The organism is Streptomyces thermospinosisporus, assembly GCF_039526425.1.
Classification (GTDB): domain Bacteria; phylum Actinomycetota; class Actinomycetes; order Streptomycetales; family Streptomycetaceae; genus Streptomyces; species Streptomyces thermocarboxydovorans.
Window position 1 is genome coordinate 15,379 of the sequence record NZ_BAAAIZ010000049.1, and the last position, 43,854, is coordinate 59,232.

The 43,854-nt window shown below is 72.0% G+C and carries 36 protein-coding genes, 1 tRNA gene and 1 riboswitch; of the genes, 11 read left to right on the forward strand and 26 right to left on the reverse strand.

From position 1 onward, the window contains the following. Positions 1–62: 62 nt before the first annotated feature. From ABD207_RS17480 to ABD207_RS17490, 3 genes are all read right to left on the reverse strand, one after another. Positions 63–752, reverse strand: coding sequence for an LPXTG cell wall anchor domain-containing protein (locus tag ABD207_RS17480; RefSeq protein WP_344014016.1), 690 nt, complete (start codon positions 750–752; stop codon positions 63–65). A gap of 248 nt (positions 753–1,000) precedes the next feature. Continuing rightward, entirely contained in the window at positions 1,001–1,558 is a 558-nt protein-coding gene (locus ABD207_RS17485; RefSeq protein WP_344014017.1) for an ATP-binding protein, read from the reverse strand. Between the two features lie 233 nt (positions 1,559–1,791). Further along, positions 1,792–2,169, reverse strand: coding sequence for an STAS domain-containing protein (locus tag ABD207_RS17490; RefSeq protein WP_344014018.1), 378 nt, complete (start codon positions 2,167–2,169; stop codon positions 1,792–1,794). 239 nt (positions 2,170–2,408) lie between these two features. On the opposite strand from ABD207_RS17490, the gene ABD207_RS17495 reads away from it, so the two are divergent. Together ABD207_RS17495 and ABD207_RS17500 are read left to right on the forward strand one after the other, a co-directional pair. Further along, positions 2,409–3,335 (forward strand): RNA polymerase sigma factor SigF, encoded by a 927-nt coding sequence (locus tag ABD207_RS17495; protein ID WP_344014019.1) that lies wholly within the window; start codon positions 2,409–2,411, stop codon positions 3,333–3,335. 276 nt (positions 3,336–3,611) lie between these two features. Further along, positions 3,612–5,162, forward strand: coding sequence for a ricin-type beta-trefoil lectin domain protein (locus ABD207_RS17500; protein ID WP_344014020.1), 1,551 nt, complete (start codon positions 3,612–3,614; stop codon positions 5,160–5,162). Between the two features lie 63 nt (positions 5,163–5,225). On the opposite strand, the gene hutI is transcribed toward ABD207_RS17500, so the two are convergent. The 4 genes from hutI to hutU all read right to left on the reverse strand — a co-directional run bounded on the left by hutI (position 5,226) and on the right by hutU (position 10,709). Beyond that, the gene (gene hutI, locus ABD207_RS17505; protein WP_344014021.1) at positions 5,226–6,401 is read right to left on the reverse strand and encodes an imidazolonepropionase; all 1,176 of its coding nucleotides are present in this window, start codon (positions 6,399–6,401) and stop codon (positions 5,226–5,228) included. Positions 6,402–6,421: 20 nt separating this feature from the next. Next, entirely contained in the window at positions 6,422–7,759 is a 1,338-nt protein-coding gene (locus ABD207_RS17510; protein WP_344014022.1) for a formimidoylglutamate deiminase, read from the reverse strand. After that, positions 7,756–8,958 carry an allantoate amidohydrolase gene (locus ABD207_RS17515; protein ID WP_344014069.1) on the reverse strand — a complete coding sequence of 401 codons (1,203 nt, stop codon included), beginning with the start codon at positions 8,956–8,958 and terminating at the stop codon, positions 7,756–7,758. The genes ABD207_RS17510 and ABD207_RS17515 overlap by 4 nt, the downstream gene beginning before the upstream one ends. A gap of 86 nt (positions 8,959–9,044) precedes the next feature. Then, positions 9,045–10,709, reverse strand: coding sequence for a urocanate hydratase (hutU, locus tag ABD207_RS17520; protein WP_344014023.1), 1,665 nt, complete (start codon positions 10,707–10,709; stop codon positions 9,045–9,047). Between the two features lie 164 nt (positions 10,710–10,873). Between hutU and ABD207_RS17525 the strand changes: the two genes are divergently transcribed. Further along, positions 10,874–12,229, forward strand: coding sequence for a type III PLP-dependent enzyme domain-containing protein (locus tag ABD207_RS17525; protein WP_344014024.1), 1,356 nt, complete (start codon positions 10,874–10,876; stop codon positions 12,227–12,229). A 58-nt stretch (positions 12,230–12,287) separates the two neighbouring features. On the opposite strand, the gene ABD207_RS17530 is transcribed toward ABD207_RS17525, so the two are convergent. The 3 genes from ABD207_RS17530 to ABD207_RS17540 all read right to left on the reverse strand — a co-directional run bounded on the left by ABD207_RS17530 (position 12,288) and on the right by ABD207_RS17540 (position 16,131). Continuing rightward, complete coding sequence (locus ABD207_RS17530; RefSeq protein ID WP_344014025.1) at positions 12,288–12,872, reverse strand: hypothetical protein; 585 nt, start codon at positions 12,870–12,872, stop codon at positions 12,288–12,290. A gap of 184 nt (positions 12,873–13,056) precedes the next feature. After that, a complete protein-coding gene (locus tag ABD207_RS17535; protein ID WP_344014026.1) occupies positions 13,057–13,899 on the reverse strand; it encodes a MurR/RpiR family transcriptional regulator in 843 nt (280 codons plus the stop codon). A gap of 846 nt (positions 13,900–14,745) precedes the next feature. Next, entirely contained in the window at positions 14,746–16,131 is a 1,386-nt protein-coding gene (locus ABD207_RS17540; protein ID WP_344014027.1) for a cystathionine beta-synthase, read from the reverse strand. A gap of 164 nt (positions 16,132–16,295) precedes the next feature. On the opposite strand from ABD207_RS17540, the gene ABD207_RS17545 reads away from it, so the two are divergent. The 3 genes from ABD207_RS17545 to ABD207_RS17555 all read left to right on the forward strand — a co-directional run bounded on the left by ABD207_RS17545 (position 16,296) and on the right by ABD207_RS17555 (position 20,211). Beyond that, on the forward strand, positions 16,296–17,315 hold the full coding sequence (locus tag ABD207_RS17545; RefSeq protein WP_344014028.1) for an SGNH/GDSL hydrolase family protein: 1,020 nt from the start codon (positions 16,296–16,298) through the stop codon (positions 17,313–17,315). Between the two features lie 619 nt (positions 17,316–17,934). Beyond that, positions 17,935–19,155, forward strand: coding sequence for an acetyl-CoA C-acetyltransferase (locus ABD207_RS17550; RefSeq protein ID WP_344014029.1), 1,221 nt, complete (start codon positions 17,935–17,937; stop codon positions 19,153–19,155). Positions 19,156–19,431: 276 nt separating this feature from the next. Then, positions 19,432–20,211 carry a hypothetical protein gene (locus tag ABD207_RS17555; RefSeq protein WP_344014030.1) on the forward strand — a complete coding sequence of 260 codons (780 nt, stop codon included), beginning with the start codon at positions 19,432–19,434 and terminating at the stop codon, positions 20,209–20,211. Positions 20,212–20,229: 18 nt separating this feature from the next. On the opposite strand, the gene ABD207_RS17560 is transcribed toward ABD207_RS17555, so the two are convergent. After that, a complete protein-coding gene (locus tag ABD207_RS17560) occupies positions 20,230–20,541 on the reverse strand; it encodes a hypothetical protein (protein WP_344014031.1) in 312 nt (103 codons plus the stop codon). Between the two features lie 102 nt (positions 20,542–20,643). Between ABD207_RS17560 and ABD207_RS17565 the strand changes: the two genes are divergently transcribed. Continuing rightward, the gene (locus ABD207_RS17565) at positions 20,644–20,874 is read left to right on the forward strand and encodes a DUF4287 domain-containing protein (RefSeq protein ID WP_343998456.1); all 231 of its coding nucleotides are present in this window, start codon (positions 20,644–20,646) and stop codon (positions 20,872–20,874) included. Positions 20,875–21,009: 135 nt separating this feature from the next. Here the strand turns inward: ABD207_RS17565 and ABD207_RS17570 are convergent, their stop codons facing one another. Continuing rightward, a complete protein-coding gene (locus tag ABD207_RS17570) occupies positions 21,010–21,918 on the reverse strand; it encodes a Bax inhibitor-1/YccA family protein (RefSeq protein ID WP_344014032.1) in 909 nt (302 codons plus the stop codon). Between the two features lie 307 nt (positions 21,919–22,225). Here ABD207_RS17570 and ABD207_RS17575 point away from each other — a divergent pair, with 307 nt between their 5' ends. After that, positions 22,226–23,524 (forward strand): class I SAM-dependent methyltransferase, encoded by a 1,299-nt coding sequence (locus ABD207_RS17575; RefSeq protein WP_344014034.1) that lies wholly within the window; start codon positions 22,226–22,228, stop codon positions 23,522–23,524. Positions 23,525–23,707: 183 nt separating this feature from the next. On the opposite strand, the gene ABD207_RS17580 is transcribed toward ABD207_RS17575, so the two are convergent. Together ABD207_RS17580 and ABD207_RS17585 are read right to left on the reverse strand one after the other, a co-directional pair. After that, positions 23,708–26,236 carry an ABC transporter permease gene (locus ABD207_RS17580; protein WP_344014035.1) on the reverse strand — a complete coding sequence of 843 codons (2,529 nt, stop codon included), beginning with the start codon at positions 26,234–26,236 and terminating at the stop codon, positions 23,708–23,710. 59 nt (positions 26,237–26,295) lie between these two features. Further along, positions 26,296–27,066: an ABC transporter ATP-binding protein gene (locus ABD207_RS17585; RefSeq protein WP_344014036.1), complete on the reverse strand. Its 771-nt coding sequence runs from the start codon at positions 27,064–27,066 to the stop codon at positions 26,296–26,298. Positions 27,067–27,498: 432 nt separating this feature from the next. Here ABD207_RS17585 and ABD207_RS17590 point away from each other — a divergent pair. Beyond that, positions 27,499–27,582 (forward strand) — tRNA-Leu (locus tag ABD207_RS17590). A 106-nt stretch (positions 27,583–27,688) separates the two neighbouring features. Here ABD207_RS17590 and ABD207_RS17595 read toward each other — a convergent pair. After that, complete coding sequence (locus tag ABD207_RS17595; protein WP_344014037.1) at positions 27,689–28,273, reverse strand: HD domain-containing protein; 585 nt, start codon at positions 28,271–28,273, stop codon at positions 27,689–27,691. Positions 28,274–28,286: 13 nt separating this feature from the next. Then, positions 28,287–29,033, reverse strand: a complete 747-nt coding sequence (locus ABD207_RS17600) for a transcriptional regulator (protein WP_344014038.1) — start codon at positions 29,031–29,033, stop codon at positions 28,287–28,289. Positions 29,034–29,306: 273 nt separating this feature from the next. Between ABD207_RS17600 and ABD207_RS17605 the strand changes: the two genes are divergently transcribed. Next, complete coding sequence (locus tag ABD207_RS17605; protein WP_344014039.1) at positions 29,307–30,353, forward strand: phosphoenolpyruvate carboxykinase (ATP); 1,047 nt, start codon at positions 29,307–29,309, stop codon at positions 30,351–30,353. A 267-nt stretch (positions 30,354–30,620) separates the two neighbouring features. On the opposite strand, the gene ABD207_RS17610 is transcribed toward ABD207_RS17605, so the two are convergent. The 9 genes from ABD207_RS17610 to ABD207_RS17650 form a co-directional block, all read right to left on the reverse strand. Then, the gene (locus ABD207_RS17610) at positions 30,621–32,012 is read right to left on the reverse strand and encodes an NAD(P)/FAD-dependent oxidoreductase (RefSeq protein ID WP_344014040.1); all 1,392 of its coding nucleotides are present in this window, start codon (positions 32,010–32,012) and stop codon (positions 30,621–30,623) included. A gap of 433 nt (positions 32,013–32,445) precedes the next feature. After that, entirely contained in the window at positions 32,446–33,390 is a 945-nt protein-coding gene (locus ABD207_RS17615) for a Ppx/GppA phosphatase family protein (RefSeq protein WP_344014041.1), read from the reverse strand. Then, positions 33,387–33,920, reverse strand: a complete 534-nt coding sequence (locus tag ABD207_RS17620; protein ID WP_344014042.1) for a DUF501 domain-containing protein — start codon at positions 33,918–33,920, stop codon at positions 33,387–33,389. The genes ABD207_RS17615 and ABD207_RS17620 overlap by 4 nt, the downstream gene beginning before the upstream one ends. 18 nt (positions 33,921–33,938) lie before the next feature. Then, the gene (locus ABD207_RS17625) at positions 33,939–34,415 is read right to left on the reverse strand and encodes an FtsB family cell division protein (RefSeq protein ID WP_344014044.1); all 477 of its coding nucleotides are present in this window, start codon (positions 34,413–34,415) and stop codon (positions 33,939–33,941) included. A 109-nt stretch (positions 34,416–34,524) separates the two neighbouring features. Continuing rightward, positions 34,525–35,805: a phosphopyruvate hydratase gene (gene eno / locus ABD207_RS17630; protein WP_343998444.1), complete on the reverse strand. Its 1,281-nt coding sequence runs from the start codon at positions 35,803–35,805 to the stop codon at positions 34,525–34,527. A 224-nt stretch (positions 35,806–36,029) separates the two neighbouring features. Beyond that, the gene (locus tag ABD207_RS17635) at positions 36,030–36,731 is read right to left on the reverse strand and encodes a transglycosylase family protein (RefSeq protein WP_344014045.1); all 702 of its coding nucleotides are present in this window, start codon (positions 36,729–36,731) and stop codon (positions 36,030–36,032) included. Between the two features lie 4 nt (positions 36,732–36,735). Next, a riboswitch (cyclic di-AMP (ydaO/yuaA leader) is annotated at positions 36,736–36,905 on the reverse strand. 204 nt (positions 36,906–37,109) lie between these two features. Beyond that, positions 37,110–38,105 (reverse strand): transglycosylase family protein, encoded by a 996-nt coding sequence (locus tag ABD207_RS17640; protein ID WP_344014046.1) that lies wholly within the window; start codon positions 38,103–38,105, stop codon positions 37,110–37,112. A 196-nt stretch (positions 38,106–38,301) separates the two neighbouring features. Next, complete coding sequence (locus ABD207_RS17645) at positions 38,302–39,564, reverse strand: cytochrome P450 family protein (RefSeq protein WP_344014070.1); 1,263 nt, start codon at positions 39,562–39,564, stop codon at positions 38,302–38,304. 354 nt (positions 39,565–39,918) lie between these two features. After that, positions 39,919–41,304 (reverse strand): alpha/beta fold hydrolase, encoded by a 1,386-nt coding sequence (locus tag ABD207_RS17650; RefSeq protein ID WP_344014047.1) that lies wholly within the window; start codon positions 41,302–41,304, stop codon positions 39,919–39,921. 275 nt (positions 41,305–41,579) lie between these two features. Here ABD207_RS17650 and ABD207_RS17655 point away from each other — a divergent pair, with 275 nt between their 5' ends. Then, a complete protein-coding gene (locus tag ABD207_RS17655) occupies positions 41,580–42,596 on the forward strand; it encodes an ArsR/SmtB family transcription factor (RefSeq protein ID WP_344014048.1) in 1,017 nt (338 codons plus the stop codon). On the opposite strand, the gene ABD207_RS17660 is transcribed toward ABD207_RS17655, so the two are convergent. Continuing rightward, positions 42,593–43,585, reverse strand: a complete 993-nt coding sequence (locus ABD207_RS17660) for a nucleoside triphosphate pyrophosphohydrolase (protein WP_344014049.1) — start codon at positions 43,583–43,585, stop codon at positions 42,593–42,595. The genes ABD207_RS17655 and ABD207_RS17660 overlap by 4 nt on opposite strands. Between the last annotated feature and the right edge of the window lie 269 nt (positions 43,586–43,854).

Below are 43,854 nucleotides of genomic sequence, written 5' to 3' on the forward strand. Positions count from 1 at the left end.
CAGGAGGGCCACCAGCAGCAGCGCCAGGAGCAGCGGCGGTGCCGTGGTGCGCGCGCCGGTGCTCACTCCCCGCGGGCCCCGCCGGTCCTGCGGGTCAGCCACAGCGTGCCGGCCACACCGGCGAGCAGGACGGTGCCGCCGAGGGTGGCCAGGGCGACGGCCGAGTCCTCGGGGCCGGTGCTCGGCAGGGTCCCGCCGCCGGAGTCGTCCGTGCCGCCCCCGCCGGTCGCGGGGGCCTTGCCCGCGGCCGTCACCTCGAGGGCCAGGGAGGGACCGGGGTCGTTGGCAGGTGTGCAGGTGGTGGTCGTGCCGAGGGCCTTGATGGTCAGGACGTCGGCCGTGAAGGTCACCGTGCCGCTCTTCTCGGGCGTGTAAGTGGCGGACAAGTCGCTGATCTTGATGGGCGTGTTGGGCGGGATCGGGGCGTCGTTGGCGGGGCCGGTGACGGTGAGGGTGCCGGAGTCGGCGCCGCCGAGGGCGATGGTGGCGCTGGGGTTCATCGCGCCCTTGCCCAGTTCCACGGGGCTGGAGGAGACGCCCTTCTGCCAGGACATGGTGATGCGGTAACCGCTGCCGCTGCGCGCCGCCTCGATGTCGATGGGCGAGACCGCGCTCTTGTCCCCGATCGGCGTCTTGCACCGGTAGTCGACGTCGACGGCCTTCGCCTGCGCGGCGGGGGCGGCCGCCAGCACCGTGAACCCGGCCAGGACGACGGCGGACGCGAGGGCGGCGGTTCGGTTCCGGTACGACACGGTCCCCTGCCTTCCTGGTTTCTGACGCCTCATCAGATGGGCGGTCACGGTACGCCGGGGACCTCGAGGAGGGAAGAGACGTGACACGCCGGATCGGGGGCGGCCCGATCGGGGTCCGGGAAGAGGGCGGCGCCACTGCGGGGGCGGCCACGCCGGGAAGGCGGTGAAAAAGGAAGGCGGTGAAAAAGAAGGGCGCCGCTTCCGAGGGCGGCGCGCGAGGTGTGCGGTGCGTCGGTGGGGGCGGTGCGCTATGCGGGGGCGCCGAGCTCCGCCCAGACCGTCTTGCCGGCGACGCCCGGGGTGCGGACGACGCCCCAGTCCAGGCAGAGGCGCTGGACGATGAACATGCCGTGGCCGCCGGGGCGGCCCGCGCGGTGCGGGGTGCGCGGGGCGGGCTGGCCCGTGCCGCGGTCGGTGACCTCCAGGCGGATCACCTTGTTGTCGCAGGTGAGGGTGAGCCGGTCCGGCCCCTCGGCGTGCAGGCAGGCGTTGGTGACCAGCTCGGAGACGACCAGCAGGACGTCCTCGGCGGCGGCCCGCTGGTCGGCGGTGGCCGCGGGCAGCCAGCCCCATGCGTGCAGCGCCTGGCGGGTGAAGTCGCGCGCGAGCGGCACCACACCGCTCTGGCCCTCGAAGCTCAGCCGGCGGACCTGCCGGCCCGCGGCGGCCCCGGACGATCCCGGCACGCCTGCGGGCGCCGCGACGCCCCCGTCGGCGGCGTCCTGCGCCGCGCCGCCCCCGGACACGCCGGAAGCGCCGGGCTCCGGACCGCGGTCGCCCGGCGAGTAGGGCCGGGTGGTGCTCATCAGCGCTTCACCTCACCGATTCACCGGTTCACGATGCAAAAAATCCGTACTCAGTCAGTCACGCAGTGCGCGGCGCGTCCGGTTGACTGCACCCCTGCGACCACGGCGGCCGACACGTTCAGGATGTCTCCTGCCCGAGGGGCCCGAGGGGACACCCCCGTATTCGCACGAAAAGTCGTGCCTGGAATCCGGGGCACGGGGCCCGGGGCGGTGCCCCGCCCCGGCCGCGCGGGTCATCCGGAGTCGTCGGCCAGGGCGGCCTCGAGGGTGTCGTGGACCGCGAAGACGGCTTCCGCCCCCGTGATCTCGAACACCCGCGCGACAACGGGCTGCATCCCGACGAGATGCACCCCGCCCCCGGCGTCCTCGGCCTTCAGCCGGGCCCCGAGCAGGACGTTGAGCCCCGTGGAGTCGCAGAACTCCAGCCGGGAGCAGTCGATGACGAGCCGGTTCAATCCCTTGGCGAGGCAGTTCTCCAGTGGCTCACGCAACAGATCGGCGGTGTGGTGATCCAACTCACCCGCCGGAGTCACGACGGCACTGGGGCCCTCTTGTCGCACCTCGACCAGAAGCCGGCCCGACTGTGCGCTGCCGACCGTCCCGCGGTCCATGCCGTCTCTCTCTCCCGACCTCGTGTCTGCTTGCTGACGCCCTCGAACACTACGCCCTCCGACGGTGCTCCGGCACCTGAACAATCACACAGAAACGGACACAACCGAACAAAACGCACTTGCGGCGGGCTTGTCGAAGCGGGTAGGGCTAGTAAGAACACGTACCCGACACGGCCGGCTTTGGAGGCGCCGCACACCGCAGTGCACGTTCTGGCTTCGGCAGCCATATGCCGAGAACGATGGAGGACACCATGTCACCCCGGCTCGACGCATCGCGTACCCAGAAAGCGACGTCGGCACTCCCTGAGGAACATCTGGATCCCATCGAGCAGGACGACATGAGTGTCGTCCAGGACGATCTACTCGCCGGACTCCCGGAGATCCCCCCGTACGACACGGTCGAGGCGGTCGACGCACGCGCCCTGTCCCGCACTCTCTTCGAACGCCTGGAGTCACTCGAGGAAGGCACCCACGAGTACTCCTACGTCCGCAACACGCTCGTCGAACTCAACCTCGCCCTGGTCAAGTTCGCCGCCTCCCGCTTCCGCTCCCGCAGCGAGCCGATGGAGGACATCATCCAGGTCGGCACCATCGGCCTGATCAAAGCGATCGACCGGTTCGAGCTCTCGCGCGGTGTGGAGTTCCCCACGTTCGCGATGCCGACCATCATCGGCGAGATCAAGCGCTTCTTCCGCGACACCTCCTGGTCCGTGCGCGTGCCGCGCCGCCTCCAGGAGCTGCGCCTCGACCTGGCCAAGGCCGGTGACGAACTGGCGCAGAAGCTCGACCGCGCGCCGACCGTGACCGAGCTGGCCGAACGCCTCGGCATCTCCAACGACGAGGTCGTCGAGGGCATGGCGGCGTCGAACGCCTACACCGCCTCCTCGCTGGACGCCCAGCCCGAGGAGGACGACGCCGAGGGCGCCCTGGCCGACCGGATCGGCTACGAGGACCACGGCCTCGAGGGCATCGAGTACATCGAGTCGCTGAAGCCGCTGATCGCCGAACTGGCACCGAGGGACCGGAAGATCCTCAGCCTGCGTTTCGTGGCCGGGATGACCCAGTCGGAGATCGGCGAGGAGCTGGGCATCTCCCAGATGCACGTCTCCCGGCTGCTGTCCCGCACCCTGGTGCGGCTGCGCAAGGCGCTGACCATCGAGGAATGACCGGCATCCGGGCGGGCGCCCGGAGCAGGCCGGCGAGCAGCCGGCCGCACGGATCGACCGACCGCGCCCCGCGCCCTGTCGGCGCCGGATGTCCCTGGCCGTACCGGCCGGGGCACCGGGTGCCGTCCGGGCGCGGGGCGCGCCTCATTACCCGCGGTTACCCACGGTTACCCCTTTTCTCCGCGGTCCTCATCCAGCACTATGAGCTGGCCCAAACCGGCCGGAAGGTCAGTCGGGACGGCGGAGTCCGACGGCCCGGGGGCGAGGAGGCGATGGATGGCTGGGGACGGCGAGTCCGCCGAGGTCGACGGCACCGGGGGCGGCCCCGGCGGTGCGCACGCCGGAGCGTCCGACATCCGGCTGACCGAGCTGCTGCGCGGCGACACCTCGGCGGCGTACGGGGCGCTCCAGGAACTCAGGGCCCGGCACGGCCCCGCGGTGCTCGCCTACGCCCGCCGCTGCACCACCGGTGACTCCTCGGCACGGCAGCTCGCCGCGCAGGCCTTCACCCTGGCCGCGCGCGAGATGGCCCGCGGCACCGACTCCGGCGGCCCGCTGCGCCATCAGCTTCTGCTGCTGACCGTGCGGGTGGCCGCGCAGTGGGCCGCGGACGGGCGGGCCGGAGGGCTGGACCCGGGCCTGCTGCTCGTGCTCAGCTCGTCCGGTTCCGAGGGCCCGGTCCCGCCCATGCTCGCGGCCTTCCGGACCCTTCCGTACCGCGCGCAGGGCCTCCTCTGGTACGCCGTCGTCGAGCAGGAGCCGGCCGAGCGCACGGCGGCCTTCCTCGGCATCACCCGCGAGGACGTCGTCTACGCCACCGACTCCGCGCTGGGGGCCCTGGGCCAGGCCAGTCTGCGGTCCCGGCTGGCGGCCTCGGACGATCCGCGGTGCTGTGACTTCCGCCGCCTGATCGAGGAGTCCGTACGGCCCGGCAACCGCCGCGGCAGCGCCGATCTGCACACCCACATGGCGCACTGCGCCCACTGCACGGCGGCGTACGAGGAGCTGTGCGCCCTGCGGGACGATCCGCGCACCACCCTCGCCGAAGGGCTGCTGCCCTGGGCGGGCACGGCGTACGCGGCGGACGCCCCGGAGACCGGGCGGACGGAGGCCGCCGCGCCCGCGACGGAGGCTCCCCGGCCCCGCTCGCGGCGGCTGGTGCTGGCCTCGGCGGCGCTCGGCGTGGGCGCCGTACCGCTGCTGCTGTTCGTGCTGTCCCCGGGCGAGGCACCGTCCGGGCGGGCCGGGGGTCCGGGCTCCCCCTCGCCCGTCCCGCCGCCGGTGACGGTGACGGCCACCCCGTCGCCCTCCCCTACCGCCTCACCGACGCGCACCTCGCCCTCCGCGTCGCCGACGCGGACGAAGCGGCCCTCGCGCAGCCCGCACCCCACGCCCTCTTCCCCGCGTGCCACGCCGACGTACGCGCCGCCGGGCGGCTCGTACGCACCGGTGGTGAATCTCGCCACGGGCCGGTGCCTGGACATCGACGGCGACCTGGAGAACCGCACCGACGTCGTCACCGCTCCCTGCGACGGCTCCGACAGCCAGCGGTGGCGCTACGACGCCGGACGCGGGGTGCTGCAGTCCTACGCCGACGACGACTTCTGCCTGGACAGCCGGGGTGCGGTGGACCGCGGGCTGGGGATCTGGTCGTGCTCTTCGGTGGAGGGGCGCAACGGGCAGAACCTGCGCTTCACCGTCGACTCCGCCGGCGTCATCCGCGCGGCCATCGCGCCGTCCCACGCGGTGACGCCGGGCGGCGGCGACTCGGTGGGGCTGGTCAGCGCGACGGAGCGGACCGACCAGCGCTGGCGGGCGGGGACCTGAGGACCTGGCCGCGGAAGCCGACGGGACGCTGAGGCCTCCCGGCCCGCCACGGCACCGGGCTGCTCAGACCACCCGCACGCCGCCCCGCCAGACGCCGCTGACCAGCGGCACGCCGGGCCGGTAGGCCAGGTGGACGTGGCTGGGGGCCTCGAGCAGGGTCAGGTCGGCGCGGGCGCCGGTGGTGAGGCGGCCGATGTCGGTGCGGCGCAGGGCCTGGGCGCCGCCCGCGGTGGCGGACCACACGGCCTCATCGGGTGTCATGCCCATCTCCCGCACGGCGAGGGCGATGCAGAACGGCATCGAGGAGGTGAAGGACGAGCCGGGGTTGCAGTCCGTGGACAGGGCGACGGTGGCGCCCGCGTCCAGCAGCCGGCGGGCGTCGGGCCAGTCGGCGCGGGTGGAGAACTCGGCACCGGGCAGCAGGGTGGCGACGGTGCGGCTGCCGGCCAGGGCGTCCACATCGGCATCGGTGAGGTGGGTGCAGTGGTCGGCGCTGGCCGCGTCCAGCTCGACGGCCAGCTGGACGCCGGGGCCGTGGGAGAGCTGGTTGGCGTGCACGCGGGGGTGCAGGCCCCTGGCCTTCCCGGCGGTGAGGATCGCCCGGGCCTGGTCGCCGTCGAAGGCGCCCTTCTCGCAGAAGACGTCGATCCACCGGGCGTGCGGCGCGCAGGCGTCCAGCATCTCGCCGGTGACCAGGGCGACATAGCCGGCCGGGTCCTCGGCGTACTCGGGGGCGACGATGTGCGCGCCGAGGAAGGTGACCTCGTCGGTGTGGCGGGCGGCCAGCCGCAGGGCGCGGGCCTCGTCGTCGACGGTCAGGCCGTAGCCGGACTTGGTCTCGAAGGTGGTGGTGCCCTGGCGGAGTGCCTCGGCGAGCAGGCGGGTGAGGTTCGCCTCGAGTTCTGCGTCGGTCGCGGCCCGGGTGGCGGCGACGGTGGTGCGGATGCCGCCCGCGCTGTAGGGGCGGCCGGACATGCGGGCGTTGAACTCCTCGGTGCGGTCGCCCGCGAAGACCAGGTGGGAGTGGGAGTCGACGAAGCCCGGCAGGACCGCGCGGCCGGCGGCGTCGACCCGGTTGTCGGTGGCGGGTGCTTTGCTGGATGCACCGGTCCAGGCGATGCGGTCGCCCTCGATGACGACGGCCGCGTCCCGGACCAGGCCCAGGGGTGAATCGCCGTGGCGGGAGGGGTCGTTGGTGACCAGTGTGGCGATGTTGGTGATGACGGTGCTGCTGCTCATGGCGTCCTCGTGGGGGGTCGTCAGGCGCGCAGGGCCTCGACGGCCTGTGCGAGGGCGTGCGGTACGTCGGGCACCCGGGTGTGCGTCCCGTCGCGTACGACGTGCCGGCCGCCCACGACGGTGTGCCGTACGTCGGCCGCGGTCGCGGCGAATACGGCCGTCTCGGCGCCGAGTCGGGGCAGCGGCCCCGCTGTTCTGACCGAGTCCAGGGTGATGGTGGTGAGGTCGGCGAGGGCGCCGGGTTCGATGCTGCCCGCCCGGTCCCAGCCGAGGGCGGCGTGGCCGTCGGCGGTGGCGGCGCGCAGCAGGGCGTTCGCCGTCCAGTGGCCGCGGGTGCGGGTGCGCAGCCGCTCGTTCAGCTCCATGGCCCGGGCCTCCTCGAACATGTCGATCACGGCGTGGCTGTCGGAGCCGAGGGAGAGCGGGGAGCCCTGCCGCTGGAGTGCGGCGGCGGGCCCGATGCCGTCGGCGAGGTCGCGTTCGGTGGTGGGGCACATGCAGGTGCCGGTGCCGCTGCCGCCGATCAGGGCGATGTCCTCGCCGGTGAGGTGGGTGTTGTGCACGCCGGTGGTGCGCGGGCCGAGCACTCCGTGGTCGGCGAGCAGCCGGGCGGGGGTGCATCCGTGGGCCTCGAGGCAGGCGTCGTTCTCCGCGGTCTGCTCGGACAGGTGCACATGCAGCGGGGCCCGCCGGTCCTCGGCCCAGGCCGCCACGGTCGCCAGCTGCTCGGCGGGCACGGCCCGCACGGAGTGGACGGCCGCTCCGATCCGGGCGTGCTCCCGCTCCTTGAGGAGGGAGCAGCGTTCGGCCCAGGCGTCGGCGGTGCCGTCGGAGAAGCGCAGCTGGTGGGTGGTGGGCGGCTCGCCGAAGCCGGAGGAGAGATAGGCGGTGTCGAGGAGGGTGATGCGGATCCCGGCGTCGGCGGCGGCCTCGATCAGCGCCTCCCCCATCGCGTTGGGGTCGTCGTAACGGGCGCCGCCGGGCGCGTGGTGCACATAGTGGAACTCGCCGACGCAGGTGATGCCGGCGAGCGCCATCTCCGCGTACACCGCGCGGGCGAGCCGGTAGTAGCTCTCCGGGGTGAGGCGGTGGGCCATCGCGTACATGACCTCCCGCCAGGTCCAGAAGGTGCCGGAGCCGACCTGGACGAAGCCGCGCAGCGCCCGGTGGAAGGCGTGGCTGTGGGCGTTGGCCAGTCCGGGCAGGGTCAGGCCCCGCAGCACCACAGCCCCGGGCGGCGGCACGGAGCTGTCCGGGGTGAGGGTGTGGATGCGTCCGTCGCGGACGTCGAGTCTCACGCCCGCCTCGATGCGGTCGCCGAGCCAGGCGTGCTCGAGCCAGTAGGTCGTCGCGGTCACCGGCAGGCCAGTCCTTCCAGTACGTCGGCGAGCGCCAGCACCCCGGCCACGCAGTCGTCCTCCTCGGCCCGTTCGGCCGGGGAGTGCGAGACGCCGGTGGGGTTGCGCACGAACAGCATGGCGGTGGGGACGGCGCCGGCGAGGATTCCGGCGTCGTGTCCGGCACCGGTGCCGAGCACGGGCACCTTGAGGTCCGTGTCCTTGCCGAGGATGCGGGCGAGTTCGTCGCGCAGGGCGTGGTCGAACTCGACGACGGGTGTGAAGGACTCACGGGTGATGTCCAGGCCGACGCCGTGGGCGGCGGCGTGTTCGCGGGCCGCCGCCTCGATGCCCTCGATCACCGTGTCCAGGGTGCCCTGCTCGGGGGCGCGGGAGTCGAGCCAGCCGCGCACCAGGGCGGGGATGGCGTTGACGCCGTTGGGCTCCACCGCGGTCTTGCCGAAGGTGGCGACGGCACCGGCCAGCCGGGCCTCGCGGCGGGCGGCGAGGACCGTCTCGGCGTAGGGCAGCATGGGGTCGCGCCGGTCGTCGAGGCGGGTGGTGCCGGCGTGGTTGGCCTCGCCCCGGAAGTCGAACCGCCAGCGGCCGTGCGGCCAGATGGCGCTGGCCACGCCCACCCGGTCGCCGGTCAGGTCCAGGGCGCGCCCCTGCTCGACATGGAGCTCGACGAACGCGCCGATCCGGGCCAGCCGTTCCGGGTCGGGCCCGATGGCGTCGGGGTCGTACCCGGCGGCCTCCATGGCCTTCGGCAGGGTGATGCCGTCGTCGTCGGTGAGCCGGTGCGCCTGCTCGCGGGTGAGCCGTCCTGCGGTGAGCCGGGATCCGACGCAGGCGAGCCCGAAGCGGGCGCCCTCCTCGTCGCCGAAGTTGACGATGCCGAGCGGCCGGGTCAACTGCACGTTCCGCGCGCGCAGTTCGTCGAGGGCGGCGAAGGCGGAGACCACCCCGAGGGGGCCGTCGAAGGCGCCGCCGTCGGGCACGGAGTCCAGGTGCGACCCGGTGACCACGGCGTCCCCGGCGGCGGGATCACCGGCCCAGGCCCACTGGTTGCCGTTGCGGTCCACCTCGTAGGCCAGGCCGCGGGCGCGGGCCTGCTCCCGGAACCAGGCCCGGCACTCGGCGTCGGCGGGGGTCCAGGCGTAGCGCCGGTAGCCGCCGGTGCCGGGGTGCAGGCCGACGGGGAGCAGCTCGCGCCACATGGCGTGGAACGAGCCGGCGGACCCGTTCGCCGCCTCACGCCCGGCCCCGTGACCGCTCCGGGTCTCGTTCTCGGTCCCGGTCCCGCTCACTCCGGGCCGCCCTCGCGCATCGGCACCCGCACGCCCCGCTGCTCGGCCACGGTCTCGGCGATCTCGTACCCGGCGTCGACATGCCGGATGACGCCCATGCCGGGGTCGTTGGTCAGCACCCGGCGGATCTTCTCCCCCGCCAGCGCCGTGCCGTCGGCCACCGTCACCTGCCCGGCGTGCAGGGAGCGGCCCATGCCCACGCCGCCGCCGTGGTGGATGGACACCCAGGAGGCGCCGGAGGCCACGTTGACCATGGCGTTCAGCAGCGGCCAGTCGGCGATGGCGTCGGAGCCGTCCAGCATCGCCTCGGTCTCCCGGTAGGGGGAGGCGACGGACCCGCAGTCCAGGTGGTCGCGGCCGATGACGACGGGCGCCGCCAGCTCGCCGCTGGCGACCATGTCGTTGAAGCGCTCGCCGGCCTTGTCCCGCTCGCCGTAGCCGAGCCAGCAGATGCGGGCCGGCAGCCCCTGGAAGTGCACCCGCTCCCCCGCCATGCGGATCCAGCGGGCGAGGGACTCGTTCTCCGGGAAGAGGTCGAGGATCGCCCGGTCGGTCCTGGCGATGTCGGCGGGGTCGCCGGAGAGCGCGGCCCAGCGGAAGGGGCCCTTGCCCTCGCAGAACAGCGGCCGGATGTAGGCGGGGACGAAGCCGGGGAAGGCGAACGCCCGCTCGTATCCGGCGAGTTTCGCCTCGCCGCGGATGGAGTTGCCGTAGTCGAAGACCTCGGCGCCGGCGTCCTGGAAGCCGACCATGGCCTCGACATGCTTCGCCATGGACTCGCGGGCGCGGGTGGTGAATCCGGCCGGGTCCTTCCTGGCCTCCTCCGCCATGTCCTCGAAGGCGATGCCGAGCGGCAGGTAGGACAGCGGGTCGTGGGCGGAGGTCTGGTCGGTCACGACGTCGATGGGGGCGCCCATCGACAGCAGCTGCGGCACCAGTTCGGCGGCGTTGCCGAGGACGCCGATGGACAGCGGGCGGCGGGCGTCGCGGGCCTCGACGGCGAGCTGCAGCGCGTGGTCCAGGCTGCCGGCCTTCACATCGAGGTAGCGGTGCTCGATCCGGCGGTCGATGGCCCGAGGGTCGCAGTCGATGCAGAGGGCGACGCCGTCGTTCATGGTCACGGCGAGCGGCTGGGCGCCGCCCATGCCGCCGAGGCCGGCGGTGAGGGTGATGGTCCCGGCGAGGCTGCCGCCGAACCGCTTGGCGGCGACGGCGGCGAAGGTCTCGTAGGTGCCCTGGAGGATGCCCTGGGTGCCGATGTAGATCCAGGAGCCGGCCGTCATCTGCCCGTACATGGTCAGGCCGAGGGCCTCCAGGCGGCGGAACTCCTCCCAGGTGGCCCAGTCGCCGACGAGGTTGGAGTTGGCGATGAGGACGCGCGGTGCCCACTCGTGGGTCTGCAGGACGCCGACCGGGCGGCCGGACTGGACGAGCATCGTCTCGTCCTGCTTGAGGGTCTGCAGCGTGCGGACCATGGCGTCGAAGGAGCGCCAGTCCCGGGCGGCCTTGCCGGTGCCGCCGTAGACGACGAGCTTGTCGGGGTGCTCGGCGACCTCCGGGTCGAGGTTGTTCTGCAGCATCCGCAGGGCGGCCTCCTGCTGCCAGCCCAGGGCGCTCGGCTGCGTGCCGCGCGGTGCCCGGACGGTGCGGGGTCCTGACATGTCTGCCTCCTCATCGCGTATTACTGCAGATATTCACATACTCAGCGCCTGAATAGAGCTAGTCAATACGTGCGGGTGCCGCCGTGCGGGCGTGTCGGGTGTTTGGCTGGATGCATCGGCCATGAGAGCCAGGAGACGAACAGCAGCGACGGGAGGGGCCAGCGGTGAGCCATGACGAGAGCCGGTCGGCGCGACGGGACCGGGCCGTGCGGCAGGCGGTGGAGCAGGGGCTGCTCGGACCCGGTCAGCCCATCGTGGCGCTGCTCGACGTCACCGGTATCCGGCAGTCGGCGGCCGGGCTGCGCGCCGCGTTCGAGGCCGTCGCGGCACCCGGCACCCGGATCCTGCACGCGTTCGCGGTGAAGGCGACGCCGCTGGTGCCGGTGCTGCGGCTGCTGCGGGCCGAGGGCATCGGCGCCGAGGTGGCGAGCCCGGGCGAGCTGGCGCTGGCGCGGGCGGCGGGGATCGAACCGGAGCGGACGGTGCTCGACTCGCCCGCGAAGACCCCGGCGGAGCTGCGCGAGGCGCTGGCGCTGGGCATCGCCGTCAACGCGGACAATCCGCAGGAGCTGGCCCGCATCGACGCCCTGGTGGGCTCGGACACGCCCCGCTCACCGCTCGGGCTGCGGGTGAATCCGCAGGTCGGGTCCGGTGCCATCGAGGCGCTGTCGACCGCCACCGCGACCAGCAAGTTCGGGGTGGCGCTGCGCGACGAGGGGGCGCGGGAGTGGGTGGTGCGCTCATATCTGGAGCGGCCCTGGCTGACCCGGCTGCACGCGCACACCGGCTCGCAGGGCGTGGCGCTGGAGCTGATGGCGCGCGGGGTGGCCGAGACCTACGAGCTGGCGGAGGAGATCAACCGGCGGGCGGGCCGGCGGCAGGTGGACACCGTCGACATCGGCGGCGGGCTGCCGGTGAACTTCGCCTCGGAGGCGATCACCCCGACGTACGGCGCGTATGCGAGGGTGCTGCGGGACACGGTGCCGGGGCTGTTCGACGGGCGGTACGGGATCGTCACCGAGTTCGGCCGGTCACTGCTGGCCAAGCACGGCACGCTCCTCGCCCGGGTGGAGTACGCCAAGCAGGCGGGCGGGCGGCCGGTGGCGGTGACCCACGCGGGCGTGCAGGTGGCCACGCGCACGGTGTACGCACCGCAGGAGTGGCCGCTCAGGATCGCCGCCTACGACGCCAAGGGACTGCCGAAGGAAGGGCCCGCGGTGGTGCAGGACATCGCCGGCCCGGCCTGCTTCGCGGGCGACCTGCTGGCCCGGGAGTATCCGCTGCCACTGCTGGAGCAGGGCGACTACGCGGCGGCCCTGGACACCGGCGCGTACTACTTCGCCCACCACTACGCCTACAACTCACTCCCCCGCCCGGCCGTCCACGGCTTCGTCGCGGATCAGCCGGGTGACGTCGGCTTCGCCCTGGTCCGCCCCGCCCAGACGACGGAGGAGATCGTGCGGGAGTCGGGCGGCGACCACGCCGACGCGCTGGTGGAGGGCCTGGGCCCGGGGTCCTGAACGCGGCGAGGGCCCGCCGCACCCGGCGGGCCCTGACCCGGTATTCCGTGCCGCCCGGTCAGACCAGGGCCGGGGTCTTGCGGCGGGAGCCGCCCGGCTTGGCGTCGCCGGCCGCGATGCCCGTGGTGCGGTAGGCCTTCACCGCCTTGCCGGCCGGGTTGCCGGCGTTGCGGCCGAGCCAGTCGACCCGCACCCACAGCAGCTGGTCGCCGGCCTTCTCCAGGCGGCCGATCCAGGAGGCCTTCAGCCACAGGCCCGCACCGCACCCGGCGAGCAGCAGACCGCCGGCGGCCGGGACCGCGAGGGCGCTGCCCAGCGCCGCGAGGAAGGCGAGCAGCAGCCACCAGCGGTGCCCGCGCCGCCAGTTGCGGGCGGTCACCGCGCGGTCCTGGAGCACGTCGTGCTTGCCCGCCCGGGCCGCCCCACGGGCCAGGTCCCGGTAGCGTCCGCGCCGCAGGAGGGCGACCACGGCGGCCGCCACGATGAACAGGGCGGCACCCGCCAGCACGCCGATCCGGCGCCCGGTCAGTCCCGGCACCGACAGCCCGATGCCCGCGGCGAAGACTCCCAGCCACCACAGCGGCGCGGCCCCGGCCCGTACCACGACGGCCACCCGAGCCAGCCCCTGACCTCCGCGCGACACGTTCCAGCCTCCCGTCTCACATCCGATGCACATCCGATGCACGGTCCGACAGCGGTTCCTGAAGAACCCTGAAGAACCCTGAAGAACCTTGAAGAAGCGGTACCAGAAGAAGTACCAACTACGGCACGCTAGCGACAGAAGCTGAGACGAGTCTGAGAATGCCCGCCGGGCGCCACGGCGGGCCTCACTCCACGAACAGGCCCCGGGCCGCCGCCTTGGCGTCGAACTCCTCCAGCCGCGCCTGGGCCTCCGGCAGCTCGTCGCACATGGCCTCCAGCAGCACCCGGCCCAGCAGCATCGGCGCGCACGCGGTGTCGAAGACGAGCCCGGTGCCGACGGGGGCGGGCAGCAGCAGATCGGACACCTTGGCGACCGGCGCGAAGGCGGAGTCGGCGACGGTGACCACGGTCAGGCCGGACTCCTTGGCGTGCGCGAGGGCGTCCACGACCTCCCGGGGGTGCCGGGGCAGCGCGAAGCAGAGCAGGGCGCCGGCACCGGCGTGGACGGCGGCGTCGATGCGGTCGTGCAGCATGGAGCCGCCCTCGTTGAGCAGCCGTACGTCCGGGTGGACCTTGGCGGCGAAGTAGGCGAAGCCGTGCGCCTGGGCGGCGGCCGCGCGCAGCCCGAGCACGGGCAGCGGCCGGCTGCCGGCCAGCAGGCGGCCCGCCCGCTGCACGGGCACGGGGTCGGCCAGCGCCTCCGCGAGGTGCCGCAGATTCTGGATCTCCGCCTCGACGGCCTGCTGGTACTCGTTGACGGTGCCGTTGTCGGGCACGGGCTCGGCCGGGGCGACCTCCCGCAGGTGGCGGCGCAGCGCCGGGTAGCCGTCGAAGCCGAGGGCGACGGCGAAACGGGTCACCGAGGGCTGGCTGACGCCCGCCAGTTCGGCCAGCTCGACGCTGGACAGGAACGGCACGTCGGCGGCGCGGCGCACCATGCAGTGGGCGATCCGCCGCTGGGTCGGCGTCAGCCGGTGCCCCTCGAACAGCGCCTGAAGGCGCGCGGCAGGGCTGTCGGCGGCGCTCATGACGTGCTCCCCCTCGGAACTATTCACTCTCCGCAACTCTTGCATGCCGTTATACAGCCGCGGCGCCCGCCGCACGACCTCGTTCGGCGGGCGCCGCTGTTCTGAGCGTCTGGGTCGCGGTCCTCCCGGGCCTCGGTCGCGGTCGATGACGAACTGCGAGCCGGGTTCGACGATCACCTTCCCCTCGGCGCAGCCGGTGATGGTCATGTCGGTGAGGGTGGCGCTGCCGCGGGCGCCGCCCATGGCACGTGAACGTCGCCCAGATCGCCCGCACCAACCCGGGGCTGTTCAGCGGCTGCGGGCGCGGCCGCAAGGACCGGGACGGCGGCTGCGAGGAGTGACCCCGCCGGTTCCCGTGCCGCGAGGACCGGGAGCACCGGGACTACGGGGAACGCCGTACGCGCCGGGAGCACCGGGACTACCGGGAACGCCGTACGCGCCGGGAGAGTTGTGCGCGGGGACCGCCGCACCCCCGGTGGACCCGGGGGGCGGGACGACGGCGGTCCCCGCGAGGGACGCGGGACCGGGACTGAGCCGGTGGCGCGTCCATGGCGTCGGTGGAGGTCCGGGAGCCGCTCCGGAGGTCCTTGACGCCGTTTCTCACCGCCGGCCGGAACAGGGAGCCTCCCCCAGTGCCTGAAGGACCTGGGAGGTACCCCCACCGCTCCGCCGACATCCCTCAATCTGCCGTATGCGTGTTAACCGAGTGCTGCGTGAACGTGACGCCCTCGTACCACTTGCGCGAAGTCCACGCGGACCCCGTGCGGCTCAACGGCCATGCGCGCGGGGGTCGTTCACCTGTGCGGTGTTCGCGCGGCCGCCGTCACCCCGCCCATTCCTCCGCCGTCACTTGCCGGTCTTGGCGAGGAACGCCAGCAGGTCCTGGCGGCTGACCACGCCGGTCGGCTTGCCCTCGACCAGGACGATCGCCGCGTCCGCCTTGCCCAGCACCGCCATCAGGTCGGCGACCGGCTCACCCGAGCCGACCTGCGGCAGCGGGGCCGACATGTGCTTCTCCAGCGGGTCGTCGAGCGAGGCGCTCTTGCTGAACAGCGCGTCCAGCAGCTCCCGTTCCACCACCGAGCCGACCACCTCCGCGGCCATCACGTCCGGGTGGCCGGCGCCCGGCTTGACGACGGGCATCTGCGAGACGCCGTACTCGCGCAGCACCTCGATGGCCTGGCCGACCGTCTCGTCGGGGTGCATGTGGACCAGGGACGGCATGGAGCCCTCCTTGTCCTCCAGCACGTCGGCGACGCGGGCGCTCGGGCCGCTGTCCTCCAGGAAGCCGTAGTCGGCCATCCACTCGTCGTTGAAGATCTTGCTGAGGTAGCCGCGTCCGCTGTCCGGCAGCAGCACCACCACGACGTCGTCCTCGTCCAGCCGGGAGGCCACCTTCAGCGCGGCCACCACCGCCATGCCGCAGGAGCCGCCGACCAGCAGGCCCTCCTCCTTGGCCAGGCGGCGGGTCATCTGGAAGGAGTCCTTGTCGGAGACGGCGACGATCTCGTCGGCGACGTTCCGGTCGTAGGCGGAGGGCCAGAAGTCCTCACCGACGCCCTCGACCAGGTACGGGCGCCCGGAACCGCCGGAGTACACCGAGCCCTCGGGGTCGGCGCCGATCACCTTGACGCGGCCGTCGCTGACCTCCTTGAGGTAGCGGCCGGTGCCGGAGATGGTGCCGCCGGTGCCGACGCCGGCCACGAAGTGCGTGATCTTCCCCTCGGTCTGCTCCCACAGCTCCGGGCCGGTGGAGTGGTAGTGCGACAGCGGGTTGTTGGGGTTGGAGTACTGGTCCGGCTTCCAGGCGCCCGGCGTCTCGCGGACCAGGCGGTCGGAGACGTTGTAGTACGAGTCGGGGTGCTCGGGGGCCACGGCGGTCGGGCAGACCACGACCTCGGCGCCGTAGGCGCGCAGCACGTTGATCTTGTCCGTGGAGACCTTGTCCGGGCAGACGAAGATGCACTTGTAGCCCTTCTGCTGGGCCACGATGGCGAGCCCCACGCCGGTGTTGCCGCTGGTCGGCTCGACGATGGTGCCGCCCGGCTTCAGTTCCCCGCTGCGCTCGGCGGCCTCGATCATCCGCAGGGCGATGCGGTCCTTCACGGAACCGCCGGGGTTGAAGTACTCCACCTTGGCCAGGACGGTCGCCCTGATGCCCTTGGTCACGCTGTTGAGCCGCACCAGCGGGGTGTTGCCGACGAGGCTGATCATCGAGTCGTGGAATTGCACCGTTGTCTCCGGATGCTGCAAAAGGTGTGGTCGTAGTGGTTCAGCCAGCCTAGGCCCTCCCGGCGGCAGTACCCGGCCGGGTCGTTCACCCGCTGTCGCGATTGGGCGACGGTCCGTACGGGGCAAGCACTGGGTGTAAGGGTTCGAGGAGGTGGCGGGGAGGCATGACGGGGATGTCGAGGGCGAGGGTGGCCCGGCGGATCGCGGCCGGCGCGGCGTACGGCGGGGGCGGCGTCGGTCTGGCCGGTGCGGCCGCGGTCGGCCTGCTGGTCGCCGAGGCGCAGCTGGCGCGGCGCCGGGTGGGCAACGGCGCGACTCCCTTCGTGCCGAACGCGGACGGGCTGTACGGCGCCGCCTACACGGTGCCGGGGGTACCCGCGCTGCGGCTGACCATGCTGGGGGACTCCACGGCGGCGGGGCAGGGCGTGCGACGGGCCGGGCAGACGCCGGGGGCGCTGCTGGCGTCGGGGATCGCGGCGATCGCCGAGCGGCCGGTCGGGCTGAGCACGGTCGCGGTGCCGGGGGCGCGCTCCGACGACCTGGACCGGCAGGTGACGCGGGCGCTGGCCGATCCGGCGCGGGTGCCGGACGTGTGCGTGATCATGATCGGCGCGAACGACGTGACCCACCGGATCCCGGCGACGCGTTCGGTGCGGTGCCTGTCCTCGGCGGTGCGGCGGCTGCGGACGGCCGGCGCCGAGGTGGTCGTGGGGACGTGCCCCGACCTCGGCACCATCGAGCCGGTCTGGCAGCCACTGCGGTGGCTGGCCCGGCGGGCCTCCCGGCAGCTGGCGGCGGCCCAGACCATCGGGGCGGTCGAGCAGGGCGCGCGCACGGTGTCCCTGGGCGACCTGCTGGGCCCCGAGTTCGAGGCGAACCCGCGCGAGCTGTTCGGCCCCGACAACTACCACCCCTCGGCGGAGGGCTACGCCACAGCCGCGATGGCCGTACTGCCGACCGCGTGCGCCGCCCTCGGCCTCTGGCCCGCCGAGGAGGAACGCCCCGACGCCTCCCGCCGCGAGGGCTTCCTCCCCGTGGCCCGCGCAGCCGCCGAGGCCGCCTCCGAGGCCGGCACAGAAGTCACCGCCGCCTCCCCCACCGGCCCCCGCGGCCCCTGGGCCCTCCTCAAACGCCGCCGACGCCGCCACATGCCAGAGCCGGAACGCACACCGGTCGCCGAGTAACGCGCAGGGTGACGCCCGGGGGCGCCATACCGTCCTACGGGCACCATCCCGCGCCCGGCGGACACCGCCCCGCATCCGCCGGGCCTATCCGCATCCGGGGCCAGCGAGCCCGACAGTCACCGCCCCCGCGCCCGGCGGGCAGGGCCCGTCGGGCGGCCGGGCACCGCCCCGCAACCGGCGAGCACCAACATGCCCCCGGGGGGCAGCGTCCCGCGCCCCGCCACCCCGCGCCCGGCTGGCAGGGCACGTCGGGCAGCCGGGCACCGCCCCGCATACGGCAGACGCCACCCCACAACCGGCAGGCGCCATCCGCCTCCGACGGGGGCAAACCGGCAGACGCCTAGGCGTCCCTCGGCCCAGCGGCCGCCATGAGCGGCGTCCTGTCACACCCCGGCGGCCGCGGGAGCGAAGTGCGGCCGTCGCCGGTCCCTGCAGCGGTGGCGCCGGCTGCGTCCCTCAACAAAGGTGCGCCCGATCCCGCTCCAAGCCCCGCAGGGAAAAGCAAGCGCTTAGACATCTGCGGTCCATGTCACATGCCGATGGCCGTGACCTGGGTCCTACGGGCCGGTAATTTCCGAAGCAGCCCTGCACCAACCCACCGGTATGCCCTGGAGCCGTGATGCCCGAAGCTGTGATCGTCTCTGCCGCTCGTTCGCCCATCGGCCGTGCCTTCAAGGGGTCGCTCAAGGACATGCGTCCGGACGACCTGACCGCCACGATCATCCAGGCCGCCCTCGCCAAGGTGCCCGAGCTGGACCCGAAGGACATCGACGACCTGATGCTCGGCTGCGGCCTTCCCGGCGGTGAGCAGGGCAACAACCTCGGCCGGATCGTCGCCGTGCAGATGGGGATGGACCACCTCCCCGGCTGCACCATCACCCGCTACTGCTCCTCCTCGCTGCAGACCTCCCGCATGGCGCTGCACGCCATCAAGGCCGGCGAGGGCGACGTGTTCATCTCGGCCGGTGTCGAGACGGTCTCCCGCTACACCAAGGGCAACTCCGACAGCCTCCCGGACACCCACAACCCGCTGTTCGCCGAGGCCGAGGCCCGCACCGCCGCCCGTGCCGAGCAGGAGGGCACCACCTGGCACGACCCGCGCGAGGACGGCCTGCTGCCCGACCCGTACATCGCGATGGGCCAGACCGCAGAGAACCTCGCCCGCTGGAAGGGCGTCACCCGCCAGGAGATGGACGAGTTCGGCGTCCGTTCGCAGAACCTCGCGGAGGAGGCCCTCAAGAACGGCTTCTGGGAGCGCGAGATCACCCCGGTCACGCTGCCCGACGGCACCGTGGTCTCCAAGGACGACGGCCCTCGCCCCGGCACCACCCTGGAGGCGGTCTCCCAGCTCAAGCCGGTCTTCCGCCCCGACGGCCTGGTCACCGCCGGCAACTGCTGCCCGCTCAACGACGGCGCCGCCGCGCTGATCATCATGAGCGACACCAAGGCCCGCGAGCTGGGCCTCACCCCGCTCGCCCGCATCGTCTCCACCGGCGTCTCCGGCCTGTCCCCGGAGATCATGGGCCTCGGCCCGGTCGAGGCCACCCGGCGCGCCCTGAAGCTGGCCGGTCTCACCATCGACGACATCGACCTCTTCGAGATCAACGAGGCGTTCGCCGCCCAGGTGATCCCGTCCTACCGGGACCTGAACATCCCGCTGGAGAAGCTGAACGTCAACGGCGGTGCCATCGCCGTCGGCCACCCCTTCGGCATGACCGGCGCCCGCATCACCACCACCCTGATCAACTCGCTGCAGTTCCACGACAAGCAGTTCGGTCTGGAGACCATGTGCGTCGGCGGCGGCCAGGGCATGGCGATGGTCATCGAGCGCCTGAGCTGAGCAGCACCGCAGCGTAATCGCCGAGGCACAGTCCGTCAGATTCCGGCCCGGGACTCCGCAGTTGAGGGGATCCCGGGCCGATCTGTGATCCAACTGCCCCCAGGATGTGACCTATCCCTCTTTTCATAGGGATCAACGCAGGTCAGCACCACCCCTCGATCGGCCCCGGAACCAGACCCCTGTCCGTTTCGTGACGTTACGCACTGACAGATGGTTAGTCCGCCCTTCAAGCTGATGTAGGAAGTCGGGGGTCGACTTTGAACCGGGAGTACGTCAGTGAGCGCCATGCCGATCGCCCTGCTGATCACCACGGCCGCCACCGGCGCTGTGGGCGTCGCCGTCCTGTGCAGCATCGTCAGGCTGCGCCGGCAGGTCGCCGCCCTGCACACCGAGCTGGCCGAGAACCGCGCCGCGACCACGCGCGCCCTCCTTCCGTCCGCCCGCACGGCCGACGCCGACCAGATACGCGCCGCGGTGGCCGAGGCGCTCGCCGAGGAGCGGGAGCGCGAGCTGGCCGAGGCGCGGGCGTTCTGGGCCGCCCAGGAGGCCCGTGACGCCTCCGACGCCCCCTCCCTGCTGGGCCTGGCCGACAGCGAGCTGTTCCTGCCCCGGCAGGCCGATTTCGCGGGTCTGGAGCCGGTGACCGAGCCGGGCTCCGAGACCGAGGAGCACTCCGGCGACTCCCCCGAGTTGACCGCGGCCCGCCGCCGTCACCCCTCCCACCCCGACTTCGTGCCGAACCCGTCGCCGGTGGTGAGCGACCACGAGCGCACGGTGACCATGCTGGAGGAGCTGGCCGCCGAACAGGTCGAGCTGACCGATGTGCGCCCCGGCCCGCTGGGCACCCTGGACGTGTACGTCTTTGCGAACGGGACGACCCTGTGCATGACGCCGGGCCACCGGGAGACGGCGCAGCGCCTGGCCACCGCGGTGCGCGACGGCGACGGCCCGTACCTCCTCGGCGGCTCCGGGATCTCCGGCGCGTACACGCTGACCTTCGCCTGCGGCGAGGAGAACGTCTACATCCTGGCCGACCGCGTCATCGCGTCCCTGTAGCAGCGGTCTGAGGGCCTCTCAGACCCCGGCGCGATGCTGCGCCTCCTCCACCAGCCGTACCGTCTCTGCGACCTCGTCCTCGCTCTTGAGTACGAGGGCCAGGTCATGTCCGGCCACGGTGATCTGATCGGCGGCGGCGAACATCCCGGCGTCCGGCATCTCGCGCGGCTCGGTGCCGGGCTCCTCGGCGAGCTGGGCCCGCCGCGCCAACTCCCTGGCCAGGGCGAGGGCCTCGGCGGCAGCGCCCCGCTGCAGCCGGCTCTGCGGCGCGGCCCGCAGCCGGTCGGCGAAATGATCCACGGCACGGATGAGGGGCGTCGTATCAACCACGCCGCGAGCGTACGCGGCGCGGCAGCACTGTTGCCAACGGGCGAACGCTCAGGCACGGTGACCTGAAGGACCGGCTTACATCCCATGCGTCCGGAGGCGCCGATGTCCCAAGTCTTCTCCGAGGAGACCCATCGCAATCTGCTCGCCCGCATCCCCCATTGCACCGGTCGTGAGATCTCCGACTGGCTGCGCACCGTCGAAGAAGGCCCGGCTCTTCTGCGCTTCGAGGAAAAGGTCAGCTGGCTCCGTCACGAGCACAACCTCGCGTACGGCCACGCCAAGGCGATCATCCACGAGTACGACCTGAGGAGGGCCGCGCGCAAGCTGCTCTAGGCGTCCGGGCGCAACGCCGTCCGCTTTCGTCCGCAGATGCAGTCCGCAGTGCCGGCAGTGTCCGGCGACGACGAAGGGCCCCGGGTGAACCCGGGGCCCTTCGCTGCGAGCGCGACGTGATCCTCTCGTAGGTGATCAGTCGTTGCTGTTCAGGATCGAGATCAGCCTGAGGAACTCGAGGTAGATCCACACCAGCGTCAGGGTCAGACCGAACGCGGCGAACCAGGCCTCCTCGCGCGGGGCACCGTAGGCGATGCCGTCCTCGACCTGCTTGAAGTCCAGGGCGAGGAAGCAGGCACCGAGGATGATGCCGATGATGCCGAAGACGACGCCGAGAGCACCGCTGCGGAAGCCGAGGCCGTCACCGCCGCCGAACACCGCGAACAGCAGGTTCACCGCCATCAGCAGGATGAAGCCGAGCGCGGCCGCCATCACGAAGCCGTAGAAGCGGCGGTTGACGCGGATCCAGCCCGCCTTGTAGGCCACCAGCACACCGGCGAAGACCGCCATGGTGCCGAGCACCGCCTGCATGGCCGCACCGTCGGCGATGCGGTGGTCGACGATGTTGGAGACGACGCCGAGGAACACGCCCTCGAACGCGGCGTAGGTCAGGATCAGCGCGGGCGAGGCCTTGCGCTTGAAGGACTGCACGAACGCCAGGACCATGCCGATCAGGGCGGCACCGATGCCGATGCCGTAGGACCGGCCGATGCTGGCGTCGTCCACGGGCAGCAGCGCCCAGGAGAGCGCGGCGGCGAGAACGAGCACACCCAGCGTGCTCGCCGTGCGCATGATGACGTCGTCGATGGTCATCCGGCCGGTGGTGGCCGGGGCCTGCGGCGGCGCGCCGTACTGCTGACCCTGCTGGGCGTAAGGGTTCTGCGCGTACGGGTTCTGCGCGTAGGGGTTGCCCGTCGGCTGGGCGTACGGGTTGCCCTGCGTGGCGACAGCGGGACCCCCGGCCTGCGGCGCGGTGTTGAAGCCCGCGTAGCCGTTGTCGCGGCTGAACCCCCGTCGCGAGAAGACCGGGTTTCTGCTCCTCATTTCACTCCTCCATGGCCATCACAGCGTGGCCTTGGCTCAAGAGTAATAGGTAGGCAAAGGATTGACCCTAATGCTTGGGGAGGATCTTTCCCTCGTCGTGCTGCGCAACACGCTACGCGTCCGGGCGATTCCCCTCACCGGCAGGGCCGCCCGGCCGGGTGTCACTGACCCCCCGCCGGGGGTCCCGGACCGGTCCGAGCCGGTGGTTTTGCCCAGCCATGACGCGCGCCGGGGACTGTCAGGCCGCGCGGCCGGTGTTTACGTGGGGGAGGACGTTCCGGGATCCCCCGTCACGGAGGTGTACACCATGGCAGACGCCGCCTCGCGGCTGAAGGGCCTCGTCGAACAGTTGCTGGGCACCCCGTTCCCCCTCCGCATCCGCGCCTGGGACGGCTCCCAGGCCGGCCCGCCGGACGCACCGGCCCTGGTCGTCCGCAACCGCCGCGCCCTGCGCCGTCTGCTGTTCAAGCCGGGCGAGCTCGGTCTCGCCCGCGCCTGGGTGGCCGGCGACCTGGACATCGACGGCGACCTCTACACCGCCCTCGACCGCCTGTCCGGCCTGATCTGGGAGCGCGAGGAGGACGCCCGCTCCCCCGGACGGGCGCTGCGCGACCCGCAGTTCCGCTCCGCCGTGCGCGGCCTGCTCGCCCTCGCCGGGCCCCCGCTGCCGCCGCCCGCCCCCGAGGAGGAGGCCCGCCGCCCGCGCCGCGGCCTGCACACCCGGCGCAGCGACCGGCGGGCCATCAGCCACCACTACGACGTGGGAAACGACTTCTACGAGCTGGTCCTCGGCCCGTCCATGGTGTACTCCTGCGCCTACTGGCAGGCCCCGCCCCCGGAGGGCACCCTCGAGGAGGCCCAGCGGGACAAGCTCGACCTGGTCTGCCGCAAGCTGGCGCTGAGGCCGGGCCGGCGGCTGCTGGACGTCGGCTGCGGCTGGGGCTCGATGGCGGTCCACGCCGCCCGCGAGTACGGAGTGAACGTCGTCGGCATCACCCTCTCCCAGGAGCAGGCCGCCTACGCCCGCAAGCGGGTCGCCGACGAGGGCCTCACCGACAGGGTGGAGATCCGCGTCCAGGACTACCGGGACGTCCGCGACGGCCCCTACGACGCCATCTCGTCCATCGGCATGGCCGAGCACGTCGGCTCCGAGCGCTATCTGCAGTACGCGAGCGTGCTGTACCGGCTGCTGGTGCCGGGCGGAAGGCTGCTGAACCACCAGATCGCCCGCCGTCCGCAGCGCGACGAGGCCGCGTACCAGGTGGACGCGTTCATCGACGCCTATGTCTTCCCCGACGGCGAGCTCTCCCCCGTCGGCACCACCGTGACCGCTCTGGAGCGGGCCGGATTCGAGGTGCGCGACCTGGAGTCCCTCCGGGAGCACTACGCGCTCACCCTGCGCGCGTGGGTGGCACGCCTGGAGGCCGACTGGGACCGGGCGGTCGTCCTCAGCAGCTACGGCAGGGCCCGGGTCTGGCGACTGTACATGGCGGCCTCCGCGCTGGCCTTCGAGCACAACCGCATCGGCGTCAACCAGATCCTCGCGGTGAAGACCCCCGACTCCGGCGACTCGGGGCTGCCGCTGCGCACGCGCACCTGGCACTGACCGGCGGCCGCCGGGGTCTGTCGTCCGCAAGAGCCCCGGCCGCCCGCACGGACGGCGAAGGGCCCCGTCCCGGCTCTGGACGCTGTTGGTCCAACGGCGTCCGGCTCCGGGACGGGGCCCTTCATTCCACTCGATTCCACTCGATTCCACTTGATTCCGCTCGATTCCGCTCGCGGTGAGGAACTACTCCGCCTTGATCGCCTGGAGCATGTTCAGCCGGGCCGCCCGCCGGGCCGGCCAGAGCGCGGCGAGCACCCCCACCGTCGCGGCCAGCAGCAGGAAGACCGCCAGGCGGTCCCAGGGCAGGACCAGCTCGTAGGTCGCCATCCGGGTGCCGAGGAGCTCACCGGCCGCCCAGCCGAAGAACACGCCCAGGCCGATGCCGAGCACCCCGCCGAACAGGGAGATCACCAGGGACTCCAGCCGGACCATCCGCTTGATGCCCCTGCGGTCCAGGCCGACCGCGCGGAGCATGCCGATCTCCTGCGAGCGTTCGAACACCGACATGGCCAGGGTGTTGATGACGCCGATGACCGCGACGATCACCGCCATCGCCAGCAGCCCGTAGACCATGTTCAGCACCAGGGTGAACATCCTGGCGATCTCGTTGGAGATGTCCTTCTTGTCCTGGACCGCGATCGCCGGGTTGGAGCCGAGCGCCTTCTCCAGCCGGTCCTTGGCCGCGTCGGACACGCCGTCCGCGGTCTTCACCATGACCAGCATGTCGGTCGGGTCGGTCTGGTGCGGGGCGAGGGTCCGGTTGTCGATCATGATGCCGGTGAACATGTCGTTGCCCCGGTAGACCCCGGCGACCGTCAGCCGCTCCTTCTTGCCGTCCTCGTAGGCCACGTCGAAGGTGCTGCCGGCCTTCCAGTCGTGCGACTTGGCGGTCCCGTCGTCCACCACGACCCGCGTGCCGTCGATCGCGAACGCACCGTCCCGCACCTCGAAGTCGGTCAGCTTCCCGAAGGCGGTGCCGTCGACGCCGGTCAGGAACTCGGTGCGGCCGTCGATCCGGGACGGCGAGTTGCGCATGGCGCTGGTGGCGGTGACGTCGTCGAGCTTCTTCAGCTTCTGCTCGACGTCCGGGGAGAGGGCGTTGCCGGTCGCCATGGAGACCACGTAGTCCGCCTCGATGGCCTCGGAGGCCATCTTGTCGATGGACTTCTGCAGGCTGCCCGCCATCACCGTCATGCCGGTGATCAGGGTGAGCCCGATCATCAGCGCGGACGCGGTCGCGGCGGTGCGGCGCGGGTTGGGCACCGAGTTCTGCCGGGCGAGCTTGCCGGAGACCCCGAAGAGGCGCATCACGGGGGCCGCGGCCGCGATCAGCGGGCGGGACAGCAGCGGGGTCAGGATGAACACGCCGGTGATCAGCAGCACGGCGCCGAAGCCCATGGGGGCCTGGCCGTCCGAGCCGTCCAGCGAGGTGGCCCAGAGGACCACCGCGACGCCGGCGGCGGAGAACAGCGCGCCGAGGGTGTTGCGCAGCACCAGCGACTTGGTGGTGGCCTTGGCGTGCACCGAGCTCATCGCCGCCACCGGCGGGATCTTCGCCGCCCGGCGGCCGGGCAGCCATGCGGCGAGCATGGTGACGAGGATGCCGACGGCGAAGGCGGTGCCGACCGTGCCGGGGGTGATCACCAGCGGCCCGTCGGGCACGGTGGCCTCCAGCATGCCCATCAGGGAGCGCAGCCCCACGCCGATGCCGATGCCGCCGAGCAGTCCGGCCACGGCGGCGACCGTGCCGACCACGAACGCCTCGATCAGCACCGACCGGGTGACCTGCCGCCGGGAGGCGCCGACGGCGCGCAGCAGCGCCAGTTCCTTGGTGCGCTGGGCGACCAGCATGGTGAAGGTGTTGGCGATGATGAACGTGCCGACGAACAGCGCGATGCCGGCGAACACCAGCAGGCCCTGCTTCAGCCCGCTCATCGAGGAGGCGATGGCCTCGGCCTGCTCCTCGGCCAGCGTGCCCCCGGTCTCCGTCTCCACGACGTCCCGTGGCAGCGCCTTGTCCAGCTGCGCCTTGAGCGCGGCCTCGGAGACGCCGGCCTCGGCCTTGACGTCGATCTCGTCGAAGGTGCCCTCCTTGCCGAACACCTTCTGCGCGGTCGCCGTGTCGAACAGCGCGAGGCTGCCGCCGGCCGCCACATTGCCGTCGTCCGTGGTGAAGACGCCGACCAGGACCGGCTCGAGGAGCGGGCCGTTCACCGACATCCGCACGGGCTCGCCGACCCGGTAGCCGGCCCGCTTCACCGTCTCGGAGTCGACGAGGACCTCGTCCGGTCCCTTGGGGGCGCGGCCCTCGACCAGCGGGTAGCGGGGGTCCTTGGCGCCCCAGTAGTTGCCGCCCTGCGTCTGGAAGCCGTCGCCGACCAGCTTGCCGTCCTTGTCGGCGAGGGCGGCGAACCCTCCGACGACGCCGATGGCCCGCTCGGCACCCGGCACCCGGGCACTGGCGTCGACCGTGTCCTTCGTCAGCTCCTGGCTCTTGCCGACCCGGTCGCCCTCGGCGTCCTTCCACTTGGGCGTGACGGCGACGTCGACATGGTCGAAGCCCTTGGCGGAGCTCTTCTGCAGAGCGCCGGAGATGGTGTTGGTGAAGACCAGGGTCCCCGACACGAAGGCCACGCCGAGCATCACGGCGAGCACGGTCATCAGGAGCCGGGCCTTGTGCGCGAGCACATTGCGCAAGGCGGTACGGAACATGGGTGTCTTCTCGAGTCCAGACGTACGAGGAGGGGGCGGGGGTGAGGGCTGAGGGGATGTCAGCTGGTGCGGCCCTTGGCGTCGAACCGCTTCATGCGGTCCAGCACCGAGTCGGCCGTCGGCCCGTACATCTCGTCGACGATCCGGCCGTCCGCCAGGAAGATCACCCGGTCCGCGTAGGCGGCGGCCACCGGGTCGTGGGTCACCATGACCACCGTCTGGCCCAGCTCGCGCACCGAGTTGCGCAGGAAGCCGAGCACCTCGGCGCCGGAGCGGGAGTCGAGGTTGCCGGTGGGCTCGTCGCCGAAGACGATGTCCGGCTTGGAGGCGAGCGCCCGGGCGACGGCGACACGCTGCTGCTGGCCGCCGGAGAGCTGGGAGGGCCGGTGGCCGAGCCGCCCGGAGAGGCCGATCAGACCGATGACCGTGTCCAGCCACTCCTTGTCGGGCTTGCGGCCCGCGATGTCCATCGGGAGGGTGATGTTCTCCAGGGCGTTGAGGGTGGGCAGCAGGTTGAACGCCTGGAAGATGAAGCCGATCTTGTCGCGGCGCAGCTTGGTCAGCTGCTTGTCCTTCAGCGTGCCGAGTTCGACGTCGCCGATGCGGACCGAGCCGGAGGAGAAGGTGTCCAGGCCGGCCACGCAGTGCATCAGCGTGGACTTGCCGGAGCCGGAGGGGCCCATGATCGCGGTGAACTCGGCCTGCCGGAAGTCGACGGTGACCCGGTCCAGGGCGACCACCTGGGTCTCGCCCTGTCCGTAGATCTTCGACAGCTCCGTGGCGCGCGCGGCCACGGCGGTGGACCGGTCGGCGATGGGTGCGGTGGTCACGGGTTGGACGCTCCTGTCGGGACGACGAGTACGACGTTGCTGGGTATGCGTCCATCGTTCCGTGCCATCGTCCGCGGCGAGTCAGCCGCTGCTCCGGTTCCCGGGGGCGACTGAGGACTGACCGGCGGGCCGCTGTGTCATACCTGAGTCTTACGCCGCCCCCTACCCGAGTCGGGTCCGGCCCGTGCGCCGGGGGGCGCCTCCCCCGGCGCGAAGAACCGGCCGGGCGCCCTCGTCGAGACGGTGAATTTCCGTCATTCCGCATGCGCACCCGGCGATGGCGCGCAAGGCTTGCCGGCAAGTGCTGATGGCCTGCCCAGAAGCTGATGCTCCATCAGGTGCCAATAAAATAAGACAACATGGGGTTGCCCGCTCCCGAAGCGGAGGGGCCGTGACGCTAGGCTCGGAGCACTGACGCGGAGCCCATGGCCTGCCCGGATGGTGGAATGCAGACACGGCGAGCTTAAACCTCGCTGCCCCTACGCGGGCGTGCCGGTTCAAGTCCGGCTCCGGGCACTTCGCAGCCACCCGGCACTCCACCGACGTCCTCCACGACAGTGAAGGAGTGCCCACCGCCGTTTCACCACACGCGCCAAGGACCCCGCCGGCAAACCGCCTGCCGTCAGTCCGTGACCTCGCCGAGGGCGGCGCGCAGCCAGTCCAGGGAGCCCGTCTCCAGTACCGCGTCGGCGAGAGCCTGGCCGCTCTTGGTGGTGATCCGGTTTCGGCTGTTGTCGATCCACCGCTGCGCATGGGCGTATCCCTGGTCCCGGTACTCGATGCCCTGGATCATGCACTCCAGCTTGTCGGCGTCGCGGGCACACCGGGCCTCCAGGGTCTCCTTTGCCTCGTACTCCGCCACCAGCTTCCTGAAGGTGTCGGCGAGGACGGCCGGCATACCGGCAACCTGGTCGGCTGTAATCACCTCGGGGTCCGCTTCCCCGGCACCGTACTTCTTCCCCAGGTGATTGACGTCGCCGGTACGGGTCTCCTGACTGTCGTGCCAGATCGCGAGAAAGGCTGCGCGGGCGGGGTCGGCGCCCTCCAGGCCGGCAATGATCGTCGCGATGAGCGCGGTGCGCCACGAGTGCTCGGCGACAGACTCCGGGTCCTTGACACCGGCCATCCACCAGCCCGTGCGCTTGGTCGACTTGAGCGTCCCCGCCTCGTACAGGAAGCGGGCCACCGCGGTCAGGTCTTCGGACACCGTCGGGCTTCTCTCACGCCTCGGCGAGGCGGATCGCATACCGAACGCTCTCCAGCTGCCGACGGGCGCGCTGCGAGAGCTCCCCGCTATCCAACATGATCGGAAGCCGTTCGCGCAGGCCCCGGACTGCCGCCCTGGAGCGGAGGAGGTGGGGCCGCACCTGGACCAGGGACCACACGGAGTGGATGTTGAGCTCCACGTAGCCGTCGTGCGGGACAAACCCGGCGACCAGGTGGGCGAGAAGCTTGCCGCCGTGCCAGGAACTCAGGGATCCGTCCGCGATGAAAGCGTCCGACTGCTGCGGCACAGTGGTCTCACCCACCCAGTACGCCCAGTAGGCGAGGTTCGCAGCCTCGCCCGCCTCATCGTTCTGCAGGACCGTGTCAATGAACCAGGACATGCGGTCGCGGTCACCCTGCCGGGCAGCCACGGCGGCGACGCTGCGGTGATTCAGCCAGGCGGTGAGCCAGTCACCGGGCCGCTCGGCGCGCTGCTGATGGGCGAGCCAGTGACGCGTGTCCGCCGCCCGGTCGTAACCCGACAGGTACAGGGCTTGGCGTCGCAGCAGAAACCTGTCCGGGCCACGGGCCTGCTCAGCAGCGCGCCGCATCTGCTCGAAGAACTGGCAACGTTCGCCGCTGGTCAGCTCCGGGCCGACCGGTGCCGGGCCACGGCGCGGACGAGGCGGGGGCGGTAGGGCACGAACGGAGCCAGGGGGCACCCCGTTCAGCGGCCACATCAACATTTCGGTGAGCGGCATCGGTCGCACCAGACATGGGCCGACCGGTGCCGTGATGTCCGCTCTTCGCCTGGCCCTCGGCGCTGAGGACGGGTGCACCGAGCTGTCCGCGCCTTACGCCGACTGCTTCCTCGGGGTCCCGTTGCGGTTCGTCCAAGGCCGGCCCCGTCCCTGCATGCCTCCGCTCGACGATTCCGAGGTTCGTCAACTGGAAGCAGCCCGCAGCAAGCTCCGCGAGGCCTACCAGGCCGTGCGCGGCATCCCTGCTCGACCACTGCCGAACGGGAGAAACCCGTGACCACTCACGCCGTACGCCTCGGCGTCGCAGGGGCGACCGCGACCGTCGTGTCCGCCGAGAAGGCCGTCACCGACTGGACGGCCCGCTACTTCGGGCAGTGGTGGAACGCCGCGCTCGTGGCGGCGGAGGAGGCCGGTAAGGGCTCTGTCGTCACGGCCGCCGTGGACAGTGACCGGTACGACGACGCGGCGCTGAGCGTGACGCAGGCCCCGCACCGAGGCGTCGAGTACGCCAAGGCCGAGCTACTGCTGACCGGCGACGTCTCCACCGGGGTGATCCGTGCCGTGTGCCCGAGGCAGCGGCTTGCCTACCGGTCGGAGCCCGGCCGGGGACGGCTGCACATCGTCGGCTGCGGCAGCGAGGCGGTCGCCACTGCGGCTGCACGCCTGGCCCGTGAAGTCCTGCGCGGGATCCTGCTCAGGGACGGCTGGGCGGTGCTCCACGCGTCTGCTGTCGTGGACCAGCGCGGCCGGGCCTTCCTCATGTTCGGGCGCAAGGGTGCGGGCAAGACGACCACGGCCCTCGCGCTGGCCGCCCGCCATGGACTCAGGCTCCTCGCCAACGATCGCGTCTTCGTCCGGCCGGACCAGGGAGCGGGTGTCGATGTCCTGCCGTGGCCGTCGGCCGCCGCGATCGGGCTGGGCCTTCTTGACGCGCTGGGCTGGTTCGACATCGCCCAACGGCGCCTGCTGGGCGGCGAGCAACTGCATCCGACGCAGCATGAGCGAGTGACGGCAGCACTCCTCGCCGGAGATCGCACGCCGCTGTGGAAGGAGGGAAGCGGCGAGGAGATGAAGACGCAGGTCTTTCCCGATCAGTTCGAGCGCTGGTTCGGTGTCCCGCTGGCTGCCGGTGGGACTGCCGCCGGGCTCCTCTTTCCGCGTATCGAAGCGGGCGTGGCCCCGGCCGAGGAGAGCAGCGTGCGGACCCTGGATCACAGCGACTTCATGTGCGGCGAGACGGAGGACCGGTACCCGGATGTCTTCGGACTTCTCACCGTCGGCAGCGGCACAGCGCTCGGCGGGAGGTCGCACGGCGCCTGAGCGCGCTGCCGCACCACACCGTGGTGCTCGGTCACGACGTCACCGCCAACGCCGGCTTCCTCGCCAAGCTCCTCGACGTCCCCGTCCGGGCCTGACTGCTGGTCGCACAGGAAGAGGGCCGCAGAAGAAGAGGGCCGCCCGTGACGCCTGGCTCCCTGCGACCGAAGTCGCCACAACGCCCCCAGCACACTCTGCCCCGCACACGCCGAAGGGGCCGCCCGCACCACGGATGGCGGGCGGCCCCTTCGGGGGGCGGTGGACCGGAGGTCAGGAGGCCTTGGCCTTCTCCTCGGTCTTGCGGGGTGCGGCCGCCGCGGGGGCCGGGGCCGGCTTGGCGGCCTCGTAGAACTCCTCGCGGGGGGACTCGATGGCGCCCAGCGAGACGACCTCGCGCTTGAGGAACATCTGCAGGGTCCAGTCGGCGAAGACCCGGATCTTGCGGTTCCAGGTGGGCATCGCCAGGCCGTGGTAGGCGCGGTGCATGTACCAGGCGAGCCGGCCCTTCAGCTTGATCTTCATCTTGCCGACGACGATCATCGCCACGCCCTTGTGCAGGCCGAGGCCCGCCACGGCGCCCTTGTTGGCGTGGCTGTACTCCTTCTGCGGGAAGCCCCGCATGCCGGACACCACGTTGTCGCCGAGGACCTTGGCCTGACGCAGGGCGTGCTGGGCGTTCGGCGGGCACCAGGCGTTCTCGTTGCCGGCCTTGCGGCCCACGAGGTCCGGCACCTGGGCGTTGTCGCCCGCGGCCCAGATGTAGTCGGTGCCCTTGACCTGGAGCGTCGGCTCGCAGTCGACGTGGCCGCGCGGACCCAGCGGCAGGCCGAAGCGGGCGAGCGCAGGGTTCGGCTTGACGCCGGCCGTCCACACGATGGTGTCGGAGTCCACCTCGAGGCCGTTCTTCAGCACCACGTGGCCGTCGACGCAGGACTCCATCGAGGTGTTGAGGTAGACCTCGACACCACGGCTCTCCAGGTGCTCCTTGCCGTACTTGCCGAGCTTCGGACCCACCTCGGGGAGGATCTTGTCGGCGGCGTCGACGAGGATGAAGCGCATGTCCTCGCGGGAGACGTTGCGGTAGTACTTGGCCGCGTCCCGCGCCATGTCCTCGACCTCACCGATGGTCTCCGCACCGGCGAAGCCGCCGCCCACGAAGACGAAGGTGAGAGCCTTGCGGCGGATCTGCTCGTCGGTGGTGGAGTCGGCCTTGTCGAGCTGCTCGAGGACGTGGTTGCGCAGGCCGATGGCCTCCTCGATGCTCTTCATGCCGATGCCCTGCTCGGCGAGGCCGGGGATCGGGAAGGTGCGGGAGACCGCGCCGAGCGCGATCACCAGGTAGTCGAAGGGAAGCTCGTACGCCTCGCCGACCAGCGGGGCGATCGTGGCGACCTTGCGGTCCTGGTCGATGGTGGTGACCCGACCGGTGAGGACCTCCGCCTTGGGCAGCACGCGCCGCAGCGGGACGACGACGTGGCGAGGGGAGATGCTGCCGGCGGCGGCTTCGGGGAGGAAAGGCTGGTAGGTCATGTACGACCGCGGGTCGACGACGGTGACGGTCGCCTCGCCGTAACGCATCTTCTTCAGGATGCGCCGAGCTGCGTACAGGCCTACGTACCCACCGCCTACTACGAGGATCCTGGGACGCTCCGTGGTGCTCATGCCATCGAGTATCCACCCGCCCGAGGGGGGTGGTTCGTGCGCCCCTTCACAAGCTTGGACAGGACCTGTGTTATACTCCCCGCCCCGCGTGACTTAGATCATGTCCAAGTACGGGAACCGTGACGCTCGCCGCACGTTGTCAATGCCGCGTGAGCTGCCTCTCTGGACTTCACGGCCGGCTGTGAGCCCCCTGAAACACTCCCTCCGGTACGCGATCCGCAGACCCCTGCTGAACATGTTCAACAGGCCCGGAACCCCCCGGAAGGGCCAATGGACCCCATTCGAGGGCCCCGTACGACCGAAATCCTTGTGAAGAACTTCACGAACTTCGTCGGCGAGACACCGGCGAGGGGCCCGCGAAGGGCCCCTCGAGGCCGCTCATACGCTATCCGTACTGCTCAACCGGTGGCTACTGGCGAGTAACAAAAGAGAGCTACGCCACCGACCACGCGATGCCGTCGAGGATGTCGTGCTCGGACACCACGACCTCCTCCGCGCCGGTCCGTTCCATGATCGACAGCAGGACGAGGGCGCCCGCGCCGATCACGTCCACGCGACCCGGATGCATGGAGGGGATCTTCGCGCGCTCGGCGTGGGTGGAGCGCAGCAGGTGCTCGGTGATCTCCCGGACGCGGTCCCGGGAGACCCGTGAGTGGTGGATGGCCGCCGAGTCGTACTCGGGCAGGTCCTGGGCGATGGCGGAGACGGTGGTGACGGATCCGGCGAGGCCCACCAGGGTGCGCGCCTCGCGCAGCGGGACGGACTGTTCGGCCAGGTCGAGGGCGGCCTCGATGTCGGCCCGCATGGCGGCGATCTGCTGCTCGGTGGGCGGGTCGGCGACCTTCCCCTCGTGCACCAGGTGCCGCTCGGTCATCCGGACGCAGCCGACGTCGACGGAGCGGGCGGCGCGCACATGGTCGTCGCCGACCACGAACTCGGTCGAGCCGCCGCCGATGTCGACCACCAGGAAGGGCTTGGGCAGGTGGTCGTGGCCCGCCAGCTCCCTGGTGGCGCCGGTGAAGGAGAACTCGGCCTCCTGGTCGCCGGTGATGACCTCGGGCTCCACGCCGAGGATGTCCACCACCCCGCGCACGAAGTCCTCGCGGTTCTCGGCGTCGCGGGAGGCGGAGGTGGCGACGAAGCGCAGGTGCTCCGAGGCCCCGTGCTTCTTGATGATCTCCGCGTACTCGCGGCAGGCGGCGAAGGTCCGCTCCAGGGCCTCGGGGGCGAGCCGGCCGGTGCGGTCGACGCCCTGCCCGAGGCGCACGATGGTCATGCGGCGGTCCAGGTCGGTCAGTTCACCGGTCGCCGGGTCCGCGTCGGCCACCAGCAGGCGGATGGAGTTCGTGCCGCAGTCGATGGCGGCGACCCGGGTCACTTGGCCTCCTCCCCGGCCGTGGGCGTCACACAGGGGCCCTTGCGCCACCACTCGGGCAGCATCGCCAGCGCCTCGTCGCCGAGCGGGTTGACGCCCGGTCCGGCGGCCAGCGAGTGGGCGACCAGCACGTGCAGGCACTTCACCCGGTCCGGCATGCCGCCGGCGCTGGGGAAGTTCTTCAGCTCCTCGATCTCGTCGCGCCGCCGGATGTAGTCCTCGTGCGCGGCCCGGTAGGCGGCGGCCAGCTCGGGGTCGGTGGCCAGCCGCTCGGTCATCTCCTTCATCACGCCGTTCGCCTCGAGCGTGCCGATCGCCGAGTTGGCGCGGGGGCAGGTGAGGTAGTACAGCGTCGGGAAGGGCGTGCCGTCGGGCAGCCGCGGGGCGGTCTCCACGACGTCCGGCTGGCCGCAGGGGCAGCGGTGCGCGATGGCGCGCAGCCCGCGCGGGGGCCGGCCGAGCTGCTGCCTGATGGCCTCGATGTCCGCGTCGGTGGGCTCGGTGCGCGGCGTCGGGGGCGGGGGCTTCTCCATACCTGTCTTTCTATACGGTCACTGGGCGGCGGCGTCGGCCTTGTCGACGCCGTCCCAGAGGTTCGCGTACCAGGGGCGGTCGGCGGTCTCGCGGTCGGTGCGGGACTTCCTGGCCGTGCCCGGGTCGATCACGATGTAGCCGGTCTCGCCCGGCATGACGTAGTGCAGCCGGCGGCGGATCTCCTGCTCGGCAAAGGCGTCGTCCTGCCAGCGCGCCTTGAGGTCGCGCAGCCGTTCGACGCGCTCGCGCGCCTCCTTCTGCTGCTGCCGCAGGTCGGCGATCTCGGCGCGCTGGGAGACGTACTGGCGCATGGGGTAGGCGAGGGCCACGATCAGCGAGCAGACCACCAGGGCGAGCAGCGCGGCCCGGCCGGTCAGCCGGGAGCGGCGGGCCTGTCGCCGGGTCTGTGAGCGGTAGACCCGGGCCGCGGTCTGCTCACCGATCAGCCGGATCCTGGTCGCGGTGGAGAAACGGTCCCGGTCCTTCACGGCCATCTGCCTGGCGCCTCCCGTCCACGCGCGTACGTCCCCGCACACGGTACGGGACCGAGTACGGGGACGTACGACGCTGCCCTCTCACGGGGACGAAAAGCCCCGTGTGGCGTCAGCCCTTGAAGCGCGGGAAGGCGGAGCGGCCGGCGTACACCGCCGCGTCGTCGAGGATCTCCTCGATGCGCAGCAGCTGGTTGTACTTGGCGACGCGCTCGGAGCGGGCCGGGGCGCCGGTCTTGATCTGGCCGCAGTTGGTGGCGACGGCCAGGTCGGCGATGGTGACGTCCTCGGTCTCGCCGGAGCGGTGGGACATCATGCACTTGTAGCCGTTGCGCTGGGCCAGCTCGACCGCGTCCAGGGTCTCGGTGAGCGAGCCGATCTGGTTGACCTTCACCAGCAGGGCGTTTGCGGCGCCCTCCTCGATGCCGCGGGCCAGGCGCTCGGGGTTGGTGACGAACAGGTCGTCGCCGACGAGCTGGACCTTGTCACCGAGCTTGGCGGTGATGGTCTTCCAGCCCTCCCAGTCGTCCTCGAACAGCGGGTCCTCGATGGAGACCAGCGGGTAGGCGTCGACCAGCTCGGCGTAGTACTCCGTCATCTCGGCGGCGGAGCGCTCCTTGCCCTCGAAGACGTAGGAGCCGTCCTTGTAGAACTCGGACGCGGCCACGTCCAGGGCGAGGGCGACCTGCTCGCCGGGGGTGTAGCCGGCCTCCTTGATGGCCTCGAGGATGAGGTCGAGGGCCTCGCGGTTGGAGCCGAGGTTCGGGGCGAAGCCGCCCTCGTCGCCGAGGCCGGTGGACAGGCCCTTGCTCTTCAGGACCTTCTTCAGGGTGTGGTAGACCTCGGCACCCCAGCGCAGCGCCTCGGAGAAGGACTCCGCGCCGATCGGGGCGATCATGAACTCCTGGATGTCCACGTTGGAGTCGGCGTGCGAGCCGCCGTTCAGGATGTTCATCATCGGCACCGGCAGCAGGTGCGCGTTGGGGCCGCCCAGGTAGCGGAACAGCGGCAGGTCGCTGGCCTCGGAGGCGGCGTGGGCGACGGCGAGGGAGACGCCGAGGATGGCGTTGGCGCCGAGGGAGCCCTTGTTGTCGGTGGCGTCCAGGTCGAACATGGCCTGGTCGATCAGGCGCTGCTCGGTGGCGTCGTAGCCGACCAGCTCAGGGCCGATCTGCTCGATGACCGCGAGAACGGCCTTCTCCACACCCTTGCCGAGGTAGCGGTTCGAGTCGCCGTCGCGAAGCTCGATGGCCTCGAAGGCGCCCGTGGAGGCGCCGGACGGGACGGCGGCACGACCGGTGCTGCCGTCGTCGAGGCCGACCTCGACCTCGACCGTGGGATTGCCTCGGGAGTCCAGGATTTCCCGGGCTACGACGACGTCGATGGACGGCACGAGCATCTCCTTCTTGGATGTGACGCGAGTGTGCAGGGCCGTGGTGGCGCTGCGAGACCGAGCCTAACCGGCTCCGGGCGATCGGCCATCCGGTCGCCCATCCCGTGGGACGGAACCGAGCATAGATTGTTTCCGGGCGGAACAAACGCGGTTCGATGAAAAAGCCCGCCCCGGTGCGCACGGGGGGAACACGCACCGGAGCGGGCGGACCGCGGGGCCGCTGCTTACTTCAGGTGCAGCTGCTGGCCCGGGAAGATGAGGTCGGGGTTCTCGATGATGTCGTCGTTCAGCTCGAACAGCTTCTGCCAGCCGCCCTTGACGCCGTGCTCGGCGGCGATGGAGCTGAGCGTGTCGCCCTTGACGACCTTGTACTCGCCGTCGCCCTTCTCGACCTTGTCACCGGCCGGGGTGGTGACGGTCTTCTTGGCCTCGGCCTTCTTCTCGGCCTTCGGCGCCGGACGCTCGGTGGAGCGGGACGCCTTCTGCTCCGCGCGCTCGGCGGGGGCGGCGGCCTTGGGGGCCTCGGCGGCGGCACCGTGGTACGGGGCGTTGGACAGGTTCTTGCCGCAGACGGGCCAGGCACCCTTGCCCTGGCCGGCGAGCACCTTCTCGGCGATCTCGATCTGCTGCGCCTTGGTGGCCTTGTCGGCGGTCGGCGCGTACTTCGTGCCGCCGTAGGCGGCCCAGGTGGAGGCGGAGAACTGCAGACCGCCGTAGTAGCCGTTGCCGGTGTTGATGGACCAGTTGCCGCCGGACTCGCACTGGGCGACGGCGTCCCACTCGGAGGCGGTGGCGGCGGAGGCCGAGCCGGCCGCCATCAGCGGGGCGGCGACGGCGGCGCCGGTGACACCGGCGATGGCGATGGCGCGGGTGGACCGCTGAAGGGCGGTCGGACGACGGTGCTTGCCCTTGCCGGAAAACAGCATGGATGGATCCCCTCACCGACGCCTGCGAGGTGAGCTGTCGGGTTCGGGCCGGTTGAGTTGCCCGGCCACGCCCCTCACGGGACGCGGCTTCACCCCAAGCCGCACTCCGGTGCCAGGCACCGGAAACGGCACTTACCTTGGGTCCCCCGCTCCTGCCTACGGCGCATGACGCGACGACTGTTCCCGGGTGCCACTGGCAGGATTCGGCGTGGCGGCAGCCGGGGCCCGCGATGACGAGCGGTCACGACCGTAGACACCTGTTCGGCCGATTTTCAAAGACGATCAGGGCTTCTGAGACCTATCTCTCACCACTTTTATATCGGGCATTCAGCTCGAATCATGACGTCAACTACCGTCCGATCCGCGGCTTTTCACCCGTCACTTCCCGCTCGCACCCTCTGCGACCTCAAGCGTCTGACCGGGCAGGATGAGGTCCGGGTCGTCACCGACGACCTGCTCGTTGCGCTCGTACAGCGCACGCCAACCGCCGTCCACCTCAAGGGAGTCGGCGATGGACCACAGGCTGTCCCCGCGGCGGACGGTGTAGGAGCCGTCGGAGGCGTCGCCCGAGGGGCGCGCGGCATGCCGGCCGGACGACCCGGATGCGAGGTCCTCCTCCTTCTCCTCGGCGCTGGGGCCGCGGTGCCGGCCGGCCCCGGTGGAGGCGCCGGTGTCGGTCAGCGCGGAAGAGCCGGTGCTCTGACCGGACTTGTCCGGCTCGTCACCGTTTCCGGTCGTTTCGACGGCCGAGGGCCCGGAGTCGGCATCGGTGGACTTGTCGGACTCGGGCGATTCGTTCGCATCGGCCGAGCCTGCGGAGCCCTCCGCACCGTCTCCGCCCTCCCCGCCCTCCGTGGCGGTGGGCGACGCGGACGAAGAGACGGACGGATCGACGGAATCCGACGAGCCGGACTCATCGGTAGATTCGCCGCTTTCCGGCGTATCCGTCGAGGACGGGGACTGCGAGCCCGTGCCCGTGTCAATCCCCTCGGCCCCCGAGCCCTGCTCCAGCCCCGCGAGCAGGCCGCAGGCGCGCCAGGCGCCGACACCCTGGTCGGCGAGTATGCGTTCCGCGACCGCTATCTGCTGGTTCCGGCTGGCCTGGTCGGCGCTGGGCGCGTACTCCAGTCCGCCGTAGTTCTCCCAGTCGTCCTGGGTCAGCTGCAGACCGCCGTAGTAGCCGTTGCCCGTGTTCTGGCTCCAGGAGCCGCCGGACTCGCACTCCGCGACCCGGTCCCAGGTCTCCCCGTCGGCCGCGCTGGCGCCGCTCGCCCCCAGAAGCGGAAGGGCGATGGCGGATCCGGTCACTCCGGCCGCGACAAGGAGAGCCGGAGCCTGGCGGGGGCGACGGTGGCGACCGTTCCCGGAGAGCATGCGGAGACCTTTCAGACGACAGCAGTGACCAGCGCGGCGCACCGGATTGGACGTCGCGTCGACAGGGAACGTATCGGCAGACGATCAGTTGTCACAAGTTCATGCCGCGCAGATCACGTGAAGATCACATAGTTGAATGTGTGTCATGTTTGCGCTGGTCGGACGGGGTGCTCAAAGTCCCGTCCGTTTTCGGAAGTCAGGTCCGCAAAGGGGTGAATTCCACGGGCAGTGTGCGCAGTCCGCGCATGATGAGCCCGCCGCGCCAGCGCAGTTCGTCCGGTTCGACCGCTAGGCGCAGATCCGGCAGCCGGGTCAGCAAGGTGCCGAGCGCGGTCTGCCCCTCCAGCCGGGCCAGCGGCGCGCCCAGGCAGTAGTGGATGCCGTGGCCGTACCCCAGGTGCTGGTTGTCGCGCCGGCCGAGGTCGAGCACATCCGGGTCGGCGAACCGCTCCGGGTCACGGTCCGCCGCGGCGAGGACGACCAGCACGGGGTCCCCGGCCTCGATCCGCTGCCCGCCGATGACGACCGGCTCGGTGGCGAACCGCCAGGTGGCGATCTCCACCGGGCCGTCGTAGCGCAGCAGCTCCTCCACCCCGGTGGTCAGCAGCTCCCGCTCCCCCGCGGCCAGGGACCGCTGCAGCCGGGCCCGCTGCTCGGGATGAGTGAGCAGGGCGTAGGTGCCGTTGCCGATGAGGTTGACGGTGGTCTCGAAACCGGCGAACAGCAGGATGAACGCCATGGCGGCGGCCTCGTTCTCGGTGAGGTGCTCGCCGTGGTCGGAGGCCCGGATGAGACCGGAGATGAGGTCCTCGCCGGGTGCCGGACGGGCGGGCAGGACCGCGCGCTTGCGGTGGATGAGGTCGGCGAGATAGCCGCGCATCTTCTTCACCGAGCGGGCCACTCCGCCGCGCGGGCCGCCCTGGTGACGGATCATCATGCCCGCCCAGTCCCGGAAGTCGTCCTGGTCCTCGCGGGGCACGCCGAGCATGTCGCAGATGGCGTAGATGGGCAGCGGGAAGGCGAACTCGTGGATGAGGTCGGCCGATCCCCGCGCGGCGAACCGGTCGATCAGGGTGTCGGTCAGCTCCTGCACCCTGGGCGCGAACTCGGCGACCCGGCGCGGGGTGAAGGCCTTGCTGACCAGCCGGCGCAGCCGGGTGTGGTCCGGCGGGTCGATGTTCAGCAGATGCGTCATCAGCTCCGCCTTGCGCTCGCCGGGGATGCCCGTCTTGCCCTTGGCGTGCTCCGGCTCGTCGTGGTGTGCCGGGTTCTTGGACAGGCGGTTGTCGGCGAGGGTCTGCTTGGCGTCGGCGTAGCGGGTGACCAGCCAGGCCTCGACCCCGCTCGGCAGGCGGGTCCTGTGCACCGGGGCGTGCTCGCGCAGCCAGGCGTAGGCCGGGTAGGGATCGGTGGCGAACTCCCAGGTGAAGAGCTCGGGGGCGGGCGGCTGCTGCGGCATGTCCGGCTGGTCGGTCGGGTGCTGGTCGGTCACCTTCCGACCGTATATCGGGGCCTGTGGTCGTATGCCCGCGGGCGTGTGCCGGGGGCCGCGTCCGCAGCGGCATGCGTGCAGGCGGGCAACATCCGCAGCGGCATGCGTGCAGGCGGGCCGCATCCGCAGCGGTATGCGTGCAGGCGGGCTGCATCCGCAGCGGTATGCGTGCAGGCGGGCTGCATCCGCAGCGGCATGCGTGCAGGCGGGCCGCATCCGTGCTGCCCGGCGGGACCGCCTACGTACACGCGGCCGGGGCCCGCGGCGGTGTACCGGGACCCCGGCCGTGCACGGATGAGGAAGCCGTGTGCTGGGAGGGAATCAGCGGCGGAGAAGGAAGTCGTACACCGCCTCGCGGCCCTCGTCGCTCGCCGCCCTGCTCTGCACCGAGTGCGCGGCTCCCTCGACCACCACGACCTCGGCGCGCGGGGTCAGCTTCTTCTGGTCGTACAGCCACTCCACCGGCGTCGACAGATCGCGGTCGCCGCCCAGCAGCAGGACCGGGACGGATCCGGGCAGCCTGCGGTGCGGCGAGGGCAGCGGCGGCGCCGGGGTGGGCGGCCAGTGCAGACAGCTGAGCATCGAGCCGAGGCCGGTGGCGGTGGCCGCGTCGAACGGCCCGTAGTCGCGCGGGGTCAGCTCGGCGCCCGCCTTCTCGAGCGCCTCGCGCCGCCCGGCCATGGGGGCGTCGGACCTGCCCCAGGGGTAGCGGCCGTCCAGGCACAGGGTGGAGGCGTGCAGCCCCTGGCTCAGCTCCTCGGCGGTGGCGGCGTTGCCCTGCCGGGTGCCCGCGATCAGTCCGCGCAGCAGTCCGGGGTCGCCCTCGGCGGCCCGGTGCAGGGCGTCGATCATCTCGGCGTAGTCCGGGTCGACGAAGCCCCAGGTGGTCAGCGCGTCGATGACGTCGACGCCGTTGCCGTAGGTGTCCACCACCTTCGCGAGGTCCGCGGCGGGGTCCGTGGTGCACTCGATCGCCGCGCAGGCCTCGCGCAGCACGCGCGGTGCCGCGCGCAGGGCGGCCAGGTCCATCGGGTCGTACCCGGTCTGCGGCACCACCGAGTCCAGCACCAGCCGGGCCACGCGGTTGGGGTGCGCCAGCGCGTACCGGGTGGCGGTGTAGGTGCCGTAGGAGACACCGTCGAGGGTCATCTTCCGCACGCCCAGGGCCCGGCGCAGCAGCTCCAGGTCGGCGACGGTGTCACCGGTGCTGTAGAAGCGGCGCTGCTCGCCGTTGGCCGCGGCGCACTCCTTCACCGCCTGCTCGGTGGGCGGGGTGAGGTCGGAGGCGCCCATCTCCTTCTGCAGCCGGGGGCATTGCAGCGCGCCGGCGCCGGTGCCGCGCTGGTCGATCATCACCAGGCGGTAGTCCTTCAGCACCGGCGCCATCCGGTCGCGGATGCGCGCGGCGAACGGCACGCCGGGCTGGCCCGGTCCGCCCGTCAGGAACAGCAGGACTCCCTTGGGCGCCTCGGCGTTGCCGGCCATCGCGACCTTCAGGCCGAGCCGGCCCGGGGTGCGGCCCCGGTGGTCGAGCGGCACGTTCAGGGTGGAGCAGGTGAAGCCGTCCAGGCCGGGGCAGGGCGCGGCGCCGGAGAGTCCCCCGTTCTCCCCGGCAGGTGCCGCGACCGTCCCCGCCCGGTCCTGCGCCGCCGAGGTGCAGGTGCCCGACACCAGCAGGAGTCCGGCGGCGGCGAGCGCCACGGTCACCCGTGACCGGGATCCCCGTGTTCCCCGTGCTCCCCATGCCGTCCGTGCTCGCCAGGTCTCCCGGGCGCGGCTCGCGACCGGTGCGTCCGGCGCCGCCGGTGTCTTCCGACTCCCTTGGAAATGCGGTGATGTGCGCATGTCCTCCCCCTCGGCTTCGGTGACCGGTCATCAGGGTGCGCCGGGGCTGTTGGTCGCGGCGAGCGCTCGTGCCACGATTCGAGCAGGTTCGAAGAGTCGGTGCGCACGCGGTGCGCTCGGGGCCTGCTGGGGGAGCGGTGATCGAGCTGACGGTGGACGCGGAGGGACTGGCCCGCTCCCGCTTCGCCGTCTCACCGCTGCACGAGGTGACGTCCACGCTGCTGCCGTGGGGACTGCGCACGGAACCAGGCTCCGACCCGTGGGTGGCCCGCGCCCGCCGGGTGCTGCGCCGGGCGCGGCTGCCGCTGCTGACCGCGCTGGCGCTCGAGGCCGGGGGTTACGTACCGGACTTCCTCAGCCCCCACCCGTCGGGCCCCTCCCCCACCGTCGAGGAGGAGCTCGAACAGGTCCGCTCCACTCCGCCCGAGCGGGTCCTGGCCGAACTCCGGACGCTGCGCGACGGCCGGCCCGACAGCGGCCTGGCCGGCAGCGAGCTGCCGGAGGTCGTGCGCTGCGCCATGGCACGCGGCGGCGAACGCGTGGCCCGGCAGGCGGCGGAGGAGCTGCGGCGCTACTGGGAGCTGGCCTTCGCCCCGCACTGGGAGGCCGCCCGGGCCACCCTGGAGGCGGAGGTCGACCGGTGTGCGGGGGTGCTGGCCCGCAGCGGCGCGGCCGCCCTGTTCAACTCGCTGCACCCCGGCATCCGGTGGGCCGACGGCACCCTGCGGGTGGAGAGCCGGTTCACCGTTCGCCTGCCGGTGCCGCTGGTGGTGGTCGTGCCGTCGCTGGTGGCCCCGGTGCCGGCCGTGGTCGTGGACCCGGTGCCGGGCGGGCGGCGGCCGCCGATGCTGGTGTATCCGGTGCGGGCCGGGTCGAGTGCCCCGGCGGCTCCGCCCGAGGAACTGGCCGGGCTGCTCGGCCCCACCCGCGCCGGGCTGCTGGCCGCCCTGGCCCGTCCGGCGTCCACCGCGCAGCTGGCGGCACGTCACTTCCTCAGCCCCGCCACCGTCTCGTACCACCTGGGGGTGCTGCACCGGGCCGGCCTGGTGACCCGCGCCCGCTCCGGCCGCTTCGTCCTCTACCGCCACACCCCGGCGGGCGCCCGCCTGGCGAGGGGCTCCGCCGCGCGAGGGCGCCAGGGCACGTCCGGCTAACTCCCCTCGGCGCCCTCGGCTGCCAGCACCGCGTCGCGGTACGCGCGGGCCGCCGCGCGCAGGGCCGCCTCCGGGTCGACGCCCTCCGCCTCGGCGCGTATCGCCAGGGTCAGCAGCTCGTAGCCGATGCCGTCGATGCGGGGCGGGGGTACGTCCAGGCCGGCCGTGCGGACCCGTGAGGCCAGCTTCGCGGCCAGGGCCAGGGCGGGCTGGCCGAGGGGGATGCCCTCGGTGACCGAGGTGCGGCGCTTCTCGACGGCCTTGGTGCGCAGCCAGTGTTCCTTGACCTCCTCCGGGGTGCTCGCCGTCGCGTCGCCGAAGACATGGGGGTGGCGGTGAATGAGCTTGTCGACGATGCCGGCGGCCACGTCGTCGACGGAGAAGGGCTCCTCGGGGTGCTCCTCGGCGATCCGGGCGTGGAAGACGACCTGGAGCAGGACGTCGCCGAGCTCCTCGCGCAGCTCGTCCCGGTCGCCCTCCTCGATCGCTTCGACGAGCTCGTACGCCTCCTCGATGCCGTACTTCGCCAGGCCCTTGTGGGTCTGCAGGGACGACCACGGGCACTCGGCACGGATGCGGTCCATCACCTGCACCAGGTCCAGCAGCCGGGCACCCGGCAGGTCGTAGGAGGCGGGCAGCAGCTCCAGCTCGGGCATCCGGACGCGTCCGCTGCCGGCGAGGCGGGCCAGTCCGTCGGTGAGCGCGGGTTCGCCCTCACCGGTGGCGACGACCACCACCGTGTGCCCGCCCGCGCAGGCACCGACCAGCTCCTCGGCGGTCGGCGCCGCCTCCTCCACGGATATCCCCGCCTCCCGCAGATACGGCAGCTGGGGATGGGCACCGTCGGCGCACAGCACCCGGTCGGCGGCGTGCAGCGCCTGCCAGGCAGGCCAGGACAGCAGGCCGGGCGCGACCCGGTGGCTGGTGGTGAGCAGGACGACACGGCCGGGAGCGGCCTCGGCGGGGGCATCGGAGCTGATGGCGTTCACGCTCCGAAACTAACCCACGCCGCCGACAGCCCCCGAGTTGTCCACAGGCTGTTGTCCACAGGCGGGCGGGCCGTGATGGGAGGCCCCATCAGGAGGCGGTCCGGCAGGCGGCCCGTGTCAGGTGGCCTGCGTCATGCGGCCCGCGGCAGGCGGGCTGCGTCATGCGGCCCGCGGCAGGCGGCCCGCGGCAGGCGGGCTGCGTCATGCGGCCCGCGGCAGGCGGCCCCCGGCAGGCGGGCTGCGTCATGCGGCCCGCGGCAGGCGGCCCC

Coding starts and splice junctions, on each gene's coding strand:
- ABD207_RS17640 (WP_344014046.1), bottom strand. CDS start 38,105: ATGCTCTCCGGGAACGGTCGCCACCGTCGCCCCCGCCAGGCTCCGGCT.
- ABD207_RS17645 (WP_344014070.1), bottom strand. CDS start 39,564: ATGCCGCAGCAGCCGCCCGCCCCCGAGCTCTTCACCTGGGAGTTCGCC.
- hutI (WP_344014021.1), bottom strand. CDS start 6,401: ATGAGCAGCAGCACCGTCATCACCAACATCGCCACACTGGTCACCAAC.
- ABD207_RS17620 (WP_344014042.1), bottom strand. CDS start 33,920: ATGGAGAAGCCCCCGCCCCCGACGCCGCGCACCGAGCCCACCGACGCG.
- ABD207_RS17570 (WP_344014032.1), bottom strand. CDS start 21,918: ATGAGGAGCAGAAACCCGGTCTTCTCGCGACGGGGGTTCAGCCGCGAC.
- ABD207_RS17545 (WP_344014028.1), top strand. CDS start 16,296: ATGACGGGGATGTCGAGGGCGAGGGTGGCCCGGCGGATCGCGGCCGGC.
- ABD207_RS17565 (WP_343998456.1), top strand. CDS start 20,644: ATGTCCCAAGTCTTCTCCGAGGAGACCCATCGCAATCTGCTCGCCCGC.
- ABD207_RS17635 (WP_344014045.1), bottom strand. CDS start 36,731: ATGCTGTTTTCCGGCAAGGGCAAGCACCGTCGTCCGACCGCCCTTCAG.
- ABD207_RS17600 (WP_344014038.1), bottom strand. CDS start 29,033: ATGCCGCTCACCGAAATGTTGATGTGGCCGCTGAACGGGGTGCCCCCT.
- ABD207_RS17535 (WP_344014026.1), bottom strand. CDS start 13,899: ATGAGCGCCGCCGACAGCCCTGCCGCGCGCCTTCAGGCGCTGTTCGAG.
- ABD207_RS17515 (WP_344014069.1), bottom strand. CDS start 8,958: ATGTGGCGCGAGCTGCTCCCCGTCGGCCTGCACCCCGGCACCGGCGGC.
- ABD207_RS17500 (WP_344014020.1), top strand. CDS start 3,612: ATGGCTGGGGACGGCGAGTCCGCCGAGGTCGACGGCACCGGGGGCGGC.
- ABD207_RS17485 (WP_344014017.1), bottom strand. CDS start 1,558: ATGAGCACCACCCGGCCCTACTCGCCGGGCGACCGCGGTCCGGAGCCC.
- ABD207_RS17490 (WP_344014018.1), bottom strand. CDS start 2,169: ATGGACCGCGGGACGGTCGGCAGCGCACAGTCGGGCCGGCTTCTGGTC.
- ABD207_RS17550 (WP_344014029.1), top strand. CDS start 17,935: ATGCCCGAAGCTGTGATCGTCTCTGCCGCTCGTTCGCCCATCGGCCGT.
- ABD207_RS17580 (WP_344014035.1), bottom strand. CDS start 26,236: ATGTTCCGTACCGCCTTGCGCAATGTGCTCGCGCACAAGGCCCGGCTC.
- hutU (WP_344014023.1), bottom strand. CDS start 10,709: ATGTCAGGACCCCGCACCGTCCGGGCACCGCGCGGCACGCAGCCGAGC.
- ABD207_RS17625 (WP_344014044.1), bottom strand. CDS start 34,415: ATGGCCGTGAAGGACCGGGACCGTTTCTCCACCGCGACCAGGATCCGG.
- ABD207_RS17575 (WP_344014034.1), top strand. CDS start 22,226: ATGGCAGACGCCGCCTCGCGGCTGAAGGGCCTCGTCGAACAGTTGCTG.
- ABD207_RS17610 (WP_344014040.1), bottom strand. CDS start 32,012: ATGAGCACCACGGAGCGTCCCAGGATCCTCGTAGTAGGCGGTGGGTAC.
- ABD207_RS17495 (WP_344014019.1), top strand. CDS start 2,409: ATGGAGGACACCATGTCACCCCGGCTCGACGCATCGCGTACCCAGAAA.